The organism is Bradyrhizobium genomosp. III (assembly GCF_000261705.1).
Lineage (GTDB): Bacteria > Pseudomonadota > Alphaproteobacteria > Rhizobiales > Xanthobacteraceae > Bradyrhizobium > Bradyrhizobium ottawaense.
The window spans coordinates 1-55,177 of the sequence record NZ_AJQF01000282.1; the positions used below are offsets into that span (position 1 = coordinate 1).

57 protein-coding genes, 1 tRNA gene and 2 pseudogenes (1 of these 60 cut by a window edge) are annotated in these 55,177 nt (G+C 63.5%); 33 read left to right on the forward strand and 27 right to left on the reverse strand.

What is annotated here, in order from left to right; genetic code table 11:
• Positions 1 to 124: 124 nt before the first annotated feature.
• The gene (gene proB / locus IC66_RS0123615) at positions 125 to 1,246 is read right to left on the reverse strand and encodes a glutamate 5-kinase (RefSeq protein ID WP_028139195.1); all 1,122 of its coding nucleotides are present in this window, start codon (positions 1,244 to 1,246) and stop codon (positions 125 to 127) included.
• Between the two features lie 189 nt (positions 1,247 to 1,435).
• Between proB and IC66_RS0123620 the strand changes: the two genes are divergently transcribed.
• Both IC66_RS0123620 and IC66_RS0123625 read left to right on the forward strand, forming a co-directional pair.
• Positions 1,436 to 2,404 carry a Bug family tripartite tricarboxylate transporter substrate binding protein gene (locus IC66_RS0123620; protein ID WP_028139194.1) on the forward strand — a complete coding sequence of 323 codons (969 nt, stop codon included), beginning with the start codon at positions 1,436 to 1,438 and terminating at the stop codon, positions 2,402 to 2,404.
• Positions 2,405 to 2,432: 28 nt separating this feature from the next.
• The gene (locus IC66_RS0123625) at positions 2,433 to 2,939 is read left to right on the forward strand and encodes a hypothetical protein (RefSeq protein WP_038949252.1); all 507 of its coding nucleotides are present in this window, start codon (positions 2,433 to 2,435) and stop codon (positions 2,937 to 2,939) included.
• Between the two features lie 23 nt (positions 2,940 to 2,962).
• Here IC66_RS0123625 and IC66_RS0123630 read toward each other — a convergent pair whose 3' ends face one another.
• The 3 genes from IC66_RS0123630 to IC66_RS0123640 form a co-directional block, all read right to left on the reverse strand.
• Complete coding sequence (locus IC66_RS0123630) at positions 2,963 to 4,597, reverse strand: alkaline phosphatase family protein (protein WP_038949253.1); 1,635 nt, start codon at positions 4,595 to 4,597, stop codon at positions 2,963 to 2,965.
• 224 nt (positions 4,598 to 4,821) lie between these two features.
• Positions 4,822 to 5,862: a GTPase ObgE gene (obgE, locus tag IC66_RS0123635; RefSeq protein WP_038949254.1), complete on the reverse strand. Its 1,041-nt coding sequence runs from the start codon at positions 5,860 to 5,862 to the stop codon at positions 4,822 to 4,824.
• An 85-nt stretch (positions 5,863 to 5,947) separates the two neighbouring features.
• Positions 5,948 to 6,430, reverse strand: coding sequence for a MaoC family dehydratase (locus IC66_RS0123640; protein WP_028139190.1), 483 nt, complete (start codon positions 6,428 to 6,430; stop codon positions 5,948 to 5,950).
• A gap of 208 nt (positions 6,431 to 6,638) precedes the next feature.
• Between IC66_RS0123640 and IC66_RS0123645 the strand changes: the two genes are divergently transcribed.
• Complete coding sequence (locus tag IC66_RS0123645) at positions 6,639 to 7,553, forward strand: DMT family transporter (RefSeq protein WP_038949255.1); 915 nt, start codon at positions 6,639 to 6,641, stop codon at positions 7,551 to 7,553.
• A gap of 182 nt (positions 7,554 to 7,735) precedes the next feature.
• Here the strand turns inward: IC66_RS0123645 and IC66_RS0123650 are convergent, their stop codons facing one another.
• The 3 genes from IC66_RS0123650 to rplU form a co-directional block, all read right to left on the reverse strand.
• Positions 7,736 to 8,329, reverse strand: a complete 594-nt coding sequence (locus tag IC66_RS0123650; protein ID WP_038949256.1) for a GNAT family N-acetyltransferase — start codon at positions 8,327 to 8,329, stop codon at positions 7,736 to 7,738.
• A 153-nt stretch (positions 8,330 to 8,482) separates the two neighbouring features.
• On the reverse strand, positions 8,483 to 8,752 hold the full coding sequence (gene rpmA, locus IC66_RS0123655; protein ID WP_008137923.1) for a 50S ribosomal protein L27: 270 nt from the start codon (positions 8,750 to 8,752) through the stop codon (positions 8,483 to 8,485).
• 103 nt (positions 8,753 to 8,855) lie between these two features.
• Positions 8,856 to 9,242, reverse strand: a complete 387-nt coding sequence (gene rplU, locus IC66_RS0123660; protein WP_028139187.1) for a 50S ribosomal protein L21 — start codon at positions 9,240 to 9,242, stop codon at positions 8,856 to 8,858.
• 332 nt (positions 9,243 to 9,574) lie between these two features.
• On the opposite strand from rplU, the gene IC66_RS0123665 reads away from it, so the two are divergent.
• The 4 genes from IC66_RS0123665 to IC66_RS0123685 all read left to right on the forward strand — a co-directional run bounded on the left by IC66_RS0123665 (position 9,575) and on the right by IC66_RS0123685 (position 16,166).
• Positions 9,575 to 10,723, forward strand: a complete 1,149-nt coding sequence (locus IC66_RS0123665; RefSeq protein ID WP_038949258.1) for an ROK family protein — start codon at positions 9,575 to 9,577, stop codon at positions 10,721 to 10,723.
• 419 nt (positions 10,724 to 11,142) lie between these two features.
• Positions 11,143 to 11,232 (forward strand) — tRNA-Ser (locus tag IC66_RS0123670).
• A gap of 448 nt (positions 11,233 to 11,680) precedes the next feature.
• Entirely contained in the window at positions 11,681 to 13,624 is a 1,944-nt protein-coding gene (locus IC66_RS0123675) for an ATP-dependent nuclease (RefSeq protein ID WP_038949259.1), read from the forward strand.
• 1,312 nt (positions 13,625 to 14,936) lie between these two features.
• Entirely contained in the window at positions 14,937 to 16,166 is a 1,230-nt protein-coding gene (locus IC66_RS0123685; protein ID WP_157158079.1) for a hypothetical protein, read from the forward strand.
• Here IC66_RS0123685 and IC66_RS0123690 read toward each other — a convergent pair.
• The 6 genes from IC66_RS0123690 to IC66_RS43585 form a co-directional block, all read right to left on the reverse strand.
• Positions 16,138 to 17,433 carry a tyrosine-type recombinase/integrase gene (locus tag IC66_RS0123690; RefSeq protein ID WP_038949262.1) on the reverse strand — a complete coding sequence of 432 codons (1,296 nt, stop codon included), beginning with the start codon at positions 17,431 to 17,433 and terminating at the stop codon, positions 16,138 to 16,140. The two genes, IC66_RS0123685 and IC66_RS0123690, sit on opposite strands and share 29 nt — an antisense overlap.
• The gene (locus IC66_RS49240) at positions 17,430 to 17,861 is read right to left on the reverse strand and encodes a helix-turn-helix domain-containing protein (protein WP_038949263.1); all 432 of its coding nucleotides are present in this window, start codon (positions 17,859 to 17,861) and stop codon (positions 17,430 to 17,432) included. The genes IC66_RS0123690 and IC66_RS49240 overlap by 4 nt, the downstream gene beginning before the upstream one ends.
• 195 nt (positions 17,862 to 18,056) lie before the next feature.
• Positions 18,057 to 19,001 (reverse strand): hypothetical protein, encoded by a 945-nt coding sequence (locus IC66_RS0123700; RefSeq protein WP_038949264.1) that lies wholly within the window; start codon positions 18,999 to 19,001, stop codon positions 18,057 to 18,059.
• 53 nt (positions 19,002 to 19,054) lie between these two features.
• Positions 19,055 to 21,031, reverse strand: a complete 1,977-nt coding sequence (locus IC66_RS0123705; protein ID WP_049806607.1) for an AAA family ATPase — start codon at positions 21,029 to 21,031, stop codon at positions 19,055 to 19,057.
• Positions 21,032 to 21,268: 237 nt separating this feature from the next.
• A complete protein-coding gene (locus tag IC66_RS0123710) occupies positions 21,269 to 21,868 on the reverse strand; it encodes a hypothetical protein (protein WP_038949266.1) in 600 nt (199 codons plus the stop codon).
• A 335-nt stretch (positions 21,869 to 22,203) separates the two neighbouring features.
• Positions 22,204 to 22,836: a helix-turn-helix domain-containing protein gene (locus tag IC66_RS43585; RefSeq protein ID WP_349643739.1), complete on the reverse strand. Its 633-nt coding sequence runs from the start codon at positions 22,834 to 22,836 to the stop codon at positions 22,204 to 22,206.
• Between IC66_RS43585 and IC66_RS0123720 the strand changes: the two genes are divergently transcribed.
• The 9 genes and pseudogenes from IC66_RS0123720 (at position 22,797) to IC66_RS0123750 (ending at position 33,380) form a co-directional block, all read left to right on the forward strand.
• Positions 22,797 to 24,281 (forward strand): TM0106 family RecB-like putative nuclease, encoded by a 1,485-nt coding sequence (locus tag IC66_RS0123720; protein ID WP_038949267.1) that lies wholly within the window; start codon positions 22,797 to 22,799, stop codon positions 24,279 to 24,281. The genes IC66_RS43585 and IC66_RS0123720 overlap by 40 nt on opposite strands.
• A 163-nt stretch (positions 24,282 to 24,444) precedes the next feature.
• Positions 24,445 to 25,722, forward strand: coding sequence for a metallophosphoesterase family protein (locus IC66_RS0123725; RefSeq protein WP_038949268.1), 1,278 nt, complete (start codon positions 24,445 to 24,447; stop codon positions 25,720 to 25,722).
• Positions 25,722 to 26,312: pseudogene (locus IC66_RS48410) on the forward strand (ATP-binding protein); the annotation flags it as partial. The gene IC66_RS0123725 and the pseudogene IC66_RS48410, both read left to right, overlap by 1 nt.
• Before the next feature lie 2,853 nt (positions 26,313 to 29,165).
• Complete coding sequence (locus tag IC66_RS48415; RefSeq protein ID WP_244429153.1) at positions 29,166 to 29,420, forward strand: hypothetical protein; 255 nt, start codon at positions 29,166 to 29,168, stop codon at positions 29,418 to 29,420.
• Positions 29,421 to 29,526: 106 nt separating this feature from the next.
• Positions 29,527 to 29,922 carry a hypothetical protein gene (locus IC66_RS48420; protein WP_038949271.1) on the forward strand — a complete coding sequence of 132 codons (396 nt, stop codon included), beginning with the start codon at positions 29,527 to 29,529 and terminating at the stop codon, positions 29,920 to 29,922.
• A gap of 25 nt (positions 29,923 to 29,947) precedes the next feature.
• On the forward strand, positions 29,948 to 30,397 hold the full coding sequence (locus IC66_RS0123740; protein ID WP_038949272.1) for a hypothetical protein: 450 nt from the start codon (positions 29,948 to 29,950) through the stop codon (positions 30,395 to 30,397).
• A 4-nt stretch (positions 30,398 to 30,401) separates the two neighbouring features.
• Positions 30,402 to 31,151 carry an SOS response-associated peptidase gene (locus IC66_RS0123745; protein ID WP_038949273.1) on the forward strand — a complete coding sequence of 250 codons (750 nt, stop codon included), beginning with the start codon at positions 30,402 to 30,404 and terminating at the stop codon, positions 31,149 to 31,151.
• Between the two features lie 127 nt (positions 31,152 to 31,278).
• A complete protein-coding gene (locus IC66_RS49115; RefSeq protein WP_349643740.1) occupies positions 31,279 to 31,755 on the forward strand; it encodes a hypothetical protein in 477 nt (158 codons plus the stop codon).
• Positions 31,746 to 33,380: an exonuclease domain-containing protein gene (locus IC66_RS0123750; protein WP_244429149.1), complete on the forward strand. Its 1,635-nt coding sequence runs from the start codon at positions 31,746 to 31,748 to the stop codon at positions 33,378 to 33,380. The genes IC66_RS49115 and IC66_RS0123750 overlap by 10 nt, the downstream gene beginning before the upstream one ends.
• A 212-nt stretch (positions 33,381 to 33,592) precedes the next feature.
• Here the strand turns inward: IC66_RS0123750 and IC66_RS47165 are convergent, their stop codons facing one another.
• On the reverse strand, positions 33,593 to 35,284 hold the full coding sequence (locus IC66_RS47165) for a recombinase family protein (protein ID WP_083859324.1): 1,692 nt from the start codon (positions 35,282 to 35,284) through the stop codon (positions 33,593 to 33,595).
• Between the two features lie 240 nt (positions 35,285 to 35,524).
• On the opposite strand from IC66_RS47165, the gene IC66_RS0123760 reads away from it, so the two are divergent.
• Entirely contained in the window at positions 35,525 to 35,794 is a 270-nt protein-coding gene (locus IC66_RS0123760; RefSeq protein WP_038949275.1) for a hypothetical protein, read from the forward strand.
• Here IC66_RS0123760 and IC66_RS47780 read toward each other — a convergent pair.
• From IC66_RS47780 to ku, 4 genes are all read right to left on the reverse strand, one after another.
• Positions 35,780 to 35,950 (reverse strand): hypothetical protein, encoded by a 171-nt coding sequence (locus tag IC66_RS47780; protein WP_085971794.1) that lies wholly within the window; start codon positions 35,948 to 35,950, stop codon positions 35,780 to 35,782. The genes IC66_RS0123760 and IC66_RS47780 overlap by 15 nt on opposite strands.
• Before the next feature lie 188 nt (positions 35,951 to 36,138).
• Positions 36,139 to 36,435 (reverse strand): hypothetical protein, encoded by a 297-nt coding sequence (locus IC66_RS0123770; protein WP_038949276.1) that lies wholly within the window; start codon positions 36,433 to 36,435, stop codon positions 36,139 to 36,141.
• Between the two features lie 263 nt (positions 36,436 to 36,698).
• On the reverse strand, positions 36,699 to 37,454 hold the full coding sequence (locus IC66_RS0123775; RefSeq protein ID WP_312015371.1) for a DUF72 domain-containing protein: 756 nt from the start codon (positions 37,452 to 37,454) through the stop codon (positions 36,699 to 36,701).
• A gap of 13 nt (positions 37,455 to 37,467) precedes the next feature.
• Entirely contained in the window at positions 37,468 to 38,391 is a 924-nt protein-coding gene (gene ku, locus IC66_RS0123780) for a non-homologous end joining protein Ku (protein ID WP_038949278.1), read from the reverse strand.
• 167 nt (positions 38,392 to 38,558) lie between these two features.
• Here ku and IC66_RS0123785 point away from each other — a divergent pair, with 167 nt between their 5' ends.
• Positions 38,559 to 38,789, forward strand: a complete 231-nt coding sequence (locus IC66_RS0123785; RefSeq protein ID WP_049806610.1) for a hypothetical protein — start codon at positions 38,559 to 38,561, stop codon at positions 38,787 to 38,789.
• Positions 38,782 to 39,030, forward strand: a complete 249-nt coding sequence (locus tag IC66_RS0123790) for a hypothetical protein (RefSeq protein ID WP_038949280.1) — start codon at positions 38,782 to 38,784, stop codon at positions 39,028 to 39,030. The genes IC66_RS0123785 and IC66_RS0123790 overlap by 8 nt, the downstream gene beginning before the upstream one ends.
• A 505-nt stretch (positions 39,031 to 39,535) precedes the next feature.
• On the opposite strand, the gene IC66_RS47785 is transcribed toward IC66_RS0123790, so the two are convergent.
• The 3 genes from IC66_RS47785 to IC66_RS0123810 form a co-directional block, all read right to left on the reverse strand.
• Entirely contained in the window at positions 39,536 to 39,706 is a 171-nt protein-coding gene (locus IC66_RS47785; RefSeq protein ID WP_193375314.1) for a hypothetical protein, read from the reverse strand.
• 237 nt (positions 39,707 to 39,943) lie between these two features.
• Positions 39,944 to 40,189, reverse strand: coding sequence for a hypothetical protein (locus tag IC66_RS47170; RefSeq protein WP_038949281.1), 246 nt, complete (start codon positions 40,187 to 40,189; stop codon positions 39,944 to 39,946).
• 33 nt (positions 40,190 to 40,222) lie between these two features.
• Complete coding sequence (locus IC66_RS0123810) at positions 40,223 to 40,447, reverse strand: hypothetical protein (protein WP_038949282.1); 225 nt, start codon at positions 40,445 to 40,447, stop codon at positions 40,223 to 40,225.
• A gap of 543 nt (positions 40,448 to 40,990) precedes the next feature.
• On the opposite strand from IC66_RS0123810, the gene IC66_RS46405 reads away from it, so the two are divergent.
• From IC66_RS46405 to IC66_RS0123835, 5 genes are all read left to right on the forward strand, one after another.
• A complete protein-coding gene (locus IC66_RS46405) occupies positions 40,991 to 41,149 on the forward strand; it encodes a hypothetical protein (RefSeq protein ID WP_157158080.1) in 159 nt (52 codons plus the stop codon).
• 12 nt (positions 41,150 to 41,161) lie between these two features.
• Positions 41,162 to 41,722, forward strand: coding sequence for a sensor histidine kinase (locus IC66_RS0123820; RefSeq protein WP_083859326.1), 561 nt, complete (start codon positions 41,162 to 41,164; stop codon positions 41,720 to 41,722).
• Positions 41,723 to 41,976: 254 nt separating this feature from the next.
• A complete protein-coding gene (gene ligD, locus IC66_RS0123825) occupies positions 41,977 to 43,797 on the forward strand; it encodes a DNA ligase D (RefSeq protein WP_038949286.1) in 1,821 nt (606 codons plus the stop codon).
• Entirely contained in the window at positions 43,794 to 44,291 is a 498-nt protein-coding gene (locus tag IC66_RS42645; RefSeq protein ID WP_049806612.1) for a hypothetical protein, read from the forward strand. The genes ligD (IC66_RS0123825) and IC66_RS42645 overlap by 4 nt, the downstream gene beginning before the upstream one ends.
• 147 nt (positions 44,292 to 44,438) lie before the next feature.
• Positions 44,439 to 45,335: a 3'-5' exonuclease gene (locus IC66_RS0123835; RefSeq protein ID WP_038949287.1), complete on the forward strand. Its 897-nt coding sequence runs from the start codon at positions 44,439 to 44,441 to the stop codon at positions 45,333 to 45,335.
• 6 nt (positions 45,336 to 45,341) lie between these two features.
• Here IC66_RS0123835 and IC66_RS0123840 read toward each other — a convergent pair whose 3' ends face one another.
• Positions 45,342 to 45,524 carry a DUF3606 domain-containing protein gene (locus tag IC66_RS0123840; protein WP_038949288.1) on the reverse strand — a complete coding sequence of 61 codons (183 nt, stop codon included), beginning with the start codon at positions 45,522 to 45,524 and terminating at the stop codon, positions 45,342 to 45,344.
• 201 nt (positions 45,525 to 45,725) lie between these two features.
• Between IC66_RS0123840 and IC66_RS45315 the strand changes: the two genes are divergently transcribed.
• From IC66_RS45315 to ligD (IC66_RS0123860), 4 genes are read left to right on the forward strand one after another with little or no spacing between them, the layout of a single operon-like run.
• A complete protein-coding gene (locus IC66_RS45315; protein ID WP_244429150.1) occupies positions 45,726 to 46,010 on the forward strand; it encodes a hypothetical protein in 285 nt (94 codons plus the stop codon).
• Positions 46,011 to 47,690 carry a DNA polymerase/3'-5' exonuclease PolX gene (locus tag IC66_RS0123850; protein WP_038949291.1) on the forward strand — a complete coding sequence of 560 codons (1,680 nt, stop codon included), beginning with the start codon at positions 46,011 to 46,013 and terminating at the stop codon, positions 47,688 to 47,690.
• Positions 47,690 to 48,253, forward strand: coding sequence for an MOSC domain-containing protein (locus tag IC66_RS0123855; RefSeq protein ID WP_038949292.1), 564 nt, complete (start codon positions 47,690 to 47,692; stop codon positions 48,251 to 48,253). The genes IC66_RS0123850 and IC66_RS0123855 overlap by 1 nt, the downstream gene beginning before the upstream one ends.
• Positions 48,254 to 48,265: 12 nt before the next feature.
• Entirely contained in the window at positions 48,266 to 49,213 is a 948-nt protein-coding gene (gene ligD, locus IC66_RS0123860) for a non-homologous end-joining DNA ligase (protein WP_038949293.1), read from the forward strand.
• 29 nt (positions 49,214 to 49,242) lie between these two features.
• Here the strand turns inward: ligD (IC66_RS0123860) and IC66_RS0123865 are convergent.
• Positions 49,243 to 49,593 (reverse strand): annotated as a pseudogene (locus IC66_RS0123865) (ribonuclease HII); the annotation flags it as partial.
• Between the two features lie 111 nt (positions 49,594 to 49,704).
• Positions 49,705 to 50,616 (reverse strand): LysR family transcriptional regulator, encoded by a 912-nt coding sequence (locus IC66_RS0123870; protein WP_162131341.1) that lies wholly within the window; start codon positions 50,614 to 50,616, stop codon positions 49,705 to 49,707.
• Between the two features lie 157 nt (positions 50,617 to 50,773).
• Between IC66_RS0123870 and IC66_RS0123875 the strand changes: the two genes are divergently transcribed.
• The 3 genes from IC66_RS0123875 to IC66_RS43590 all read left to right on the forward strand — a co-directional run bounded on the left by IC66_RS0123875 (position 50,774) and on the right by IC66_RS43590 (position 53,592).
• Positions 50,774 to 51,754, forward strand: coding sequence for a Bug family tripartite tricarboxylate transporter substrate binding protein (locus IC66_RS0123875; protein ID WP_038949296.1), 981 nt, complete (start codon positions 50,774 to 50,776; stop codon positions 51,752 to 51,754).
• Between the two features lie 58 nt (positions 51,755 to 51,812).
• Entirely contained in the window at positions 51,813 to 52,553 is a 741-nt protein-coding gene (locus IC66_RS0123880) for a dienelactone hydrolase family protein (protein WP_038949298.1), read from the forward strand.
• 277 nt (positions 52,554 to 52,830) lie between these two features.
• On the forward strand, positions 52,831 to 53,592 hold the full coding sequence (locus tag IC66_RS43590; RefSeq protein ID WP_083859327.1) for an IS5 family transposase: 762 nt from the start codon (positions 52,831 to 52,833) through the stop codon (positions 53,590 to 53,592).
• A gap of 9 nt (positions 53,593 to 53,601) precedes the next feature.
• Here the strand turns inward: IC66_RS43590 and IC66_RS0123890 are convergent, their stop codons facing one another.
• The gene (locus IC66_RS0123890; protein ID WP_038949301.1) at positions 53,602 to 53,967 is read right to left on the reverse strand and encodes a hypothetical protein; all 366 of its coding nucleotides are present in this window, start codon (positions 53,965 to 53,967) and stop codon (positions 53,602 to 53,604) included.
• Between the two features lie 62 nt (positions 53,968 to 54,029).
• Positions 54,030 to 54,212: a hypothetical protein gene (locus IC66_RS0123895; protein ID WP_038949302.1), complete on the reverse strand. Its 183-nt coding sequence runs from the start codon at positions 54,210 to 54,212 to the stop codon at positions 54,030 to 54,032.
• A gap of 393 nt (positions 54,213 to 54,605) precedes the next feature.
• Here IC66_RS0123895 and IC66_RS0123900 point away from each other — a divergent pair, with 393 nt between their 5' ends.
• Positions 54,606 to 54,968, forward strand: a complete 363-nt coding sequence (locus IC66_RS0123900) for a hypothetical protein (protein WP_038949303.1) — start codon at positions 54,606 to 54,608, stop codon at positions 54,966 to 54,968.
• Positions 54,965 to 55,129 carry a hypothetical protein gene (locus IC66_RS46410; RefSeq protein WP_157158081.1) on the forward strand — a complete coding sequence of 55 codons (165 nt, stop codon included), beginning with the start codon at positions 54,965 to 54,967 and terminating at the stop codon, positions 55,127 to 55,129. Before IC66_RS0123900 ends, IC66_RS46410 begins: the two co-directional genes overlap by 4 nt.
• Positions 55,130 to 55,151: 22 nt before the next feature.
• Here IC66_RS46410 and IC66_RS49245 read toward each other — a convergent pair whose 3' ends face one another.
• On the reverse strand, positions 55,152 to 55,177 hold the 3' portion of the coding sequence (locus tag IC66_RS49245) for a PilZ domain-containing protein (RefSeq protein ID WP_083859328.1). 292 nt of this gene lie beyond the right edge of the window; 26 of the gene's 318 nt are visible here — the last part of the coding sequence; its start codon lies off the right edge, out of view; it ends in the stop codon at positions 55,152 to 55,154.

Consider the following 55,177-nt stretch of genomic DNA (forward strand, 5'->3'; position numbering starts at 1 on the left):
ACACCCGTCAGTGATCTGTCCGGGCTAAACACTTGACCCGGCCATCCACGTCTTGCCCGGCCTTCGAAAGGACGTGGATGCCCGGGACAAGCCCGGGCATGACGGCTTGGGTGCTCTTCGGGCCTTACCCGCCCACCACCAGATCGTCGCGGTGGATCATCTCCGATCTTCCGCTGATACCGAGGATGGTCATCACGTCCGGGGAGGAGCGGCCCTTGATCCGCTCGGCGACCTCGGCGTCGTAGGCGATCAGGCCGCGGCCGACCTCGCTGGTGTCGGGGCCGCGCACGATCACGGCATCGCCGCGGGCGAACTGGCCCTCGACCTTGATCACGCCGGCCGGCAGGAGGCTGGCGCCGGCACGCAGCGCCGTCACCGCGCCGGCGTCGATGGTCAGCGTGCCCTTCGGCTCCAACGTGCCCGCGATCCAGCGCTTTCGCGAGGTGATGGGATTGGCCGGCGTCAGGAACCAGGTGCAGCGGCCGCCGTCGGCGATCGCCTGCAAGGGATGCTCGATCTTGCCGGAGGCGATCAGCATATGCGTGCCGCCGGTGGTCGCGATCTTGGCCGCCTCGACCTTGGTGCGCATGCCGCCGCGCGACAGCTCGGACTCGGCGTCTCCCGCCACGGCTTCGATCTCCGAGGAGATGCTCTCGACCACCGGAATGAGCTTTGCGTTCGGATTGTTCTTCGGTGGAGCGTCGTAGAGCCCGTCGATGTCGGACAGCAGCACGAGCAAGTCGGCGCTCGCCATGGTGGCGACGCGCGCGGCGAGGCGATCATTGTCGCCGTAGCGGATCTCGTTGGTGGCGACCGTGTCGTTCTCATTGATCACGGGGATCGCGCGCCACTCCAGCAGCTTGCCGATGGTGGAGCGTGCATTGAGATAGCGACGGCGCTCCTCGGTGTCCTGGAGCGTAACCAGGATCTGGCCGGCACCGATGTCGTGCGCCCCGAGCACCTCGGACCAGATCCGCGCCAGCGCGATCTGGCCGACGGCGGCGGCGGCCTGGCTCTCTTCCAGCTTGAGCGGGCCGCGCGGCAGCTTGAGGCGGCTGCGGCCGAGCGCGATCGAGCCGGAGGAGACGACGAGGACGTCGCGCCCCTCCCTGTGCAGCTTGGCCATGTCGTCGGCAAGCGCGGCGAGCCAGGATGCCCGCACCTCGCCCTTGTCGGAATCGACCAGCAGCGCGGAGCCGACCTTGACGACGATGCGGCGGAATTGACTGAGTTCGGGGCTGGCCATGGCGGTCGTCAAATTGCTCTGTCGTTGGTCCGGCGGAGCAAAAAGGGGCGGCGCCGATGCGGCTAGCTTTTGCAGCAGGACGGTGGCCGGCGCAAGGCAGCGGAGCCGGTAAATAGGCCTAACGGCGCCCTTGTCGGCCGAGGCCCGGGCAGTCTATGCCTCGAATAATCAATAACGAGGGAGGATGACGTGGACCGACGCAGCTTCATCGGCGGAGGCCTCTCGCTGCCCTTGCTGGGGCAGGCCAGTGGCGCACATGCTCAATCCGGACCGCTGACGCGCATCATCTTCCCGTTCGCGGCAGGCGGCAGCGGTGATGCCTTGTGTCGTCTCATAGCCGAGCAATTCGGCGCCCCGCTTGGGCGAACCATGATCGTCGAGAATCGTACCGGTGGTGACGGGTTGATCGGAATCAGGGCCGTGAAGGGCGCAAGCTCCGACGGCAATACAATCTTGGTGACGACGGGTCCGACCATGTACCTGCTGCCGATGGTGGAGAATCAACCGAGCTTCGACGCGGCCAGGGATTTCGTCCCCGTGTCGCAACTGGTTCGCTTCGAGTTTGCCGTCGTTGCAAGTCCCGCGATCGGGGTGGGTAGTTTCAGTGAACTCGTCACCTGGTTGAGGGCAAATGTCGCAAAGGCCGCCTATGGGACACCAGGCAGCGGCAACATCCCGCACTTCCTCGGATGGCGACTTGAACAGATGCTTGATCTTTCAATGACCCGGGCGCCCTATCGCGGGAGTGCGCTGGTCATGAATGATCTCATCGCCGGCCATCTGCCGTTCGGCATCACCACGGTATCCGATGCGATCGCGCAGCATCGTGCCAACGGCGTGAGGATCCTCGCGATTGCAAGCGCAGAGCGCTCGACGTTCGTCCCCGACGTGCCGACGCTGAAGGAAAGCGGCATCGATCTCGTTGCCGACGGCTGGTACGGCATGTGGCTCCCCGCCGGCAGCCCGCCGGATTTTGCCGAAAAGCTCAGCGCAGCCGCGGTCGCGATGCTGGCCAAGCCGGAGGTGAAGGAGAAGCTCACCGCGATCGGGTTGATTCCGGTCGGGAGCAATGCGGACGGGCTTTCGAAGGAGCTCGCCGCCAACACGGCGTTCTGGCAGCCGATCGTCAAGGCGACGGGATACAAGATCGAGAATTGAACCGTAATCGTGAAGTGGGTCTCCGCTAATGGAACAGCAGCTGCTTGGCGCCGCGCGGTTGTTTGCGAGTCACTATCAAATCGTCGTCTGCGACGATCCGCGCAGACCGCTTGGTGCTGATGAAAATTGGAATGACGAGAAGGCCAAACGGGGCTTTGCAGGCGCGCCCACGTTCCGCATGATCAATACCGAAGCTGATCTTAATGACCATTGGGTCGAGCTGGTCGCCGCTAGCCGGCCGCCCTCCTTCGATGAATGGCAGCGGATCACCTGCGTCCACTTCCGTTCCGAGAGCGGACGCGTTCACGTCATGTCGGTGATCGACAATGAGCCTGCATATTCCGCAGGCGTGGAGCCGGGCGATTATTCGATCTATGCGGCCGCGCAAAATCTCGGAATCGATCAATTGAGCCTCGGCGAGAGCACGAACCTCGCTGATGTCGAATTCGCCCAGCGAAAAGATGTCGAGTGGTATCGCCTCTTTCTGGTTCCGGGCAAACCGGAGTTCGAAGGACGACTCGTGGACCGCCCTTAAGACGTACCGAGCGATGATTTGGCTTACATCTTCGCGCGTTGCGCGATGCCGTCCTTGATCGCGTCGAGCTCTTTCTCATCCCAGATGCCGATCAGGAAGCCGCCTTTCACTTGGAGCTGGTTCTCGGCATAGGCTGCGATCTTCTCGCGCGGCGTGGTGATGTGGTCGTTCGGATGCAGCGCCCAGTCGAACAGCTCGGCTCGCAACCGCGCGATGATGCCGCCGCATTCGGGGTCGTCGCCGCGATCGACATATTCTTGCGGATCGGTTTCGAGGTCATACAGCATCGGGCGGAAGCCGGAGGCGTGAATGTATTTCCAGCGGCCGTCGAACACCATGAACAGGCGGCAGCGCTCGATCGGCTGGTTCAGCTTCAGCCGCACATCCTGCATGGCATAGTCGTATTCGGAGAAGGCGACCTTGCGCCAATCAGGCGGCGTCGATCCGCGCAGCAGCGGAAGCAGCGAGCGCCCTTCGAGGATGTGACCCGGCACCTTGCCGCCGAAATAGTCGACGAAGGTCGGCGCGAGGTCGATGCCTTCCACCAGCGCGTCGCTGCGCGTGCCGCGTGTGGCGTCGGCCTCTTTCGACGGGTCGATGATGATCAACGGAATCTTCGCCGACTGCTCGTGGAACAAATCCTTCTCGCCCATCCAGTGATCGCCGAGATAATCGCCGTGATCACTGGTGAACACGATCATGGTGGTGTCCAGCAGATCGCGTTCTTCCAGAAACTTCATCAGCACGCCCATCTGGTCGTCGATCTGGGTGATCAGGCCCATATAGGTCGGGATCACCTTCTCGCGGGCATCGTCGCGCGCCATGTTGCGGGAGTAGCGCATGTCCATATAGGCGCCGAACACCGGATGCGGATTCTGCCGCTCGCGCTCGGAGCGGATCACCGGGATCATGTCGTCGGTCGAATACATGCTGGCGTAGGGCTCCGGCGCGATATAGGGCCAGTGCGGCTTGATGTAGGACAGATGCAGGCACCACGGCCGGCCGTCGGTCTCGGCCTCGCCGATGAAATCCATCGCGCGCCGCGTCATGTAGGGCGTTTCGGAATGCTCATCCGGCACGCGCGCGGCCTTGTCGGCATGCACCAGCAGCCAGCCGTTCTGCAAGCTACCGTCCTCGGCCGCGCCCGAATTGGCCCAATGCTCCCAGGGATTGCTGGCTTCAAAACCTTGGCCGCGCAGATAATCGTCGTATTTCGGACGCGGCCTGCCGGTCGGATGCAGACCGTCGTCGCGCTCATACGGTTCAAAACCGCATTCGGCGACGTGCACGCCGATGACAGATTCCGGGGGAATGCCGAGCGCCTTCATGCCTTCGAGATCGGGCGCCATGTGGGTCTTGCCGACCAGCACGTTGCGCACGCCGATCTTCTTGAGGTGATCGCCGAGCGTGGGCTCGCCGACGCGCAGCGGCCAGCCGTTCCAGTGCGAGCCGTGCGAGCGCATGTAGCGGCCAGTGTAGAACGACATCCGCGACGGGCCGCAGATCGGCGATTGCACATAGGCCTTGCTGAACAGCACGCCGCGCTTGGCCATCGCGTCGATGTTCGGCGTCTTCAGCGTGGGATGGCCGGTGCAGCCGAGATAATCATAGCGAAGCTGGTCGCACATGATCCAGAGAACATTCTTCGCGCGCGCCATGCGTCATCCCTGCCGTTTCTTGATTGTTGATGCTGCGCTATCGCGCTAGCGAAGACAAGCCAGTGACGCGCGTGCCCGTAGTCTCACACTCCGCTGTCGTCCCTGCGAAAGCAGGGACCCATAACCATAGGGAGTGGTTTGGCGAAGATTCGTCGCTCGGTACTGCAACCATCCGCAGTCGAGAGATCACGCGGTATGGGTCCCTGCGTGCGCAGGGACGACAATCACGCCGACCACGGCTCCGCTTCGGCCGCGCTCTTGGCCTTGGCCGACACCGGGGCCTCGCCGATCACCTCGACCAGCGCACGCAGGGCTTCCTTGACGCCATCGCCGGTGACGCCGGAGAGCAGCAGCGGCGTCTTTTTCGCAGCCCGCTTCAGCCGGTCCCTCTGCTTCTTCAATTCGTCCGGCTCGACCGCGTCGATCTTGTTCAGCGCGACGATCTCGATCTTGTCGGTCAAGAGCCCGCCATAGGCGTCGAGTTCCTTGCGCACCGTCTTGTAGGCCTTGCCGGCGTGCTCGCAGGTCGCATCGATCAGATGCAGCAGCACGCGGCAGCGCTCGACATGGCCGAGGAAGCGGTCGCCGAGGCCGGTGCCTTCATGCGCGCCTTCGATCAGGCCGGGAATGTCCGCGAGCACGAATTCGCGGCCGTCGGCATTCACGACGCCGAGCTGCGGATGCAGCGTGGTGAAGGGATAGTCGGCGATCTTCGGCCGCGCCGCGCTGACCTTGGACAGGAAGGTCGACTTGCCGGCATTGGGCATGCCGACGAGACCGGCATCCGCGATCAGCTTCAGCCGCAGCCAGATCCAGCGCTCTTCGCCCACCTGGCCGGGATTGGCGTTGCGCGGCGCGCGGTTGGTCGAGGTCTTGAAATGCGCGTTGCCGAAGCCGCCATTGCCGCCCTCGGCCAGCACGAACTTTTCGCCGACCTTGGTGAAGTCGTGGATCAGCGTCTCTCGGTCCTCGTCGAAGATCTGCGTGCCCATCGGCACCTTCAGCACGATATTCTTGCCGTTGGCGCCGTGGCGGTCCGACCCTGAGCCGTTCTCGCCCTTCTGCGCCTTGAAGTGCTGCTGGTAGCGGTAGTCGATCAGCGTGTTGAGGCCATCGGCGACCTCGATGATGACGTTGCCGCCACGGCCGCCATTGCCACCGGAGGGACCGCCGAATTCGATGAACTTCTCGCGGCGGAACGCCACGCAGCCGTTCCCGCCGTCACCGGAGCGGATATAGACCTTTGCTTCGTCGAGGAATTTCATGGGCCATAGGTAGGCCAGCAGGTCTCCCGCGGCAACCCGGATAGACCCGCAAATCGGGCGAATTTCTCGCGATTTCGCCCCTTGCTTAACCAGTCGGCCGGCGCCGGATCAGGAATTTCTGCATCCCCTCCAGCACCAGCTCCTTGCGCTGGTTGAACACGGTGCTGCGAAGCGTCACCGCGCCGGTGGTGCGGCCCGGCATCAGCTCGGTGACCTCGAGCGCGGGGTAGATGGTGTCATCGGCAAACACGGGTTTGAGGAACCGGCTCGATTGCTCGAGGAAGCCGACCAGGGAGTCCTCGACCATGAACGGAAACAGGCCGGCGCCCGGCGCGGTGTGGATCAGCGTCTGGAAACCGTGGGCGAGCAGATGCGGCATGCCGCGGCTGCGGCAATATTCCACGTCATAGTGCACGGGATGGGTGTCGCCGCTCGCGGTCTGGAACGCGGCGAATATCGCCGGCGTCTGGGTCCGGCTCGGCAGCACGAAGCGTTCGCCGATGACGAAATCCTCAAACCAGCGTTGCGTGGGGATCATGCGATGCTGGGTCGGATCGAAGTCGGTCATGCCATGCTCTCTCATTCGGGACGCGCGTATCGCTACCGCGACGCGAAGAGTGCGACAATCCGTTCAATTCGGCGATACGGGCTTGTCCGGCGCGGCCACGTCATTAAAACGGCCGCAAGCGATACTACTAGCCGATTCCTGACGCTCTCTCCGCCGTCATTGCTCCGCTGCGCTCGCAATGACGAATCCCTCACTCAGACTCGCTGCAATGCCCCTGTTCAAGAACCTCTCCGCCTATGACGATCGCTCCGCGCGCCTCGCCGGCATTGGGCTGATGGTGCTGTCGATCTTCATGTTCTCGTTCGGCGACGCCATGGGCAAGTTCCTGGTCGGGACTTATTCGGTGGGGCAGCTCTTGTTCCTGCGCGCCTGCGCGGCGCTGCTGCTGCTCGCGCCGCTGATCTGGCGGCAGCGCCACGATTTCGTCCGCCTCGAGCGGCCGTGGCTCCAGCTGTTTCGCGTCGTGCTGTCGACGCTCGAGGTCGCCGCATTCTTCCTCGCGACCGTCTATCTGCCGCTCGCCGACGTCATCACCTATTATCTCGCCGGTCCCATCTTCGTCACCGCGATGTCGGCGATCTTCTTAGGAGAGAAGGTCGGCTGGCGGCGCTGGACCGCGATCCTGATCGGCTTTTGCGGCGTCCTGATCGCGCTGCGGCCGTCGGCGCAGACCGTCAGCCTGCCGGCGCTGGTCGCGCTCGGCGGCAGCCTGTCGTTTGCGACCTTGATGCTGATCACGCGCAGCCTGCGCAAGACGCCCGACATCGTGATGGCATCCTCGCAATTCGTCGGCACGTTTTCGCTGGGCGCGGTGCTGTCGGCGTTTCACTGGGTGCCGCCGACGCCGAGCAGCCTCGTGATCTTCGCGCTGGCCGGATGCGTCTCGGTCACCGCGCTGTTCTGCGTCAACCGCTCGCTCAAGCTGGCGCCGGCCAGCGTCGTGGTGCCCTATCAATATTCCATGATCGTCTGGGCCGTGATCTTCGGCTTCGTTGTGTTCGGCGACGTCCCGTCAATGGCCACGCTCATCGGCGCCGCGATCATCATCGGGGCGGGGTTCTATATTTATCTGCGCGAGCGCGATTTGGGGCGCGCAAGTGAAGAGATCAATCCGCCGGCGTAGCCCCACCCACGCTGTCGTCCCGGGGCGCGCGTAGCGCGAGCCCGGGACCCATACCCACAGGGAAGTGTTTTGCGAAGGCTCGGAGTGGGCGCTTCGCCCCGCACTGTTCCCTGTGTTATGGGTCCCCGCCTTCGCGTCGCCTTCGCGGGGACGACAGCGGTGATTGAGGACGCGCCCGCGCCCTACCTCACCCGTCTTGCACTGCTCCAGCTCTTCAGCGACGCCCACACGCCGCGCGAGAGGCGGAAGCAGTCGACCGGCGTCGAGGAGCCCAGCGCCAGGAAGCGATGTAGCTGCACGCCGCTCCACTGGAAGCCGCACTTCTCCAGCACGTTGCGCGAGGCCGGATTGGTGACGCGCGCGCCGGCATAGAGGTGCTCGTCCTCGAACTCCTCGAAGAAGAAGTCGATCGCGCCGCGGGCGGCCTCGGTGGCAAAGCCCTGGCCCCAGTGCTCGACGCCGAGCCAATAGCCGAGCTCGGCATTGCCGGGCGTGGAGCAGTCGATGCCGACCATGCCGACCGGCCCGGTGTCGTGCTCGATCAGGAACACGGTCTCGCTGCCGAGCGCGGCGGTGGCGCGAACGAAGGCGACGGCGTCGTCCTGCGAATAGGGATGCGGGAGGCGGCGGGTGTTTTCGGCGACACGGCGGTCGTTGGCGAGCCGGGCGATGGTCCTGACATCGGCGAGGGTCGGCCGCCGCAAGGTCAGCCGTTCGGTGGCGACGACACCAGGTCTCGCCTCAGCCAAGGTCGCGCTCGAGAAATCCTGCAACATGTCCGGCTCCGTGAAAGTCACTAAGTCAAAGTGAGCAAGTCAAAAGAAAAGGGGAGGCCGGTTTCCCGCCTCCCCCTTGGAGCCTTCGATCTCTTGCGATCTCTGGACTCCGCCGGTTTGGTAGGACCGGCGGACTCCAATTTGATCCACCGTCTATTCAGCCGCCTCTGCGAGCGGGAGCACCGATACGAAGGTGCGGCCGTTGGCTTTGGCCTGGAACGTGACGCGACCCTCGATCTTGGCGAACAGAGTGTGGTCCGTGCCCATGCCGACATTAAGGCCCGGGTGCCAGGTGGTGCCGCGCTGACGCGCAATGATGTTGCCGGGAATCACAACTTCCCCGCCGAACGCCTTGATGCCGAGGCGCTTACCCTTGGAATCGCGACCGTTGCGCGATGAACCGCCTGCTTTTTTGTGAGCCATGGCTCGTCTCCGAAATCCTGCGTATTTCTAGATCAATTCCTTGACGGAATCATTTCAAAATTTCTCACGCATCAATTCGTGAATTGGCGTGATCGATTTCGCGTTACTCGGCGGCTTCCGCTGCCGGCTCCTTCGCCACCTTCTCCCGCTTCGGACGCGGGCCCTTGGTGGGCTTGGCGCCATCGGTCAGGATCTCGGAGATGCGGAGCACCGTGATCTCGTCGCGATAGCCGCGCTTGCGGCGCGAATTCTTGCGGCGGCGCTTCTTGAACGCGATGACCTTGGGGCCGCGCTTGTGGTCGAGCACCTCGACCGCAACGGACGCGCCTGCGACCGTCGGAATACCCAGCACCGGCGTGTCGCCGCCGACCACCAGGACTTCATTCAGCTGAATGATCGAGCCGACTTCGCCTTCGATCTTGCCTACTTCGAGAACATCATCCGGCACGACGCGGTATTGCTTGCCGCCGGTTTTGATGACTGCGAACATCGTTTTTTCTCCGTGTTCAAATCCCGGCCTCGCGACGGATATCGTCCGGGCCGGCTTTTTGTCAGTCGCTAAGGGTTTATGCGAGTTTTGTGCGGGCGGGAGTTATCCCTTTGAAAACCCACGCAAAAACAAGCGGCGCGAGAAACGCCCCGCGCCGGTTGTGGGACTTATAGCCGCCGGCCGCGAAGAGTCAAGGAAAAGCGGGCGAAAAGCGCCCGGATTTGAAGGATTTGGCCCGGCCTGCGGCCTTCGGCCGAATCCCGACCGGCTTTGCAACAAAGCGGTTCCCTCGCAGTTAGTCCGCCGGAACAGGTAAGCGGGCAAGGGCTCTCATGGCAACAGACGAACTGGTCAAGACGACGGGCATCGCCCATCACGGCGCGGAGCGGCTGCCGTCGGTGGAGATCGACAGCTTCAACATCGAGATGAAGGACGAGGACGGCTTTCTCGGCGATCGCGCCAGCAAGGGCGCCTTCCGCGACATCCTCGACCGCTGGCGCAAGCCGCTGCGCAAGACCGGGGAGGACCCGTTCGGCAAGGAACCGTCGGAGGAGATCAGCAAGAAGACGCTGGATGCCATCCTGGTCGGCGACGACACCGAGGCCTCCGCGGTGGTGCACAGCGCGATCGAGGATTTCGCCCAGGAGCTCGCTTACGTCACCCGGCGTTTCCTCAAGACCAAGGCCTGGGCCAAGACCGAGCGCATCGTGGTCGGCGGCGGCTTCCGCGATTCCCGGCTCGGCGAGCTCGCGATCGCGCGCACCGAGATCATCCTCAAATCCGAGGACTTCAAGATCGACATGATGCCGATCCGCCATCACCCGGATGAAGCCGGCCTGATCGGCGCGCTGCATCTGGCGCCGTCCTGGATCTTCGAGGCCCATGACAGCATTTTGGCCGTCGACATCGGCGGCACCAATATCCGCTGTGGCCTGGTCGAAACCGCTTGGAAAAAAGCAAAAGACCTGTCGAAGGCCAAGGTCGTGAAATCCGAGCTGTGGCGTCACGCCGACGATGAGCCGACGCGCGAAGGCGCGGTCAAGCGGCTCACCAAGATGCTGAAGGGGCTGATCACGGAAGCCGAGAACGAAGGCTTCAAGCTCGCGCCTTTCATCGGCATCGCCTGTCCCGGCGTGATCAAGGACGACGGCTCGATCGAGAAGGGTGCGCAGAACCTGCCGGGCAATTGGGAGAGCAGCAAGTTCAACCTGCCGGCGAGCCTGATCGAGGGCATCCCCGAGATCGGCGAGCACGACACCGCGATCCTGATGCACAATGACGGCGTGGTTCAGGGCCTCTCCGAGGTGCCGTTCATGCAGGACGTCGAGCGCTGGGGAGTGCTCACCATCGGCACGGGCCTTGGCAATGCGCGCTTCACCAACCGCCGCAAGGACAGCGGAAAGGACCGGGACACTACGGAGAACGGCAAGAAAAAGGCCAAGGAAAACAACAAGGACAGCGCCAAAAGCGACAAGGAGTAACCTTGACTGGTTAGGTTAAGGACCGGATTGCGTTGCGGCGCCGGGGCCGCACGCTAGGGTCGAACGGTCGCCTCACCCTGGCCGGCGAAGCCGCCCTTCCCAGCCAGCATTTCAATGAGCGGCACGGGACCGCCAGTGTTTACCGCGTCTGGCGGTCCCACCCCGATTTTCCGATCGGTGATTCGAACCGCTCCAGCCCCCTTCAGTCCTTGCGCGCGCCACCTTCGGGGGAGCGGCATCTCTCGCAAACCCTTCAAACGGCCCCTGAAATCCCCCGCGAACGGCATCTTCGCCGTCACAAGGCCTCGCCACCTCCGAAAACCGGCCTGATTTTCGTCTCGCGCGCCTTGTCTGGCCCGCCATCCTCGCCTATTAACGCCCCCAACCACAGGGGCCCTGCTCCTACCATGGCGCCTTCAGGAGAGGTGGCAGAGTGGTTGAATGCACCGCACTCGAAATGCGGCATAGGTGCAAGCCTATCGGGGGTTCGAATCCCTCCCTCTCCGCCAGCCCACCGCGACGTTCGAAAAACCCTGTAAAACAAGGGGCGCCGAGAGCCCCCGGATTCGTTGGGGGAGAACCGCGGTGGAGAACCGCGGGCCGTTCGAATTCGGCCCAAAGTGCCACCATTCGCTAGATGGCGAAAGCCGGATCTTGGGGCCGAAATGCCGGCATTGATGCCACGACCATCCCTCTAGGCTGATCGGCTTCGCCGCGAGCCTGACTCGTTGGATCGCCGGTCTCTCGAAGCTGCATACGAGGGTGCGATCCCCTTTGGCCGCTCCATCCCAAAAAGTCCCGCTGCAACAGATGGTTCTGCGACTTCGAGCTGAAACTTCGTTATCCGCCGGGGGGTATAACTGACGTACAAATCATGCACAGATCAGTGGCAGAAGGTCACTAGCTTCATCTCGCTCGCTGTGGTTGTTTTCAGCACTATCGGGTGGGGGATTCGGCATGCGCATCCAATCGGTACGCATCAAAAATCTGCGCGCTTATCAGGATGAAACTGTCGAGTTCGATAGTTACACTTGCTTGGTCGGCGCAAACGGCGCCGGCAAGTCGACAGTCCTTTGCGCACTGAACATTTTCTTTCGGGAGATCGAGAACACATCAACCAACCTGAGCAACCTCGACAAGGAAGACTTCCACCGCGGTAATGTCGACGAGCCAATCGAAATCACGGTCACGTTCGCAGACCTTTCGCGGGAAGCGCAGGAAGCATTCGCAGATTACTACCGTCAGGGTGTGCTGATGGTCACCGCGCGGGCTGACTATGATCCTGCCAGCGGAGCCGCAACGGTCAAACAGTACGGCAACCGCCTGGCGATGGAGGAATTCGCGCCCTACTTCAAGCGGAACGGGGATGGGGCCAAAGCAGACGAGTTAAAAGCCGCTTACGCGGCGTTGAGGCAACAATTCACCGATCTGCCAGCAAGTGCCAAGACGAAGGGCGATATGGCCGACGCGCTCCGCGCGTACGAGGCAGAGCGGGTCGATCAATGCAAGCCGATCCCGAGCGAGGATCAGTTCTACGGCGCAACCCATGGCCAGGGTCGCCTCCGCGAGTTCGTCCAGTGGGTATACGTCCCTGCGGTGAAGGACGCGGCAGGCGAACAGGCAGAGGCAAAGAATACCGCCCTCGGACGACTGCTCGCCCGCACGGTTCGATCACAGGTCAGTTTCTCGGATCGATTGATCGAGCTTCGCGCTCAAGCCGAGGCCAATTACCGAGAGATGCTGGCTCTGCAGCAGGGAACACTCGACGACATCTCCCGCGACTTGCAGAACCGACTTGCGGAGTGGTCGCATCCCGAGGCCACCGCCAAGCTGCAATGGCATCAAGATCCGAAGTCATCCATTCGGATTGAAGAGCCTGTGGCCAGGCTGCTGGCAGGCGACGGAGAGTTCGAGGGTTCGATTGCGAGATTCGGCCACGGCATGCAGCGCTCGTACATCATCGCGCTGCTCCAAGGACTGTCTGTTGCGGACGCCGCCGGGCCCCGGCTGCTTCTCGGCATCGAAGAGCCGGAGCTATATCAGCATCCGCCACAAGCCCGACACCTGGCGTCAGTCCTTCAGGAGCTGAGTAGGAACGGCGCGCAGGTCATTGCATCGACTCATAGTCCCTATTTCGTGGACGGCACGACCTTCGAGCGAGTCCGTCTAGTTCGCAAACGTCGGAACGAGGGGCGGGCCACGGTGCATTCCTGTTCGGTCGACAGGCTAGGACAGCGATATGCAGCCGTGACCGGCGACCGCCCGACCGCTCAAGAAGGGGTGTTAGCCAAGCTCCATCAAGTCATGCAACCGCACCTTAGTGAGATGTTTTTCACTCCCAAACTCATCCTCGTCGAGGGTCTTGAAGACGCCGCGTATATCAATGCTTGGATGGTACTGTCGGAACGTTGGGAAAGCTTCCGCGCAAGAGGTGCTCATATCGTTGCGGTGAATGGCAAGAGCGAACTTATCCGGCCGTTGATCATCGCCCAACAACTGCAGATTCCGACTTTTGTGATCTTCGATTGTGATGGAGACAAGCTCACACACAACAATCCAGATCAGCAGCGATCAATAGAAGCAAGCCATCGGCGTGACAACAGTGCGCTCTTTCATTTGGCTGGCATGCAACAGCAGGATCCCTTTCCCACTGATGCAGTTTGGTCCGAGAGCCTAGTCGCCTGGCCGCATGACCTTGGAAAATGTGTGGAGGTTGATGCTGGAGCGCACTGGCAACCTGCTGGCTCGCGCGCGTCTGCCAATTACGGGAATGTTTCCGGCCTCAAGAAGAACACGCTCCATATCGGTGCAAGGCTCAAGGAATTGCAGAACCTGCGCGCGAATACGGCCACTCTCGACCGACTCTGCGAGACGATCCTCACCTTTGCTAACCGAGCATAGTCAAAGAGGGTAAGGTTCGCGAATGCGTCCGCACCTTGGTCACGACTGGCTGCAGGCCGGTCGTACCTCCGTCACATCTGCGACGAGGACTTGGCACTTCTGATTGCAATTCCGCAAGCCGATTTTGGATCAATCGAGGAGGATGGAGCAACCTCTGCGGGATCCTTGGCAAGTTTGTCTCCCACCACTTCGTTTTCACCGCATTTCCGACCATCGTCCACGAGGGAACGTTCCTTTTCCTCTCTTCAGTGCCCACCCTGCAATGGGCAGTCCGGAGCGGCGCGGATGTCGCCACCAATTGAGGAGTAGACAGTATGCGAGGCATCAGAGCCATCTCGGTCGATCCTGCCGCGCGGTCGATCACCGCAATCGAGACCAGCCGCGAGGTGCGATTGCTGCGCGACTTCTTCAGGCAGAAGCCGAAGCTGGCGGCTAGGCTGCCGAAGGGTGACTCGCTGCTTATCACAGCCATGGAGTATGGGGAGGCCTTCACCGTCGGCGGAACGCGCCCCTCTCATCGGTCCCGGCGTGATCGTCGGATGTCGGGCCAAGCGGGGCCACCGCTCGTCCGTCCGCATCGCCATCGATGACGTCGTCACGATGGTTCGTGGACCTCGGTCGAGATGCCCCCGCGGCCAGTGCTTCCCCCGCCGCCCGCAAACGTGGCGCGCCATCGTCATCGACGCGAAGCTGGGCCTCATCTAGCAGGAAGCTGGGCCTCATCTAGGAGAAGGTCATCGCCGCCCGCATGCCGGCGGCAGAGCGCCTGCTTGGCCGTCCGAAGACTGGTATATCAGGACTGCCGACGGGTGACTACCTGCTGTTGGTAAAGCCCGATCGGGACTACCACTGGCGGTCGAGGTAGGCCTATGACAACCTCTTTGGCCGATGTGTGATCGTGGGCTTCGATCCGAAGACAGACTACTTCGCGGACGTGGCGGTCGGCCGGCTCGAACCTTCAACGTTCATCGGGAGCGCGGCGCCGCCTGGAAGCTGTCGGGGTATGCCGCAGCACGCGATCACGGCGGCGAGCGATCGGACCGTAGGGCAAGCGAACGTGTGATTTCTCACAGGAACGAGTGCTCGGCCGACACAACCTTAGACCGTGTGGGAAAAGTGCGGGAAATTAATTCCCGTTCGGTGAATTTGTTTGCCGTTCGTTCCGCTACGGAAATCGACGGTTCAGGTCGAGGAAGTCCATATTTGGCGGGCATTAAGCCGATTTTTGTCCTCTTTGGGCAAAAGCGGTTTTGGAGACCGACGCTCTAATACCGGTTGCGTTCGACGCCGATGCCATCGGCGTCGAGCCCCCTTGCTCGGCCTCTGCGGGAAAAAAACGGGAAATTCCGTCCCGGCAAGCGCCGCGTTCAGCGAACGCCAACCTTTGCCGGTGCACGTTCGGCGGGAATTTCAGGGGCGCGCGGGCATGCCGGAGCAGGCTAGGCGAAGAGGAAACACGAGCGGTCGGCGCGGACCCAAGCCGTCGGGACTGCCGAAGCCGACGGTCAAGGCGGTGCGAGCGCTCGGCGACGCCCTGCTGCGCGAACGCGGTTCGCTCGAGGCGGTATCCGACGGGGAGATCGTCGAGGCCTTCCTGAACAAACCAGCGACCCGGCGGATGGTCCGGCTTTGGCGCAAGGATCGCGAGTCCTTCCTTGCGGCCGTCCCCGACGAGGTCCACCGGATGGCGCGCGACCTCTGGTTCGCGATGACAGAGGGGCGCCCACCCCCGGTCGCTGCGCCGCCCGTGCCGGCGCCCGACAGATCCTTCGCGGTCGCGCCGGCCGCCCCCCTGCCGCCCGGCCGGGATTTCCTCACGGGTCACGCCTCCCGCCGCGAAGCGAGGAAGGAAGCTCAGGCCGTGAATGCGCGGCCGGCGGCGTTCCGCCCGTCCGCGCCCAAGCCACGACGGAAGCCGAAGGGGGCCTGGGCGAATCCGCAGACGCCTGCCCGGCGCGAGCGCGCGTCGGAGAAACTGGAGCGGATAGAGCAGGAGGAGAAGCGGCGTCGGATCACCTTGGTGACCCCGGCGGATTGGCAACACGCCGCCGAGCCGAAGGCCGCGAGGCTCACCGCGTTGCTGCTACGCGAGCGCAATTGCGCCCTCCGGCCCTACGAGATAGCCGCGCACCTGAAGTCAAAAATCGGCTGGGAGGCCCGGGTTCCGTCCCGCAGGGTCGCCGAGGCCCTGGTTGGATCCAGCATGGGACGTGTCGAAGGCTCGTTCGGGCTGATCTGGTTTCTGGGCGAGCGCCCGCCCCGGCTTCGGACGCGACAGCGCGCCCACGAGCCGGTCGACACGGCGTGGGGGAGGCACAGGCGGCTTGCGCGGCTCGTCTTTGCGGACGTGGAGGAGATCGTGAGGAGCGCGCGCCGGGCGCTTGCGCTCGAGACGATCGAGAAGAAGATCGGGGCGGAGCGCCTCGCCGACTTCGCCCCGGACTGGCTCGAACGAAAAATGGACAAGGTTGCGCGCGACCCCGGTTCGAACATCCGGCGCACCGCGGGCGGGTTCATCTGGACCCCGAAGCTGCCCCGCTGACGGATGGGGCGCGGTTGGCCGCGGCCCGGCTCGCCCGCCGCTCCGCCTCGAACCGCAGCAGCGAGGCGTGGATGGGATCGACCGCGACGACGTTGCTCCCCGCGAGGGCCTCCTCAAGCTCGCGCTGGGCACGCGCGGCACGCGCACTCGCGCGCAGAAGCGCCGGGACGATGTCCTTCTGCTCAAGGCCCAGATAGTTCATGGTCGTTTTCCGGTCGCGATGACCCAGAAAGAGCTGCGCCTCGTCGATCCCGGATTCCTCGAAGACACGCCGGGCGGCTGTCCGCCTGACGTCGTGAAGAATGAGGTCCTGATCTATTCCGGCATCATTCCGTGCCTTCGCGAACTTGCGCTGGAGCTGTGGGTATTTCGCCTCGTAGCGCTCGCCCGCGGCGACGCGCACCGTGCCCTTCCAGTACGCGCGCTTGCACACGAAGGTGAAGATCAGGTCGGGATGCAGATGCTTGCGGCGGTCGAGGATCTCGAGTGCCTTGGGCGTCAGGCGGACCGTATGGAGGGAGTCGTCCAGGCCCTCGTCCTTGACGGCGAGCGTGATGGTCTTTTCGAAGACGGCGACGTCGTCCCACCTCGCCCCGCACAGGCAGTCGGCACGGAAACCGGTCTCGAGGTCGAACTCGAGGATGTCACGCAGATCCTGCTCGCTTGCGGCCATCAGATCGCGCTGCTCCATGGCGGAGAGGCGGCGCTTGCGGTGAGTCACCTTCTCCATCAACCCGATCTGCCCTGGATCGGGCTTGTTCGGGAAAGACGTGCGGAGATGGATCTCACCGTTCGTCTGGATCCGCAGCAGGATGTCCAGATACTTGTTGATGGACTTCGGCTTGTACCTGCCGTTCTTCAGCTGCCTGCCGCTGCCGCTCTCCCGCTTGGGCTGCACGGCGCGCAGCCGGCGGCGGATGCTCTTGTAGAAGGCGGCATCCATCTCGGAAAGCATGACGTTCGGTCCGGCCAACCGGACGGCCCTAGCGATCAGCCCGTCGGTAGCGTCCGCATCTCTCTTTCCCTCGCCCTCCTCCTCCCAGTAGACCTGAGCGGCCTCGTTCAGGGACATGTCGGCGACGGCCCTCGCCGGCGCGGCCGCGAGCCTTCTAAGCTCTTCGCGCTTCGCCTGCAGCCGGCGTACCGCCTCGTCGAAATCGTCCGTTTCGAGGCTGTCGCGGCATCTGATGCCCGCAACCATGATGTCCGCGCTGTAATTGCGCTGACCCGGCCGACGGCGAAGCCCGGGAACCTTCTTGCGCTTCAAGCTCTCTTCCTCCTTCCCGACGCCCTGCGGGCCGTATGACGCAGCAGAAAACCGATCCGGCCTTGCCGCTTCTTCTGGCCGCACCGGACGGGGGCGCCGAGGGTATCTAAAGACCTCTCGACCATCGGGGCGTAGAACGCCTCGATGTCGGAAAGTGCGAACTCCCTACGGATGCGCCACCGCCCGGTTCCAACGATCCGGGAACCGATCCTACCCTGCCGGACGTGCTTTCGCAATGTTTTCTGGTCCAATTTCAACAGCTTAGCCGCAGCAGCGAATCCGATGGTGTGCGCGGTTCCGAACGCCGCGAGCAGGCGCGCGCGAAGGTGGAGGTCGAATCCTTGGACGTTGTCGGGCGGCGGGCCGGCCGGCCTAGCCGCCGTCAAGGATTCGATATCTTCTCCCTCACCGGACCCGGTTGCCCGCATTTCGATGCCTCCCTGGATCGCACCGGATCCGGTCTCTAAGGGCTCGACCTCGAGGCTTCGATTTCAATGCCTCGGTTCTCGACGGATCCGGTATCGAAAATCGCAAACCTTCGCATCGGGTCGTTAGATCGAATCCTTGAAAACGATGTCCTCGTCTGCGGTTCTTCCTGCAGGCGGTCCCCGCCGCAGTGGCACCTACGCCAGCCAGACGGCCTGCGCAGGGTCGCGAGCCGCCCATCTACCCGCGCTGTGGGCTCCGGCCAGCACCTTGGCCGCGATCGAGACGCTCGGAAACGAAATCGCAACGGTGAGCCTGCGCCGGTCGACCACGCCGGGGATCGGAGCCAGCACGCCGGCCGCGAACAACTCATCCCGGCGACTGCGGGTCAGCGCGGGAGCGCTGTCGTTGATCGCCAGCCTGACCTCCGATCCGGCGCTCACGACAAAACGTCCGGCCGCCCAATAGCCGCGGGCGAACAAACCCCCGTAGCGCAATTCGAACTCCTGGCTGCCCAAAGGGACGGTGCTGACCCCGATGGTCATCGGTTCGCAATCCACCGGATCGGTCGGCTCGTCCGTCGGGATCTCGGCAGACGGCGGTGTACCGGCTGGCGCCGCCGTCTCGGCCTCCCCCGTTGGATGGAAGATTCGGCAGCCCACATCGTGCAGCAATCGGAGAGCATCGGCAGCGATGCGGTCGTGCGTGGCCCTTTCCGCGTCCGTGACATCGGGCTCGGGCGGATTCGCTCCCTTCCAGACCTTGACCACTCCGGCTTCGAGGGCGAGACGGGTCAACCGGAACTGCAGATCGACCGCCAAGAGCTTGTCGCAGCCGCACACGACGAAGCATTCGCGGGCGAATGCCTTTCCGGGGTCGGCCGCGTGTTCAGAAAGGCGGCGGCTGGGACGCCTGCTCTCGCCGAGGTACGCCGTCTCGCCGTCGGTGAGGACGTATGCGCCGCATGTGCTCAGCAGGCCGGCGGCCCCGACCGTCGGGAGATCGGACATCGGGAACGCATGCACAACGAGTCGGGTGGCGCGGTCGCTGATCCGGCGGTAGCCCCGGACGCCGCCAAACGGACGATGGATCACCGCGGACGATGGGCAGTCGGTCGAAGGATTCGAGTCGCTCGTGGGCATGTGCGCTCCATCTGATTGAGAACGGACGTAGGGTCTCCACCGGAGTCGGGCGCTTAGTCTCGCCGGTCGGGCGGCACCGATCGCAGACGCCTGCGCGCGCGGGGCGTGTCGGGCGCGGGCGGATGACGCGCGAATATCGCTCGCGCATCGTCGCCGGTCAGATGCCGCCGCTCAACCAGGGCGGCCGCGATGGCCTCGAGCGCCGACCTGTGACGGCAGACGATCTCAACGGCGCGCCCGTGCAGCCGCGCCAGATCACCGTCGACGGCCGCGCGCAACTCCGGGTCGGCCCGAAGCAAATCGATTGACGCATCCGGGTCCCCGAGATAAGCGAGGCCCCCGCCCAGGCCCAACGAGATCCGCAACGCCGCGACGGCGGCCGTCGCGGCGGCGAGGTCGCTTGACAAATCCCCACCGGCGTTGGCGGCGCAGTCCCCCGCGTAGATCGCCACCTCCGCCGCCCGGCCGCCGAGCTGGTGGATCGTCCGGTTCTCGATCGTCGTACGGGTCTCGAGCCCCTTGTGCCGGCGCATGAGGGTGCGGCCGAATGCGCCCGCGTTGCCGAGGACGTCGACGGCCACGACCTCGTCGACGCCGAGCGCGAGCGCCGTGACGACGTGGCCGGACTCGTGGTGCGCGATCCGCCGGAGGGTCGCCTCGTCGACGTCGGGGCGGGGCGCCAGCGCCTCCACAAGATCGTCTAACCGGAGCGCACGGTTGGCGCCGCGCGCCGCGCGCCTTGCCGAAGAGACCGCGGCGGCGATCTCGGCCGGCGAGCGGCCGACGCCGAGCTGACCGATCGCCGTCAGATCGACTTCCGGCAAATCGGCCCCGAGATGGTGGCGTGCGATCGAGACGATGCCGTCCGGGCCGGGCGGCCGGAAATGGATGACGCGGTCGAGCCGGCCCGGACGCAGCAGCGCGGGGTCAACGCGATGCGGATGGTTGGAAGCGGCCCAGACGAACACGGCCCGGCGCCGGCCCACGGTCGCGGAATCCAGCTGCAGAAGGAATTCGGCTATCACCGGGGTCCACCAGCTGGCCGAATTAGATTTCGAGTTGTCGTTAGTGAGGCTTTCTCTTGAAGGCAGTGCGTCCAGCTCGTCCCACAGGATAGCGCACGGCGCGCTTGCTTCGGCTTTTGCGAAAACCTCACGCACTCCCTTGATGACAGAATCCAAATATCCCGCAGACGTTGCGAAAATGCCGGAGATAGAGGCCGAAATCAGGGGCACGCCGAGGTGGTTTGCAACGATGCGAGCGAAGTATGTCTTGCCGAGTCCGGGCGGGCCTCCGAACAGCGCGTTGGTTCCGGCGCCCGTCTCGCTCCATATAATGCTGTTTTTCCGAAATCGACGACCGAGCGCCAGCCCCCATTCACGAGCCTCTCCGTATTCGACGGCATCGACGAGGTTGGGCAGCCGGTCCTCGCGCGGAGCTGCAAGCCGGTGCGCCGTGCGCCGCAGCCGCTCGGCGATCTGCATTGGGCCGGAGCCCGCGCGAAAGCCTGAAACCAGATCGTCGAAATCGAGCACACCCCAGCCTTCGATGGGCCCGTAAGGCGCGTCGGATTTCGTAAAGCGCGCAATCGCCGCGCCCAGGACTGCCGCGTCGGACCCGATCTCGACCGTCAGATCGGCGGCGGCGGCGAGCGAGCGCGGCAGGATGGAGGTCAGCGGCGCAATACCGACGACAAGCGCGCCTTTGGCGAGTTGGCGCGCCACCTCGCTGTTACCCGAGTCCGGCTTGTGGACCGTCCTGTTCGAACCGTCGCGGGCGACGATAATCGCGCGGTCGTTCAGGCGCCGGACCGCGCCTTCGATCGGCGCGACCCATGAAGCACCCGGCACGCGCACCACGATGGCGATAGCCTCGTCGCCCGTCAGCCGCGTCCGGACGGCAGGGGTGAGGGCAGCTTCGATGGCCGCGTCCGCGAGACAGCGCGCGGCATCCGGCCGGGTCGACCGCGAGCCGGTGTCAAACGGCTCTCCAGACTGTGGGAGACCGTCGTCGTGTTCTGTGTCGGTCATGGGTATTCTCCTTGGCGGTAGCGGCCTGCGGCAAGTCCCGCATCGGTGGGTCGGGATCGCGGTTCGGAAAGAGTGAGCGGAGCACCGACCGGGCCGTCGACATCCGCGGACGCCGCGGAAGACCGGCGGACCCGCGCTGCAAAAAGCCGATGCGGAGGGCGCCCGCTCCGTCCTGGGGGCCGGGCGGACGGGGGGTTACTCGACCGATCGGTCATCAGGCGCTCTGTCGGAGCGCAGCTACGAGCCGAACACCAGCGTCCGGGGACCGAGGGCCGCGGACTCGATGTCCAGCCGCAGCAAGTTCTCGCAGGCCAGCGCGCAGACTGTGGCCAGGAGATCGCGTCCCGGGCGTGCGCGACGCTCCAATTCGCAGATCCGCTGCGGCCCATGCTCGTCCAGCGCCATGCCGATCTTCAACCTGTCCATCAGCGTCACCTGGCGGCCTGCATGGGTCCAGACCGCGCGCGCGTTGGAGAACAGCGGTTCGCGGCGCACGTCGGCCGCGCCGCGCTCCAGCATCACCAGCCCGTGGCATCCGAGGACGTGCGCAAGGCAAGCATCCTCCTCGGGGCTGCGCTGCGGCCGGTCGCCGATCCGCAAGAGAAAGCGACCATCGTCCATGTGCAGCACCACGCCAGCGAGCGAAACCGGTGGGCACTCGACCTGCGGACCTGTCCTATAGTCGATCGTCCGGACGGAAGGCGTCAAGGACGCCTGCATCAGGGCGTCCAAATGGAGCGCGTCGTGCACCGGTATCGCCACGTTGCATTTGGCGCTGGTGAAGAACGAAGGTCGCGCCACCGAATGGCGGTCCTTCGGAAAGGTAGCGATGCGCATGCTCAGCTCTCCGTAATGTGCATGTTTATGACGAGGTTGCCGAACGATCTTTCTCTTGTGGGCTGGCATGCATGCCGCCCCTCGCCGACTCGAGGTCGCGGCGAAGGGTGGATGCAGCCGGTGTTTGCCGCTGTCGCGTCAGGAATTTTCGAAACGGTGTTCGGAGGAAGGTGAGCGTTTGGAACGCTCGGCGGTCGGGGCGATTGGGCTCGCGCTTCGTTCTTTGTCCTATTTAGCGTACAAAAAAAATGCGCCGAAGCTGTGGCCAGCGCAATGTATCCTGACGGATCGGAAGTTGGCCGGGTCGGTGCGGGCGATATCTTTCGATAGGGGGCTTAAGAGTCGGTGCCGAGCAGGTCGGCGGGTTCGACGCCGAGCGCCTTCGCGATCCGGGAGAGGGATTCCAAGGTCGGGTTGGCCACGCTTCTCTCGATGTCGCTCACCAAAGCCCGCCGTACCCCGGCCGCTTCGGCCAACTCGGTCTGGCTCATCGTAAGCGACCGTCTCAGATCCTTGACCTTGCGGCCGAGCGCGGCCTTCGTCCGCCTCTCCGCTTTGGCAAAGGACTCGGATCTACCCACTCGCCTGCTCCGCCGGTCCTTCGTCCATGAGGGGATGACCGTGATCGCAAGAGCAGTGCCACAAAACGGTCGGACACTCCACGGGCAATCGCCGACTTCCGCCAAGGATTCGTCTGGACCTCGATGGCCGCTCGCCCCGCGGAAGGACGGCGACGGAAGTCGCGCATGGACCGAGGACATGCGGCGCAGAACCCTAGATGGCGGGATCATGAGCGCGGCAAGCGGCGATGCGATGCCGATGGCCTCTTCAGCGTCCTCCAAGCGGACGCGGGTAAGGGCCATCTTGCGATCCGTTGCCGCCCGGCGATCCGCTGCGGCAAGCTGCTCGTACCGGCTGTGGAGCGAGCATGAAGGTAACAGCGTCCATCCTCTACGATCTCGCCGCATGCCCGCGGCGCGTCGCGCTCGACGCCTTCGGCGACGTCGCGAGGCGAGACGAGACGAACGTCTTCGTCAGGCTGCTGTGGGAACGCGGCGCGCGGTTCGAGAGGGAGACCGTCGCCGCGCCGGGAGATCCGTTCGTGGACCTGTCGAATACCGCCGAGATCGACAGGCAACGGCTCACGTTGGAGGCCATGGCGCAGGGCGCTCCGCTGATCTACGGCGGCCGGATAAGCGCGGCAGATCTGCTGGGCATGCCCGACCTGCTACGCAAGGAGCCTGGCGGTTATGTGCCGGGAGACATCAAATCCGGCCGCGGCAAGGAGGGTGGAGGCGAGGGTCGAGACGGCAAGCCGAAGCTCAGCTATGCCGTCCAACTAGCCTGCTACGTCGACATTCTCGAGCGTCTCGGTCGGTCGGCCGGACGGCGCGCCTTCGTGTTGGACGTTCGGGGCGACCGGGTCGAGTACGATTTCACCAGCCATGCGGCGGGCAGAGATCTTTGGGGCGACTACTTGAAAACGCTCGCCGCGGCCCGCTCGATACTTGCCCGCCGGACCGTCCCGCTGCCTGCCTATGGGGGTGTGTGCAAGCTTTGCCATTGGCATTCGTGCTGTCTCGACGAGCTCACCGACGCGGACGATTTGACGCTGATCGCTGACCTTCGGCGATCGGACCGCGACGCTATGCACGAGCGTATCCCATCCATAGCAGCCTTCGCGGCCATCGATCCCGACTGCTTCACCAGAGGCAAGAAGTCGGTTTTCCGAGGCATCGGGGCCGAGCGCTTCCGCGCGTTGCAAGCTCGGGCCGCGCTGCTCAAGAAGCGTGAGCCGAAGCCCTATCTTAAGACCCCCATAAGGCTCGATGCCGCCGCGTTGGAGCTGTTCTTTGATGTCGAGGTCGATCCGCTGCGGAATGTGTGCTACCTCCACGGCGTCGTCGAAAGACGGAATGGAGACAGCACTACCGAGCGCTACGTCTCGTTCTTTGCGGAGGACACGTCGTCCTTGGCGGAGCGCGATGCCTTTGCGGCGGCTCTCGATTATTTCGCGCAGCGAGACGCAGCTACAGTCTATTACTATTCGAAGTACGAACGCACCGCTTACCGGAATCTTCAGCGGAAATATCCGGAGATCTGCTCGTCGGAAGACGTGGATCGATTGTTCAGCCCCGCACGCGCAACGGATCTGTACGGAGACGTAGTCCTGAAGGCCACTGAATGGCCGACCAGAGACCGTTCCATCAAGACGCTGGCCCGATATCTAGGATTCACCTGGCGCGACCCGAACCCATCCGGCGCGGCCTCGATTGAGTGGTACGATCGGTGGTGTACCCACCGGACTTCCGAGCTCAAGCACAGAATCCTCGCGTACAATGAGGATGATTGCCGCGCGACTCGCGTGCTGCTGGACGCGATCAGAGCTCTTGCTGTGGGCCAGGAAATGTAGAGCTTCGATTGGCCGCGCTGACCACCCATGGCATCGAAGGCTGTCGAGGTCCGTTTTAGCTCCTGGTCGGCTGCGAATATCGAGGATATCGACACTCTCGCTGAACCCCCCCGCTTCCGAGGTGCGGTAAACTCCGCTGATTCGAAAAGAAGCGAGCTGTTAGATGACTGCCTACCGTTTTGTCCATGCGGCCGACATCCATCTCGATTCGCCTTTGCGCTCGCTCGCCCTGCGTGATCCCGCGCTGGCCGAGTTCATCGGTAACGCCACCCGGCAGGTCTTCACTCGCATCATCGATCTGTGCATCGAAGAAAAGGTGCAGGCGCTTCTGCTCGCCGGAGATCTCTACGACGGCGATCAGACGTCGATGAAGACCGCGCGGTTTCTTGGCGAGCAACTTCGCCGATTGGATGCTGCTGGTATCGACGTCTTCATCATCCGGGGCAACCACGATGCTCTCTCCAGGATCACGAAGGAGCTCGTCTTTCCGCCGAACGTGCATCTTTTCGGCGGACGCGCCGAAGCGGTCGAGATAGAGCGGGACCGCGGAGAGCGACTCGTTGCAATACACGGTCTCAGCTTCGCGAAACCGCACGCCCCCGAGGGTCTCCTCTCCAAGTACCGGCCACCGGTCCAGGACGCGACCAACATCGGACTGATGCATACCAGTCTTGGCGGCTCACCCTCTCACGACGTGTACGCGCCGTGCTCCACCAGCGACCTCCTTGGATCTGGCTTCCGCTATTGGGCGCTGGGGCACATACACAAGCGATCGACGATCGAAGGATCCTGCGCCATCGTGATGCCCGGTATCCCACAAGGGCGGGACATCGGCGAGAGCGGACCCAAGTCCGTGACGTTGGCGAGTGTGCTAGACGACGGCTCGATTACGCTCGAGGAGCGGATCGTGAGCCTGGCCCAGTTCGAGTGGGTCATACTTGATGCTTCCGGAACGGCAACTTGGCACGATCTGGTCGCGCGGCTCGATACGTCGCTTGAGGACGCTGCGACCCGATCCGTCAGCGATCATCTCGTCGTGCGGCTCGCGTTTTCCGGAACGACGCCGTTGGCGTGGAACATGAGACGGGACGCCGATCTCCTGCGGACCGAGGCCGAAACTCGCGCGAAATCGCTGGGCGACGTATGGATCGACAAGCTCGAAATCGACTGCCGGCGTACGCAATCTGGCGCAACAGCGAGTACCGACCAGCTAGATGCTCTTCGAAAGACGATGAACGACGAGGTCGCCGCATCGGAAGGCTTCCAAAACGAGGCGACCGACACGGTCAAGGAGCTGCTGGCGCAGTTGCCGCCTGAGTGCCGGCGAGCCATCGCTCCGGACGAGGCCGCCCTCGAGAATCTTGTCGCGCGGCTCGCGGTAGAGGGCGCGGAAGAGGTCCTGGCGCGCCTTTCGATCGGCGACTCGGATGGAGCGCGCTGATGCGCATCCGCAAACTCGGACTTCGTCGGTACGGCAAGTTCACGGACGCTTTCATCGACTTCGGTGACCGGGTCGCGGGTTGCGCCGACCTGCACATCGTCTATGGGCCGAATGAGGCCGGGAAATCCACCGCGATGTCGGCGTGCACAGATCTGATCTTCGGCATCCCAGCCCAGAGCAGGTTCAACTTCCTTCACCCCTACGCAGCAATGCGTATCGAAGCCGAAGTGGAGACCTCGGGCGGGATCCGCAGGTTCTGCCGCATCAAGCGTCCTCACAACAGCCTGCTGGACGAGGCCGACAATCCGGTTCCCGATACGCTGCTTCCCGGCGAACTGGGAGGCCTCGATCGCGGCGCCTACCACACCATGTTCTGCCTCGACGACGAGACCCTAGAGGCCGGTGGGGAAAGCATCCTCGCCAGCAAGGGCGATCTCGGTCATCTACTGTTTTCTGCAACCGCCGGTCTGGCCGATCTCAGCGCCCGTCTCGGATCCGTGCAGGCGGAAACGGAGGCGTTCTTCCGTCCAGGGAAGCGATCGGGAGGTCTCATCGAGCTCAAGAAGAATTTGGCGGCTCTCAACGAGGAGCGGGAACGCATAGATACCCTCGCTACCGAGTACGCCCGCCTAGTGATCCAGCGCGACGACGCGGCCGCGTCCTACGCCGAAGCCATCGCGCAACGTAGCCGCACGCAGGCACGGATGGATCAAGTGCAGAGCTTCATCAACGCCTTGCCGCGGTTGCGGGGCTTGCGCGCCCTTCGCACCGAACTGTCTCCGCTCGCACGGTTGCCCGTCGCACCGTCGTCGTGGGGGCGGGATCTTCCGGCGTTGACGAACCGCGAGACGGCCTTGGCGGCGCAGATGCGGTCAGCGACCGAGACCATTGTCGCTCTGCAGCGTGAGCTCGATGGGCTCGTCGTGAACGCCTCGGCTTGCGCCATGAACAGCCGCATGGAATTGCTGACGGACCTGCGGGCACGGTACGTCACGGCGGCGAAGGACCTTCCGGATCGTCGGCTCGCCCTTGGACTTGCCGAGCAGAAGATCGCTCATGTTTTGACGCTGCTAGATCGGACGTCCGAGCAGGATCCCGCGCGACTTCTCCTTTCCACCGGCGTGACCGGATCTCTCCGTGACCTGATGGAGCGACGCTCGGGCGTCGAGGCGGCTCTTGCATCTGCCGAGGCCGAGTTCGCCAAAGCCGAGGGTGCGCTTGCGGAGGCCGAGGCGAGAGTATGCGAACACGGGGCGGGTCTTGACGAGGCGACGATTGCCGTCCTGTCCGCGACCATCGCGAGCGCCCGACAATCGGACGACGCGGCTCGGCTGCGGGAGGCCGACCGGATGCGCCGCGAGCGTGAGGACGAATTCGCCGATCGGCTGCGCGAATTGCTCCCCTGGACCGGTGGCAGGGACGATCTGTTCGCCGTTATGGTGCCCGAGCCCGACCAGCTTCAGCGTTGGGCAGCGGCCGAAACGCAGCTTTCTCGCGAGATCGACGCCGCGCAACTAGAGTTCGACCGCATCGACACGGAAGCGAAGCGCCTCGAGGCGAAGATTGGAGCGCTTGGCGCCGCCACTGCCGTCGTCAGCGACCAGGAAACTGCGGAGGCCTGGTCCGCCCGCGAAGCCGCCTGGGCCGAGCACAAGAAGGCACTCGACGCAGGGACGGCCGCCGAGTTCGAGACCGCGATGCGGAAACTGGACCTGATCACGGAACAGCGATCCCGTCATGCCTCCGCAATCGCGGACCTCAATCGCGCGCTTCTAGACAGTGCCGATGTTCGCACGCGGCGGGAGCAGGTCCAGCGGCACCTGGAAGAAAGTCTCGCAAGACGTGCGACGTTGATCATGGACGTCGAGAAGTCGCTTCGAGCCGTAGGGAACCGGCTGGACCATACTGTGGGTCTGAGCGGTTTGAATCTTTGGCTGCAGAAGCTCGACCGCGCGATCGGGGCCGAGAGAAAACTCGCGGCAGCCGAGCGAGAATGGCAGCAGGTCCAGGACGCCGCCGCCTCTTCGTGCGAGCGCCTTGCCGAGATGCTCCGCAGGTCGGGCCTCGAGGTTCCGCGGAGCGACGACATGGCGGCGATGCTGTCCGCGGGACAAGCAGCTCTGGATCGCGCAGCAGGCGCCAAGAACCTACGAGCGACCCTCGAGGATCGAAGGCGGGACCTGAACTTCCGCGAGACACGGCTCGAGGAGGCGAGGCTCGCAGACCGATCATGGCGCAAAGCATGGCAAGAGGCTTGCGCGGCATGCTGGCTGGGCGAGCGCGGCAGAGCAGCTACGACCGCCGTCGTGCGAGAAACCTTGGAGGCGCTTGCCGTATTGGGATCGGCGCTGGAAAGGAAAGCAGAACTTGCCGATCGCATCGCGAAGATGCAGCGCGACCAAACCCAGTTCGAGGCCGAGGTGGAAGCGCTCGCTGGAGCGATCGGCCTCGCCCGAGGTCGCCTTGACGTACTGGCACTCTGCGAAGAAATCGTGAACTCCATCGCCTCCGAAACGAAGGCGCTGGAGCGTCGGCAAGAACTCGAGCAGCGGCTCGGCAAAGAGCAGGACAAGGCTCGCTCGCTCGGAAATGACATCGCGGAGGTGCAGAGCCGAACGGACCTCATGATGAAGCACTTCGATGTCGGCTCCCTCGCGGAAGTCGAAGGTTGTCTGCGCTCGCTCGACCGCAGGTCGGACCTCCAAACGCGTCTGGAGCAGACGCAGCGAGAGATAGTCGAGGTGATGAAGGTCGAAACGATCGAGCAGGCCGAAGACGCCCTCGACGCGCTACAACAAGGTTCGCTGGAAAGTGAACTGATCGAACTGAAAGCACGGTTCGAGGACGAGGACAGCCGAACCCGCGATCGCTTCGCTGCACTCGACAGGGCAGAAGCCGGCATAGCCGGGGTGGGCGGCGATGCGGCGGTGGCCGTCCTTGAATCCAAGCGACGCACGATATTGCTCACCATCGAAGAGCAGGCGCTCGAGTATCTCAAACTGAAGCTTGGGATGGCCGGCGCCGAGAGGGCCCTGCGGGCCTATCGCGAGCGTCATCGAAGTTCGATGATGGCACGGGCATCAGGGGCATTCGCACTGATCAGCCGTGGCGCCTACTCAGGACTCGCCACTCAGCCCTCGAACGGCAGCGAACTCCTGATCGCAAAGGGATCCGACGGCGGCTCGAAACTCGCTTCCGAGCTGTCGAAAGGAACGCGATTTCAGCTTTACTTGGCGCTACGTGTCGCCGGCTATCACGAGATCGCACAAGCCCGCTCGCCAGCCCCCTTTCTTGCGGACGATATCATGGAGACATTCGATGACTTCCGGGCGGAGGAGGCCTTCCGCTTGCTTGCCGCGATGGCCCGCAGAGGTCAGGTAGTCTACTTCACCCATCACCGTCATCTCTGCGAGATCGCGAAAGTCGTTGAGCCTTCCGTCAAAATTCACGTCCTGAAGACCCAGTCGCTCAGGGGATGGGCCGTGTCTGTTCTCAGAGAGGCTGGCGCGATCCGGGAGTGCGAGGAGCATGGTTGGATGCAGGACGTCGGCGACCCGCATGCCCGCGAGCGAGCTTTGGATACCGCGCGTCGGGAGCCGCCGGCCGGGTTTTCCGACAGCGCAGCCATAGCTCTGGTCGGTGAGGTTCTGGAGGATTTCGGCGACAGGTGCCCCGAATGCAGCCGAGCATCGGGGTGAGGTTCCGGCAAGCCTCTCTCGGCGCTTAGGACGACCGCATAAGTTTATTTGCCCTGCGGGTCCTCGTCCCACTCGACTCAATGTTCTTGTTATGTTCTATTCCAGCATGAGCGACCGACCCGCGAGCTGGCGCATGCCGAGACCGAAGCAGATGGATAAAATGGCCGCTCTCGTCGGCAGAAAGGTACCGCAGAAGCCCGGTTTGGCGCCCAACAGCGATCTACCGGCAGAGTACTGGCAGGCAATACTGGACGACCCTCGAGCCGATGGGCGGTCGGTCCCCTCCGGAGCGACGCTGCGGCTCAGCCAAATTCCGGGACATCTCTTGAGAGTGGGATGCCGCCGCTGCTCGAGGCTGGTCGAGATCCAGAAGGCAGACGCCGTGCGCCTCTATAGTCGTGAGGCGCTCTGGAAGGATGTCGCGCGGCGGCTCTTGGACAGTACCTGCGCGGAGCGGACTGGGCGACATGAAGAAGACGGCTGCTGGCCTACGCTCGAGTAGCCGTCGGCGCGGCCGGGATGTTGCTATGCCACCGAAACATCATCCGACGCCACTTTCCGGCGGCGATCGCAAGGCGCTCGCCAAGGAGCTCGGCCGCTCGCGCGCTATGACGACGATTCTTGCGACGCAGGCCGGCGAGACCCGTGCCAAAGGTGAGGCCCTCATTCGTCAGGCCGACAAATTGCTCTCCGAGTCGTGGAATGAACGGATCTGGGCGGACGGCGGGCCGATCGACCCTTCTCCCACGATCGACCAAGCCATCAACGGCGGCTATAGCTGGCTACAGATCGAATGCTCCCGCTGCAAAGCCGCCCGCGACGTCGACATGGCCACGCTGCGCCATCCGCCGACCACTTTCGTCCACGACCTGGCCAGCCGACTTCGCTGCAGCAAGTGTGCAAAGGCGGAACGACGACCGGCCGCCACCCTGCTGCAACTGGCGGTGCGGGCGCGCCATCCGGACCAGGAGATTTGAAGACTTGTGCAATCTCTATTCGATCACCACCAACCAGGCCGCCATCAGCGCGCTGTTCCGCGTCGTCAACCGCTACGTCGGCAATCTCGCGACGATGCCCGGCGTCTTTCCCGACTACACGGCGCCGATCGTCCGCAATGGCGCTGCAGGTCGGGAGCTCGCGACCGCCCGATGGGGTATGCCGTCGTCGTCGAAGGCGCTCATGGACGCGACGAAGAAGCGGGCCGAGAAACTGCAGGCAAAGGGCAAACAGGTCGATTTCAAGGAATTGCTCCGGATGGAGCCGGATTCCGGAACCACCAACATCCGGAACGTGACGTCGAAGCATTGGACACGGTGGCTGGGCGTCGAGAACCGGTGTGTGGTGCCCTTCAACTCATTCAGCGAGTTCAACAAGGCCGAGGGCGGCGACATCTGGTTCGCGCTCGACGAGACCCGCCCGCTGCTTTGCTTCGCCGGCATCTGGACCAACTGGACGTCGGTCAGGAAGGTCAAGGAAGGCGAGACCACCAACGACCTGTACGCGTTCCTTACGACGGAGCCGAACGCCGAGGTCGGCGCCATCCACCCGAAGGCGATGCCGGTGATCCTAACGAAGCCCGCCGAGGTCGAGACCTGGATGACCGCGCCGGCGGAGGAAGCCCTGACGCTGCAGCGGCCCCTACCGGACGGGACGTTGAAGATCGTTGCTCGGGGCGCGAAGGAAGACGCTGCGCCGGCGACCACCGAAGTCCACGGCTCGAGCTACCTGTAGCGCCTAGGCGCTTGACTCAGAGGACTTCTCTCGAACAAAAATAGAACAAACGATTCCTGCCGCGAAGGTCTGCTTGGCCAAACTGCCCCAACTGCCCGTCTACTATTACCTGAACCACTTCACCGAAATGCTGGGGTTCGTGCAGCGGACGTACGCCTCCGTGCTTGGTCCGGAGCATCACGCGTTCGTAGCGCGGTTCGAGGGCCTTACGAGAGATGCGCGATGCCTCTTGGTCCGCATGATCAACAGGCGGGGTGCCATATTCAACCGATCCCTGTTCAGCTACCCCGAGATCGATGACGTCGAGAGTGCGGCAGCCGATCTGACCGCGGCCGGTCACGCACGCAAGCTCGGCGAGGCAGACTATGCGGCCTTCGTCTCATCCCTGCCGAAGGACATCCTCGTCACCGGAGCGCAGGCGGCGGGCGAGGAGACGTCCGCAAATCCTGGCCGAAGCCGAAGTTCGTCGACTACTACCTGGAGCGCATCCCTTTTTCGGTCGCCGCGCAGCACTGCGGCGCCCGCAACTTCATCGCGCTCGACGGGACACAGCCGATCGAGTTTCTGCTCTACCTCTACTTCGGCAAGACCGAGGTGGATCTGAAGAACTTCGCGCTGCGCGACCTGGGAATCCTCCGCACCAACCAAGAGACCTCGTTCAGCGCGCGCTTCACCGATGCCGAGGAGGCGCTCGCCTCGTTCCATTACAGCAAGGTTCTGGACAGTCTGGAGGACGGATCGGAGCCTGCCCACAGACGGGCGGCCGTCGACGTGCTCGGCGGACCCGCCTGCATGACCCAGTTCGCCGCCGATCTCCGCAGCCGAGCCGCGCATCGAACTGGGCTTTTCTTCGAGAAAGCAGGCGAAAGGGATCTCGCCCTTACGCTTTATCGGGCGGGGTCTTCGCCGGACTGCAACGAGCGACTGGTCCGACTGCTCTACAATGAGGGCGACAAGACAGAGGCCGAAGCGCTGCTGCAGCGCATGATCGATGATCCCGCCAGCGACGAAGAACACCTTTTCGCTACCGACTTCTATGCCCGCAAGTTCGGCGGACGGCGCACGGGTCTCCACACCGAACTTTTGCGGTCCGGCCGCACGATCACCGTAGACGACACTCATCGCGGCAATCCCGAGGCGGGCGTCGCCGGCGTGCTGCGGCGCGAGGGCACCAAGGTTTTCTTCACCGAGAATGTGCTGTGGCACAGCCTGTTCGGCCTGCTCTTCTGGGACGAGCTCTTCGAGAGCACCCGGATGCCCAGCGGGTTCGATTGGCTACCTCACTGCCTGAAGGATCGCAGCTTCCGCCGGCTCTTCGCCGCGACGATCGACGAGAAGCTGGCAGCCATCGCATCCGGATCCGCCCTCCCGTTGATCCTCCGCACCGTCGCAGCGAGATGGGGCCGCCCGAACGGGATCTTCGGCTGGGATCACGTGCAAGTGGAGGCGCTGCGCGCGCTGCTCGAAGGGTCCGATCCGGCTGGCGTCGCCAGCATCCTCGGCAGCATGTGCGACGACTTCCGCGGCATGCGGGACGGCTTCCCCGACCTCATGTTGGTCCAGGACGGCAAGGCGTCCTTCATGGAGGTCAAGGCCGAAGGGGACGTGATCCGCCGCAATCAGCTGACCCGCCTCCGCCAACTCGGCGACGCCGGCATTGTGGCCGAGATCGGTCGGGTCGACTACCGCTTCGACCCCGAGCAGGATTACGTGGTGGTCGACATCGAGACCACCGGCTCATGGTCGAACGGAGACCGCATCACCGAGATCGGCGCGGTGAAGGTCCGCAACCACCAGGTCGTGGACGAGTGGCACTCTCTCCTCAACCCGCAGCGTTCCATTCCAGCCAAGATCGTCCAGCTGACCGGCATCACGAACGAGATGGTTCGCGACGCGCCTTTGTTCGCCGAAGTCGCGGATTCCTTCATGCAGTTCATGGCCGACGGCATCTTCGTCGCCCATAACGTCAGCTTCGACTACGGTTTCCTCTCCTACGAATTCGAGCGGATCGGGCGGCGCTTCAGATTTCCGAAGCTCTGCACATGTGCCGGGATGCGGCGGCGCTATCCGGGACACAAGTCCTACGGACTAGGGAAGCTCTGCGAGATCTACGGCATATCACTCGACAATCACCACCGCGCCCTATGCGACGCGCGGGCCTCCGCCCAGTTGTTGAATCTCATCAACCAGAAACGGAGTGAGGAGAGATATATCGGCGAGGCCGCCTAGCGGTTCGAGCAATGGGGCGACTTGGAGACGACCCAGAAAAATTCCGATAAGGCGAAATTTTGTCTTGCTCCGTCGGGCAAAACAGTGGTTCATAACGCGCTGGTCCTAGCGAGACGAAGGAGCCAGCCCGATGGCGAATGACGTGGACACCTCCTCGGAATTGTCCAAGATCGCGAAACTGAACGGTGACTTCCGAAGGAATTACGGCACTCTCATCGGTGCAATTTTGTACCTCCGCACCGTGAGCGCCGCCCGCCGAAGCCCTTGGCTGTGGGCTGGCCTGATCTCGATCGCTTTTTCGGCGGTGCTGAGCTGGTTGGGGCGGCACGAGTGGATTTTGCCAGCGTTGCTTTGATGGCCGCGAACAGTGTCCCCCTTTCCCGGTAAAGCGCTCCGCGATGGCGGCGAAGGGAGCTTGATGCAAGCCAGACGTAGCGTCCCGACCTCAACGAGGCAGGCAGTAGAACGTAATCCTCGATCTCGCGATTTGCCGCATCCAACCGCATCACGGCAAGCAGGCCGGATGAGATCTGCCTTCGATAGGCCTTCCATTGCGCAGCGTGATCCGTTCCCCGTCGCGCCAGCCGTCGCGCGACGAGAAACGAAACTACGCGCCTGCCTTCGACATCGACGCCGATCCCTTCCTGAGCGAGCTCCGGCCGAAGACCAAGGTCCTTTCGCAACACCTCCGCGAGCTCGGTTGCGTGCCTCGCCTGTTCGGCAGCCCAAAACTCCCGGGTGCCGATCCAGTCGCAGTCGCGCGGCGACACGTAGCCGATCAGCGCATAGGCCTTCCGCAGTGAACCGAAGTGCTTCACGTAGGAGGAGACGTGATTGAGTCCTAGGGTTTCGTTGATGATGCGGGAATTGAGCTTACCGCGCCGACGGAGCGCAAGGCGAAGGCGCAGCAACATCTCGTCTTCCGGAATCTCCACGCGGCGCTCGGCAAGCAGCTTCTGTGCGCGTGCGAAGATGCCCGGGTCCACGATAGGCTCGATCGCCGCAGCGCCCCGGACCCAGGCGTGATCCGGGTTTTTAACCAGCTTCTGCCCTAAGCGTCGCGAGGTACGGTTGTAGACGGTCTTGCCGATGTAGTTCTCGTTCGCGAGGATGGTCGGGATCATGCCGTCGGTCCACGGCCGACCGTTGTGATTGGCGATGCCGGCATCGTTCAGTTGGCGCCGGATGTCGCTGTAGGATTTCCGGCCGTTGACGAACTGGTCAAAAATGATCCGGACCACGGCTGCCTCCTCGACGGAGCCGGGCTGCAGTCGAACGCGGTCCGATTGCAAAGCCTTGAACTGGCCCTTTTCGAGGAAGCCCTTCGGATGCTCGCTCTCGTCGACCATCAAGCGCCGGAGGCCGTAGCCCACGGGAGCGCCGACGCGGTATCCAAGGCTCGCGACCCGGCAGTGCCCCGCGTGCACCTTGACCGAAAGTTCTCGGCTCCACTCTGCGGCCATACCGCGCTTTAGGCTCTTGGCGATTCCGGAGACGAATGTGCCGTCGTTCTTGAAGAGTTCGGCGCAGTATTCGACCTGCACGCCGCTCCGCTTGCACAAGAATTCGTAGTAGGCACTCTCGTCGACGTCCTGGAAGCGGCCCCAGCGACTGACGTCGTAGACGAGGATGTGGTCGAAGTCGGCTTGCCCCGACTGCACGTCCTCAATCAGCTCAATGAGACCCGGCCGTCCCTTGATCCGGAGGCCGCTGCGGCCCTCGTCCGAATAGGTGCGGACGATTGTAAGAGCGTTCGCCTCGGCATAGGTGGCGATTGCTGCCATCTGATTCTTGATCGAGTAGCGTTGGAGTTCCCTCGACATCCGGACGTATTGCGCGGCGCGACGCGCTCGGGTCCGCCTCGCCAAGCCTGTCCCCTTGGGAACGACGAGCCAGTTACCCATGCACCCCTCCTGCTACTTCAGAGGCACCAAGCCTAGCAAATACACCTCGCGCGTTCGGGCTGGCAACGCCGATCAAACTCGAGGCGGCCCGTTCCATCGGGCCAGCGCCTCTGGTTTATGCACAGCGACGCGGAACAGGGGGACAACCCTCAGCCCTACCGTTTGCGAATCTCTGACCCGTGCTAACCGCCCGGAACTAGCAGGAGGGCGGATAGATTCGTCCTGGCAGGAGCGACCTCGATGCCGATGACGGAGGAAAGGCGACCGGCGATCCGGACGCTGCGCGGCTGGGCGATCCACGTGCTGCAGGAGGCGGGCGCTATCCGCGAATGCGAGGAGCACGGCTGGGCTAGGGATCGGGCCGACCCTCATGCGCGCGATCACGCATTGGACATCGCCAGGCAGGAGCCGCCCGAGGGTTTGTCCCCGGACCAGGCCGCCCAGGAATTGCGCGACGTCTTGAATTCTATCGGCGATACGTGCCCTGAGTGCCTTTCAAGTCCCGATTAGTTCGGCTGTCGCGCTTTTCGCGTGGCAACGGATGCGGGCGAGTTCGAGCCAAGCCTGCGCGAGCCGGAGCCAGCGCTGCCGTTCGGAGCCATCCGCCAGGACGGCTTCCTTGATCGCCTCTTCCGCACGGCCCTTAGGATCGAACTCGTCACCCATGATGCGGAACGTCGTAGCCTACTAAGGTAAACGGCCGGTGGCGCTCAGCTCCGTACGAATCCGGGGGCGGTCCCGCACGCCTCCGCCTCCAGCCGCACTGCGGAGCATCCCGTGCGCGGCAGCGTATCAAGACGATCGGACGAGATCGTCCGGACTGTACGCCGCCCTAGGCCGACCCGGGCCCCGCGTCACTTGCTTTCGGGCTTCTTGGCCGGCGGGCCGCTTTTGTTGCCCGGCAGCCCTTTGATGTTGGACGTGTCCTGCTGCTGCACCGTTGGATTCTGTTGGTTGAGCGTGGTGCTGGAGCCGACCGTATCGCCAGGCTTGGCAGCAGGACCATTTTTGTTGCCGGGTTGGCCCGCGATGCCGGCGCCCGAGTTCTGGGCGCTTGGCGCGGTCGAGACGTCGGGTGTTGTGGTTTGGGCAATTGCGGCCGGCGCCGAAAGTGTCAGAGCGAAAGCAAGTGCGCTTGCGACAGACCTCATGACTGATCCTCCCTTTTGGGGCTTCGAAGCGCGTCTCGCGGCTCCGATCAGTTCGAACGTGCAGTTGCCGCCTGCGTTCCTCTTCAACTCGCCGCCTGAAGCCGCGGCAGCTTCCGTTCGTCGACCTGCATGAGCTCGTGGTGGAAAGTCCGCGCTGGCTGGCAAGAAGATGTCGCCGAATAGGAGAGGCGCAGGCGCGCGAAATTCAAGGGCTCTCGGTAAATGCAGGATGTGAGGGAAACCGACTTCTGCCAAGAGGCCTTTCAAGGGCGCAAATCGAGTGCGTTCTGGAGTGCTGCGCCGGCGGCGGTGTTGTCGAAGATGCACCAGGTCTCGCCGGACGGTGCAGCACCGAGCCGTGACTTCAGTGCGCGAAGGTATGCCCCGTCGTAGGCGGAGTAGTAGATACGCGGCGTTCCGTGGAGCCGAAAATAGCGCAGTCCCGGCCACCCGCCCGGCAGGTCGGCATCTGGCACGCGCGCCGGGTCCGCAGCGACGCGGCTGATCCGATGCTCCCTGAGCCAAGCACCGACCTCGGGCGTGAACCAGCTGACGTGACGTGGTTCGCACGCGAGAGCGGCTGAGGTCCCTTCCCGCAGTGCGCCGAACAGGAATTCCGCGTCTGACTCAACGAACATCTTGCGAGGCGCAAACTGAACGAGCAAAACCCCCAGCTTCGCACCGAGGCCGGCGCTTTCTTCGATGAACCGATCGAGTTCAGGTCGCGCAAGCCGTGACGAATGAGTGACAGATTTCGGCACCTTCACCGAGAAGCGGAAATCATCCGGCGTCGCGCTTGCCCATTTCTCGTAGGTCGAACGCCGGTGCGGCTTGTGAAACGATGAGTTGATCTCGGTGGCGTTCAAGACCCGCGCGTAGCGCTCAAGGTGGCTACCTGCGCCGCCAACCCTTTCCTTGCAGTTTTGAGGAACATTCCACCCCGCTGTTCCGATCCGAAGCCCAGCCTTGACATGCGCGTCCTCTTCCCGTGTCAGTCCGCAACTGTCATCAGGAGCCACGGGATTCCGGACCTCAAGCCGACTTCCGCCGCGCTCCTGCTGCAGGCTTCTTCGCGGCATCCTTTGCAGGCTTCTTGCCGGCTATCGGCATCAGCATCTCCTTCTGGCCAGCTGACGCCTTCTTCGACTTCTTGCCGGGCTTGGCCTCCGTGGTCGGTGCGGCTTCTCGCCCGACGCTCTGTCGCAGCGCTTCCATTAAGTCGACGACGTTCTCGCCCTTGGGCCGTTCCTTTGGCCGGATGGCCTTGCCCGCGCGCTTCTGGTTGATGAGATCGATCAGCGCGGTTTCGTAATGGTCCTCGAATTTCTCCGGATCGAACCGCCCAGCCTTCTGGTTCACGATGTGCTTGGCGAGATCGAGCATGTCCTTAGTGACCTTCACGTCCTGGATCTCGTCGAAATACTCCTGCTCGCTGCGTACTTCGTAAGGGTAGCGCAACAGGGTGCCGACAAGGCCCTTGTCCATCGGCTCCAGCGCAATGATGTGCTCGCGGTTAGTCAGCACTACCCGCCCGATCGCGACCTTGTCCATCTCGCGGATGGTCTCGCGGATCACTGCGAAGGCGTCGTGGCCGACCTTGCCGTCGGGGCGGATGTAATAGGGGCGGATCAGATAGCGCGGGTCGATGTCCGACCTGTCGACGAACTCGTCGATCTCGATGGTGCGCGTGGACTCCAGCGCGATCTCCTCGAGCTCCTCCTTGGTGACCTCGATGAACTGGTCCTTCTCGAGCTGGTAGCCTTTAACGATGTCCTCGTTCGGCACCTCATCACCGGTGTCAGCGTCGACCTTGAGGTACTTGATGCGGTGGCCCGTTTGCCGGTTGAGCTGGTTGAACGAGATCTTCTCGCTCTCGGAAGTGGCCGGATAGAGCGCGACCGGACAGGTCACCAGGGACAGACGCAGGAAGCCTTTCCAGTTAGCGCGGGGGGCCATGTACGCAGAACTCCGGTTCGAGGCGGCTTGGATTCAAGACGAACGGCAGGCGGCAGTTCCGACAGTCCAGCCGCCGATCCCGGAGATTCATTCAGTGCCCGCTGCCGCGCCATGGGAATTCGGCGGGAGCCTCTTGACTCCTCGGAACAAAGCGGGAACATAATCGGATGAACGCCACGTCCGACCAGGCCGCATCGGCCCCTGACGGTCTTGAGGCCGCCGCGGACCAGGCGATCGCGGCCTGCGGAGGCGACGCCCGGCAAGCCGTGAAGGCCCTGATCGTGGCCAACGACTTCCTCGAGACCCAGCTCGAAGAGCTCCGGTCGAAGGTGTCCACCGGCTACGCCCGCGGACGGCTTCCAGGAGCGCGAGAACGCAAGGATGAGGCAGATGGCTGAGGTGACCTACTATGTCGCTCTACCGTTCGTTTTCTCCGACGACGGCGTGGCCGCCGGGGAGCCCGCGGAGTGCCTGAGCGCCAACGCCGCGGTGATGAGGGCCGAGGCGCTGTCCCGAAAGCCCGGCCACGCTGGCGCCATCGCGTTCAGTCGAACCGGAGATCCGTCGAGCGGGGACTTCAGCGACGCCAGGCTGATCCGGAAGTTCGGCGAGGTCCCGGACGATCTGAGCACGCTGTGAAGCTCGACTGGATGAGAACCGAGATCACGCGCATGCGCGGGCAGATCCGAGCTCAGGGGTGCGCGATCCGAATGCTGCAACGGGCTGGCGTCGCGACCGCCGCGCCGAGCTCCTGCTGGACCGGATGCGGGCGAAGGTGGACGACCTCTGCCGCGAACGGGATACCCTGAGGAAGGGGCCCCGAGAGGACTGCTGCAGCCACGCGAAGTTGAGCTGGCTCAAAGCGAACCGCACCGGCTGGTCTAGAGTTGGTTTCGTACCGAGCGGCATGAGCGCGCGCTCCGGTGCTGTTACGGTTGCGGAGACCCGGACTCCTAGGCACTCCGGGCTCCGCCTCAGTTTTGCGACCGCAGACACGGTGTCGGCTCCGAGAGCGACCCGCGGGCATACGTTCGATGGAACGAAGCCCGGACCTGCGGGTCGGACGGCCAAAGCATTTGACAGTTTTGAGAGCGCGATCGGCCTCGGCGGCAATACGGCTGCCGAGGCCGATCTGCATTCCGTCCTATTCCGCACTCGGCGTGGCGGCCGCGTCTCCTGGCGCCAGCAGACTAAGCGCCGTCTCGAGCTGCGCGAGCAGCCGTTCGATCTCCTCGCGTTCGTTGGGACCGGGATCGTGCTCCAGCCGCTCCATGAGCGCCTGCTTGCGCGCAAGCAGCTTTGCCAAGGTCGACATCGCACCTCCCGCGTGTTGGGCGTCTACAAACGAATTGGTGCTCCACCGAGCAACTTGCCAGTCCCTGAGCGGACGAACCGGATCAGGCGGAGCGCTGGGTCCGATCGGCCTCGCTTCGCTCTCCGAGCAGCTTGCCGGTCGTGCTGCTCAGCGCTTCCTCGATCATCGGGTCTTCTCGTCTTCCATCGCCTTCCCGGCCCGCTTTCTTCGAGCGGGTTGCGGTCCTTCGCTCATGCGTCAGCCGTCCTTCAGCGCGTCCTTCACTTCGCTCGCCGGCCAGCTCCCGCCGGCGGGCCGGACACGCACCTTCGCGCTGCCTCCGACCAGCTCGTGCGTGGCCACCTCGTCCTCGGATTCCACCACCGTCAGATCGGTCTCGGGCTTCCAGTCGAGCGTCAGGTCGAGATCGCCCGGAAAGATCTGCCAGCGCGAGCCGTCTTCGAGCTCGACGATGTGGCTCTCGGAGTGCGAGCGGATCTTCATTCGAGGCGTCCCTGAGGCCAAGGCCCGCGGCCGCTATTTCCGCCCTCCGGGCGCCTGGGCATTCGAGTCGTTCGGGTTCTTCTGCTTGTTGGCCTCATGATGCCCGATCACGCAGCCCGCGGCGGCACCAAGCTTGCCGTGCCCGGCCATATGGCCCGCAACGCCGCCGACGATGGCGCCCTTGATGCAGCCCTTTGCGTTCGCCGGTGAAATCGATGCCAGTGCAACCAGGCACGCAGCGGCCAGGATAGGTTTCATGATCGTCTCCACTTTCAGGTTGACCTCTGATCCATCAAGTCGCCCGTGCGAGGTGCGTTCCGAGGGCCGCGACTCCGGCGGCCCATCCAGTCACGCAGCGTCTCGCCCGCGACCGGCGAGATACGGCCCCGCAACGCGCAGCCGTCCAGCTTCCTCGCTGCCGCAGCGCGAGCAGCGAAAGGATACCTCAGGCTGAGCAACCATGCTTCTCTGCGCGCTCACGGCCATCGGCCACGCACCGCATCGGGGACACTTCACCAGCAGATCGTTGGTTTCCAACATCGCGACGGCTCCTCAGTACGCCCCACAGCTCCGCCAACGACCAGAAGAATCCCCCGTTCCCTGCGCCTCGCGCAGGACTGAATAGCCGTTAGCTTCGAGCCGACCGCGCCCCCTTCTGTACCAAATGATACAAACGCCTGCCGTGGCCGTGCTATGGTGGCCGAAAGGGGCTCGGCTCGCGTGGTAGATCGTCTGAAGGACTCACTCGCCGGCTTGGAGCCGCCCGCCTGCGTGAACTGCAGGGTCGAGATGATATGGATCATGTCGACGCTGGTTCGCCAATCGTCCGCAAGCACGATTTTGCATCGCTTCGTCTGTCCACGTTGCAATGGCGTGAACGACGTAGAAACCGAGTTCAAGCCGATACGCGTTCTCCCCGACAAGCTGACGAAATGGCGCGGAGCGGCCAACGCGGCTTGAGACGCATAGGCAATGGGGAGCGCACGTTGTCGATCGGAACATGGAGCCCGGAGGGCACGTTGCTCCGATGAAAGCGATCCGGCCGTACAAATGGCGATCGCGTCGGCGGTGAGCCGGGTGGACGTGGTCGCGAAGGTCCACGACCGCTTGCGCGATACCGCCGACAGCAGCCGCATCGCGCTCGCGCCGTACATCCAGTCCCTGTGCGGGAGCCTCGCCGACTTCCATCGCGGCGTCCGCGCCATCACGATCGGCGTTCGCTGCGACCATATAGAGGTGCGAAGCTCGCAGGCGGCCTCGATCGGGCTGATCGTCAACGAACTCGTGACGAACTGCTTCAAGTATGCGTTTCCGGAGAGGCGCAGCGGCGCAGTGCAGGTTGACGTTCGCGCCAGGAACGGCCACGTCCTAGTGACGGTGCAGGATGACGGCGCGGGCTGTCCGGCCGAAGTCAAGAGCGGGCTAGGCACCCGGCTCGTCAGCCTTCTCGCGACGCAGATGAAGGGCACCGTGGTGAGACGGCCTCTTCCGCAGGGCTGCGAGGTGCAGGTCTCCCTCGCACTCGACGCCTGACTCCCGCGCGCATCAAATTGAAGCTGGCCGGGACCGCAGACCGGTTGTCATAGACCGTGGAGAACGACCCAGCCATTGACCTGCGGCGGAGACCCGCGTGGCAAGCAGGCTGATCCGGAGGTCGGCGACGCCTCACGATCTGAGGGGCAGGGCGCTCCCGTAGGGCAGCCGCTGCACCGATCCCAGCGACTCGCTGCCAACCCCCGGCCGCGGCGGCAGGACGGAACGATTCCGGCGGTGCGCGTTGAGTCCGCATGTGTGCCGTGGCGTTGCGTCAGTCTCGTTCGGGAGTACCGCGCGTTGCCGGCGCGCGCAAAGCTGCTATTCCAGGTTATATCGAGCCGTGTGATCCCACGTTGCGCGAGAAACCGCCACGTGGTCAGGATTGGGTCTACGAAATCAAGGCCGACGGCTACCGTGCGCAACTGCATCTGGAAGCTGGCGATGTCACCGTCTATTCGCGCACGGGACTCGATTGGACCGAGCAGTTTTCCTCGATCGCAGCCGCGGCTCGCGAGCTGAAGGCGAAGAGCGCGATCATCGACGGTGAGGCCGTCGTCTACGGCCCGGGCGGCCTGCCCGACTTCCAGCAACTTCGGCGCGAGCTCGGGCGCAAACGCAGCGAGCGTGTGCGCTATCACGCCTTCGATCTCCTGCACCTCGACGGGTACGATCTACGCGGGGCGGCGTATGAGGATCGCAAGCAGTTGTTGCACGAGCTTCTGAAGGCGGCGCCGGAGACCTTCATCTACGTCGAGGCTCTCGAAGCCGACGGAGACAAGGTCTTCTTGAAAGGTTGCGAGCTCGGTCTCGAAGGTCTGGTCGCCAAACGGCTCGGCCAGCTCTACCGCTCGGGCCGGCAGGAGACCTGGATCAAGCTCAAATGCAAGAAGAGCGAGACGTTTCCGATCGTCGCGTTCGTCGAGAAGCTCGGAGCTCACCCGCGCAAGATAGCCTCCCTTTACGTGGGCCGCCGTGAGAACGGCAAGCTGCTCTACGCGGGCAAAGTGCGCACCGGCTACACCGAGGCAGCCGCGCGCGAATTGCGCGAGCGGCTGGATCCGCTGATCCGCCGCACATCGCCGCTGGACATGAAGGTCAAGAAGCCGAAGGCCACCTGGGTCGAACCGAGCGTGAATGCCGAGGTGGAGTATGGCGCGCTGACCGACGATGGCCTGCTGCGAGAGGCCGTCTTCAAAGGACTTCGGGACGATCTTCCGATGCGTAAGGTGAAGGCGCCGCGCCTGGTGCCCTCTTCCGGACGGCCGAAGCTGGGCATTCCCAAGGAAAACATCCTGCAGCTTCTTCCCGACGCGGTCGTGCCTTCCAAGGAAGAGCTTGCGGACTACTGGGAGCGGGTATGGAAGAAGGCGCTCCCGCATCTCGGCCACCGGCCTCTCAAGATGGTGAGGCACCTTCACGGCACCACTTTCTACCACAAGGGGCCGCTTCCGAAGGATATTCCGGAAGCCGTCCACCAGCTTCGCATCCAGAAGCGCGAGGGAGGCCAAGGCACGCGCCTGTGGGTCGACAGCCTGGATGGCTTCCTTGGCCTGGTGCAGATCGGAGCCGTCGAGCTGCACCCCTGGAATTCGACGATCGAGGATATCGAGCACGCGGACCGCATCGTCATCGATCTCGATCCCGGCGACGGCGTTGACTGGGGGCAGGTCGCCGACACCGCGCTCGAACTCCGGGCCTTCATGAGGCGCGAAGGACTGAACGCCTGGCCGAAGCTGACTGGCGGCAAGGGCATCCATCTGGTGGCCCCGCTTGATACGCCGATGCTGCACGATCAAGCGCATCGCTTCGCGCGCCGCCTCTGTTCCGACTTTGCCGCGCGCCAGCCCGAGCGCTACCTCCTTTCGGCGCAAGCGAGGCGCAGCGGCCGGATCTTCCTGGATTACCTGCGCAACGGACGCGGCACGACCGCCATCGGCACCTATTCGCCGCGAGCGCGCCCATCCTTTCCGATCGCTGCGCCCGTCACCTGGGCGCGCATCGAGAATGGCGTCAGGCCGGACGCGTTCACGATGGACAGCCCATTTCGGGCGAAGCAAAGGAGGCCCTCATGACGGACGCCTTCGACCGTTGGATCGAATGGGCCAACAAAAAGCCCGGCGACAGACCAGGGCTCCCGTCCGAGATCCACGCCACTCTCGCCTCTCTCCCTCGAGAGGATCGTGTCGACCGGCAGAAGGTCAACGCCGCCGTCGAACATCGGGCCGAGCTGACTCGGACCGGAAGGACGGCCTGGCTTTATCTCAACGACTACGAGCATGGAAAACAGCGGAATGTCGGCGATCCGGAATGGGTAAAGGTGTTCGCGTCCGCAGAGGCGGCCGACCGATGGTTCGACAAGCACGATCCGGAGGGCGTTGCCTGGGAATACGAGGTCGATGGCGGGCAGCGGCAAACTTCCGTTTGGATCCATCTAGCCGATGAGAACTCCCGAGCGATCGGCGACGCCTCCTGGGCCAAGCTCTTCGCCTCCAAGCAGGCCGCCGACAAGTGGCTCGAGCAGAACGCTCCCAACGGTAGGGCCTGGTCATATCCGGTCGACGATTGAGCTGAGCACAAGCGCGCGGGCATCGGTTGGTCCGGGGCGAAGCGGCAGCCCGCAGCAGGGCTCTAATGGGCCGATGCCAGCCGAAAAGCCCGTGAATCGCTTGTTTTTCAAGTACCTCCTGGCGAGATATCGTGCCAAGCCATATCCATGCTTCGGGACACCACGAATCTGGCCGCGATGGCGGAGGCCTTGAGCCGGTCGGCGGACTACCGGGTGCTGCGGCGCCTGGTGCCGCGGCCCGCGTACCAGCCGACCGTCGGGCAGGATTGTAGGACGGGCATCCTTCTGGACACCGAGACGACCGGCCTCGACCACGCCAAGGACGAGATCATCGAGCTCGGGATGGTTAAATTCGACTACGCTGCGGACGGGCGGATCATCGGTGTCCGCGACACCTTCTCCGCCTTCAACGAGCCTAGTGTGCCGATTTCCGCGGAAGTGACGGCACTCACGGGCATCACAGATGAAGACGTGGCCGGCCACAAATTCGACGATGCGGCTGTGACCTCATTCGTCGACGACGCAGTCATCGTGATCGCACATAACAGCAGCTTCGACCGGATGTTCGCGGAGCGCTACTGGCCTGTGTTCGAGCACAAGGCCTGGGGCTGCAGCATGAGTGAGATCGACTGGCGCAAACACGGCTTCGCGGGCTCGCAGCTCGGCTATCTGCTGCACGGAGCCGGCTACTTCCATCAGGCACACCGGGCGGTCGACGACTGCCACGCTCTGCTGGAGGTTCTCGCTCTCGAACTGCCGACGACGGGCTCGCCGGCGCTGGCCCTGCTGCTGGAGACCGCCCGCAAGCCGACGATGCGGGTGTGGGCGGAGCAGACCGCGTTCGAGCTCAAGGACTCGCTGAAGCGGCGAGGCTATCGCTGGAACGACGGGAGCGACGGGCGCCCCAAGTCCTGGTTCATAGACGTCCACGAGGCCGCTCTCGACGACGAGATCGCCTTCCTTCGTACCCAGATCTACATGCAGGACGTCGAGCCAACCGTGCAGAGGCTGACCGCCTTCACGCGGTTTTCCGGCAGGATTTGACGGAATCTAGCGGCCGAGGCGCTTCTCGACGCGCTTGCGGGAATTCCCGACCTTCTTGACGGCTTTCTTCACCGCCGATGCCGAGCGGCCGGTCTTCTTCGCTTCGTAGCGGATTTCATAGTCCTGTCCCTTGGCTACCCGCGCTCGGTCCTGTTTGCGCCCTCGCGCGGTCTTCTTCTTTGCAGCCATCGGGTACTCCTATCGCGAATGATTAATGAGGGTGCAACGCCGCCAGGATTCGCAGGTTCCACACCCGTTTCCTACCTGCCGGCTGACGGGCCGGGTTGTTGCGGCGAGCGCCGTTTATACGGCCCATGAGCTGCTCGCCGCGTCTCCCGCAAGCTGGAGGCCCGCTTCCGAACCATAGACGACAACGGACGTTATCGAATCATGTCAGATGCCTTTGACTATTTTCGTGCCTATGCCGTCCGGGCTCTGTGCAAGGCCCGCTCGATGCCGCAGGGCAAGATGAAGCACCTGCAGCTTGTGGTGGGACGAATTTATAACCTCCTGAAGAAAGAGGCCGCTTACGCTCCAAACATGCAGCACCTCGAGGACTTCCGCGCAGCGCAGAAGCTCGAGAGGTCGCTCGATCGGGAGGCTGACGTGGTCGCGAGCGATCGACGTCGTGTCGCTCCACCGGCATCGCAGCACATGGGGCGGGAGGCTCATTGAGTGCCAGCCCTCGACACCCGCGCGGTAGCAGGCCTCCTTCGAGAATATGCGCAGCGCAGCGCCTTGCGCGGCGGCAATCCGTACCGCGTAAAAGCCTACGCTCGGGCCGCGGATAGCCTGACGGCTCTTGCCGACCCGCTCGATGTGCTCATCGCCGAGGACCGGCTCACCGAGATCCCGGGCGTCGGCGATGCTATTGCCGACATCATCACCAAGGTTCACAAGACGGGCAGTCACCCCAGCCTCGAAAAGCTGCGGAAGGAGATTCCGGCGGGCGTGCTCGAGATGCTCGCTGTACCCGGCCTTCGTCCGGAGAAGGTGCTGCGCCTGTACAAGGATCTCGGGATCGGCTCGCTCTCGGAGTTGGAGGCCGCCGCCAAGGGCGACCGCATCAAGAAGGCGAAAGGACTCGGCGCCGCGCTACAGACCAAGATCCTGCAGAACCTCGCGATCGCCAAAAGCGGAGAAGGCCGCCTCCACCTGCACCGCGCTGCCGCGCTGCTCGCGCATTCGAAGGACTCGATCCGCACGTCACGCCCCGAACTCAAGCGTGTGACAATCGCCGGCGATTTCCGCCGCGGCTGCGAACTCGTCGGCGATCTCGCAATCGTTGCGGAGGCTGCCAAGCCGGACAAGACGTCCGTGCCATCGGCCGAAGGACTGCAAGTCCGCGTGTCCGACCGAAAGCACTTCGGTGCTGCCCTTCTCTTCGCCACCGGCTCCGCCGCTCACATCGAGCAGCTCCAAGCCTTGGCCGCCGAGAAGGGCATGCGGCTGGACCCTGGCGGCCTGCACGAGGGCGGCACGCTGATCGCCGGCGAGGAGGCGGACATCTACCAGGCGCTCGGGCTGCCCTTCATCGATCCCGAGCTCCGCGAGGGCCGCGGCGAGCTCGAACTGGCTCTGAAAGGCAAGCTCCCGAAGCTCGTCACCGACCAGGACCTGCGCGGCATTCTTCACTGCCACACCGATGCCTCCGACGGCACCGAGACGCTGGAGACCATGGCTAAGGCCACGCGCCAGCGCGGCTTCGAGTACTTCGGCGTGGCGGACCATTCCAAGTCTGCCCACTATGCCGGCGGTCTCTCCGTTGAGGTGATCGCGCAGCAGCACCGGGAAGCCAATCGACTGAACAAGCGCTTTGGCAAGGACTTCCGGATCCTCAAGGGTATCGAGTCCGACATCCTGGCGAACGGGTCGCTCGACTATGACGACGACGTTCTCGAGCGCTTCGATTTCGTGGTCGCCAGCATCCATGGGCGCTTCAAGCTGGATCGCAAGGCGCAGACGCAGCGCCTGCTTCGGGCCATCTCCGACCCTCACACCACCATCATCGGCCACATGACGGGGCGGCAGCTCCAGCGACGGCCGGGCTACGAAATCGACGTAGAGAAGGTGCTGCGGGCGTGCGCCAAGCACGACGTTGTGGTCGAGATCAATGCCCACCCATGGCGTCTCGACCTGGACTGGCGTTGGCACCAGGCCGCCCTCGACTTCGGTTGTATGCTGAGCATCAATCCCGACGCGCACTCGATCCCCGAACTCGACCACATGCACTGGGGCGTTCAGATGGCCCGCAAGGGCGGTGTCCCTGCCGACCGGGTCCTGAACGCGATGACGCTCCCGGAGATCACGCGCTATCTGCGTCAGAAGCGGCGCTCGCTCGCGCGCGCCGCCTGATGTCGCAGGGGCACGATCTGGCGCTCGCGGGCAGGGTCGTGGCGGTCGCCGCCGAGCGCGGGCACCACTTCAGCAAACCAACTCAGGAGCGCATAATGCTGGTGCAAGGCCACGGCGTCGAAGGCGACGCCCACGCCGGCCCTTTCGTCCGGCACCGCTATTTGGCACGCCGCCGGCCCCGCCTGCCCAATCTCCGGCAAGTCCACTTGATCCCGTCCGAACTCTTCCCGTCCCTCCTAGAAGCTGGCTTCGAGGTTGGCGCAGGCGACCTCGGCGAGAACGTCACCACCGCCGGATTGGATCTCGAACGGATGCCACTCGGGACCCTGATTGAGCTCGGGCCGTCCGCGGTCGTCGAGCTGACGGGCCTCCGGACGCCCTGCGTCCTCATCGACCGCTTCCGATCTGGCCTCAAGCGGCAGGTCCTCTCGTCGGCGCAAACGGGCCCTCCGTTCAAGTCCGGGGTGCTGGGCGTGGTACGGGTTGGCGGGACGGTCGCGGCTGATGATATCGCGCGGGTTCGCCTTCCATCCTCCTCGTTTCGGCCGTTGCCGGCCCTGTAGAGAGATCGAACCATGGCCCGACAATCGACCCTGCCTCGTCGCCTGCAGCCCATGCTGGCCACGCTGACGGACGCGCCGTTCGACGATGCCGATTGGGTCTTCGAGGACAAATACGATGGCTTTCGTATGGTCGCGGAAGTCCGGGGTGGTCGGGTCGCGCTCTACAGCCGCAATGGAAAGATCATCAGCCACTCCTACGTCGAGGTCGCGAAAGCGCTAGAGGGCGTGAAGGCGGATGCCGTGATCGATGGCGAGCTCGTCGCGATCGGCAAGGACGGCGCATCCCATTTCCAATTGCTCCAGAATGCCCTGCGCCATGAGGCCAAGCTTCTGTACTGCGCGTTCGACCTCATGTTCGCGGACGGCGAAGACCTACGCGCGCTGCCGCTCCTCGAGCGCAAGAAGCGGCTCAAGAGCATCCTGCCGCGCCACAAGCTGATCGCATTCAGCAACCACCGCAAAGGCAAGGGAACTAAGTTCTTCGCAGAAGCCGAGCGGAGACATCTCGAAGGCATCATGGCCAAGCGCGCCGACAGCGCGTACGCCTCGGGACGCCGGACCGCTGATTGGCTGAAGGTGAAGACGGCACAGCGGCAGGAGGTCGTGATCGCAGGGTTCACGGCGCCTAGGCGAACCCGGCCTTTCTTCGGCGCTCTCGTGCTGGCGGTACGCGAGGACGAGGCATGGAGGTACATTGGCCACGTCGGCACCGGCTTCAGCCACCAGGTTCTCGGAGAGCTTCACGGCAAGCTCCTGAAGCTCAAGACGCCCAAGTCGCCCTTTCCCGCCAAGGTAAAGGATGAGCAGGTCACGACCTGGGTGCGTCCTTCGTTGGTCGCGGAGGTGAAGTTCGCCGAGTGGACCAGCAAGGGAGAGCTGCGCCAGCCAGTCTATCTCGGCCTGCGGTCCGACAAACAGGCTAAGGACGTCGTTCGCGAAAGGAGTTGGCCGCGAAAATAAGGCACCCGAGGCGGAGCAAAAACTCCTGGTCAGCCGGCTTCGCGCTCGGCTGCTGAAGGCCAGGGCGGCAGGGGCGGTAGCCCTAGAGCCTTGCGGACTGGTCCGAACGATCTCCGGTGAGCTGCGCATGCACCAAGCCTGGCGAGAGCTTCGTAATGAGCTGGCACCGGATAGCCCTTGTGATCCGCGAAGCCGTAGCCGGGATATCGGACGTCGAGAGTCCGCATGACCGTGTCGCGCTCGACTTTCGCGAGGATCGACGCCGCAGCGATGCTGGCTGACTTGGTGCCCTTGATGATGGCCTGCTGGGGGATATCGATCTCCTTCAATCGCTTGGCGTCGATCAGCAAGTGCTGCGGCGCAAGCCCTAGGCCATGTACCCATAAACCCAGCGCCGAGATGCGACAAGGCGATGTCCGCCACCGCAATAGCGACCAAGTCCGTGCCGCAGCGCAATATGTCGCGATGGCCCAAAGTAGACATACGGTTTGTCACTTTCGTTTCGCCGTCGGCTTTGCGAGCTCACGGGCGCTGTCAATGACGATCTGCACAAGCGGGCTGACGGCGCGATCCTTAACAGTGACGATCCCGTTCGGTCGACGTGCCGCCGGCAGTTCAACGGGCAACACCTTAAGCGCTGCCCTCTTGGTGAGAAATTTCAGTGCGGAAGACGGGAAAACCGTGATGAACCGCCCTGTCTCCAGCAAGCTGACCCGCATATGGGGGGAATCAGTGACGACCGTCGCGCGTGGATATTCAAATCCGCCGGCGCGAAAGGCTTGCGTGATGATTGATCCGATCACGCTCTCCCGCGGTGGAAGCACCCAACGTTCCTCCGCCAGATCCGAGAGTTGGATGTCGCGGCGCCGCGTCCAAGGATTTTTCGCACCAGCCGCGACGACATAGTGATCTTCAAAAAGAAATTCGAAATGCAACCGCTCGTCAGTCATCGGGCCGCTGCTCCGCACGATTAACAGATCGACTTTGCGCTCGCTAAGATCGCGGTGCAGTGTCTCTAGGTAGCCGGTCAAGAGCTGAAATCTGATCCGCGGATGACGCCGGGAGAGCCGATCGATGAGAGCGGAGACGAAGCTCGCCGCCAGAAAAGCCGTGGTTCCAATCCGCACTTCACCAGCGGTGGGGTCGGCCAGAAATTCGATGCTCTTCACACCGCGGCGTAGTTCGTCGAAGACGGCGCTACCGCAATCGAGCAGGGCGCGGCCGCACTCCGTCGGTTCTATCCCTCGCCGGTGGCGATCCAACAAGCGGACGCCGAACGCATGCTCAAGCTCCGCGATCGATCTCGAAATATTAGGCTGGGTGGTATCGAGTATGAGCGCCGCCTTGCCCATGCTGCCAGCCTGCACCACCGCCATCAGCACATGCAGGTCCTGCAGCTTCATTCGTTTTCCGATGCGATCACTCATCTGCATGAGAGTACCCATTTCCGTTTTGAGATGATCTCATCAGACAATAGCCTTATGCGCTTATGACAGCATCAACTATCTTCAGCGCGTTGAAGAGAGCCGGTGCGAGTGCAGGTTCGACGGAGCAATGCGTATGACGCCCTCCCGACGTCAATTTCTGCACCTCGCAATGGGGATGGCTGCGCCACCTCTGCTGTCGGGCTTGGCTCGGGCCGATACTTACCCGTCCCGGCCAGTGCGCATCATGGTTGGCTTCGCCGCGGGCGGGCCAAATGACATCCTTGCGCGTCTGGTGGCGCAATGGTGCTCGGAGCGGCTGGGCCAGCAATTCATCGTCGAGAACCGACCCGGAGCGGGAAGCAACATCGCCACTGATGCGGTCGTGCGTGCGCCTCCGGACGGCTACACTCTCCTGCTGGTTGGCTCCCCCAACGCGATCAATGCAACGCTTTACGAAAATCTTAATTTCAATTTCCTGCGGGATATCGCGCCGGTCGCGAGTCTGACCCGTGGCTCCCTGGTGATGGTGATACACCCATCGGTTCCTGCCCATACAATTCCAGAGTTCATCGCCTATGCCAGAGCCAATCCCGGGAAACTCTCCTATGGTTCGGGTGGCGTGGGCGGGATCACCCATATCGCCGCGGAACTGTTCAAGCAGGAAGCCGGCGGACTCGATCTTCAGCATGTGCCCTATCGAGGCGTTGCGCCCGCGATCACGGATCTGCTCGGCGGGCAGGTACAGGTCGTCTTTGTGAACTTGGCGCCATCGATCGGCTACATCGGGAGCGGCAAGCTGCGTGCGCTTGGGATAACGACGGCCGCGCGATCCGAAGCGCTGCCGGATGTTCCAGCCATCGGCGAATTCGTGCCAGGTTACGAGGCGAGTTCGGTGTTCGGCCTCGGCGCGCCGAAGGACACGCCGGCCGCGATTATCGACAGGCTCAACAACGAGACCAACGCCGTTCTGGCCGATCCGGGGTTCAGGTTGCGTCTTCGTGGTCTCGACGCGACGGCACTCGGCGGCTCGCCCGGCGATTTCGGCAAGCTGATGGCCGGTGAAACCAAGAAGTGGGCCAAAGTGATCCGCCTCGCGAAGATCCGACCGGAATAGATAACGGTGTCTTGGGCAGCCGCAATCTCTGTACCGCGCATCCCAGCTGGACCAGGCATTGCCGCTGCACCTCAAGCGAAAGGTGGGATTCGAGATGCAAGGGAAGTTCAGCAGGATTTGCGCGAAAGGCGGCGGCGCGTTCGATTGCTATCTGGTCACGCCCGAGCCTGAAAAGCGGGCTGCTGGCGTTGTGCTTGCTTCCGCCATTCATGGCGTGGATACCGACATGCTCGCAATCGCCGACGAGCTTGCGGCATACGGCTTCGTTGTCGCGGTGCCGGATCTGTTCTGGCGTTCGATTGCCGGGCCGCTTTCCCGGAACGACCCGCGCACGGCCCAGCGCGCCGAGCCGCGCCTTGAGCAAATCAAGGCCGGCGAAGACGATATGATCGATACCTTGAGGCACCTCGGCACAATTCCGCAATTCAATGGCCAGGCGGTGGTCATGGGGTTTTGCTACGGCGGCCCGTATGCGATTCTCGGGCCGAAACGACTTGGCTATGCCGCCGGTATCTGCTGCCACGGATCCCAGATGCTGGACTATCTTCACGAACTTGTCGGGGTTCGCGAGCAAGTCTGTCTCATTTGGGGCGACGAGGACAATCGCGCGCCGGTCGAGGTGCTGGAAGCGTATCGTGATCTAGCGGCGAGTATGGACAACGTCGAACTGCACATCTTTCTCGGGGGGCGCCACGGTTACATGATGCGGGGGAGCCCGTCCTTCGATCGGGCGGCACATGATTTTTCAATAAAGCGCGCCCGTGAAATTCTCCAAGGTCTCGAGTCGGCAGTTCGTTAAAAGATTCCATTCCGTCTTGCAGAGAGATGATATCGGATCGACTAAAAATGCCGTCCGTCAGCGGCCTTCGCCGCTCGGCGGTGCGCCTGTTCGCCGATTAAGTTGGCGAACTCGCCACATCAGGTCCAACGGTGCTTCGGGTCATATTCGACGGTTTCGGCGGGGACTATCGGTTGTTTGATGTCCGCTCTGCCCGTAAGCGCCGGACCAGAGGAAATCTAGGCGTTGCTTTCGGTGCGATTGCCGTGATTCAAACTTCCAAACTGGGGCCCGAATCATGCGCTACGAACTCGCGGATTATGAATGGACTGCCATCAAGCCCATGCTCCCTAACAAGCCGCGTGGCGTTCCTCGGGTTAACGACCGCCGTGTCCTCAATGGAATTTTCTGGGTCTTGCGATCCGGAGCACCCTGGCGTGATCTCCCCGAGGCGTTTGGTCCGTATACCACTTGTTATAACCGCTTTGTCAGGTGGCGGCGAGCGGGTGTCTGGAGCCGTATCATGGAAGCACTTGCCGGCGCCCATGATACCGGCGTCCAGATGATCGATACCTCCATTGTCCGCGTGCACCAGCATGGAGCCTGCATCAAAAGGAACCAGCGCCAATCGATGGGACGGTCACGCGGCGGGTTGACGAGCAAAATACATGCGGTGGTCGATAGCAATGGTCGGCCGGTACGGCTGGCGTTGAGCCCCGGCGAGGCCCATGACGTTCGACTTGCCGGAAAACTGCTGTCTCGTTTGCAATCCGGGGCAATGCTGCTTGCCGACCGCGGCTATGACGCCGACTGGATCAGAGAGCTTGCCATGAAGAAGGGTGCGTGGGCCAACATCCCCCCGAAAAGCAATCGCAGCGCCCCGATCTGCTTCAGCCCATATCTCTACCGCGCTCGCAATCAGGTCGAACGGTTCTTCCACAAGATCAAACATTGCCGTCGGGTCGCGACGCGCTACGATAGGCTCGCTGCCAACTACCTTGCATTCGTTCAACTCGCGTCAATCAGGCTGTGGCTGCGCCTTAATGAGTCCGCGTCCTAATTCGTCGCGCTATTTGGCTAGGTACTTGATGAGCGCAGCGATGCCGAGCACGATCAGCGCGAGAACGAGCAGGACGATCAGGCTTATGCTCCATCCCATCCCGGTCATCATATCCATGATCCCATTCATGGATGACTCCACGATTGAAGATGCCGCCTCAGTTTGCTCCTGCTGGACCGTGCGGCTCTGCGCCAACGGATAGGCGTATATCTGAGCTGCTGGGCCATGGTGGCCGCCCAGAAGCCAGGTGTCGCCAAGCCGGGAGACGGCGACCTTCGGCCGCGCCGGCGCCGCATCGGGCTCCGTGCGCCCGCGTGGCCCGCCGTGCGCACCTTTGAGCAGCCGGTCGATTTCCTTCTTGGAGAAACCGAGCACGCCAGGTCGACGGCGCCGGCCTGCCGCAGATACGCCATCTCGCGGGCGAGCAGCTGCTCGTCTCAGGTCGAGCTTTCCGCAATGCGGTTGTCCGCCATGCAGTAGGCCCGGCGGGCGGCCTCGGACAGGTGCCCGAGCGGCACCACCGGCACCTCGGCGAGCCCGAGCGACTTTGCGGCGGCGTAGCGGCACAGCGAATTCAGCGCCGGCCTCGCCCCATCCAGCAGGGCTGGCTGACGCTCCACGAAAGCGGCACCTATGTGACGTTGGTGACGTCTGGTGAGGACCTACTCGGTCAGTAGATCAGCACCAAGGACAGCCATGCCGCGAGGCAGGTGCAGAGACAAATTCCGAGATAAGGCAAAGCAAGGCGCATCGGGCTTCCCTCCGCGACGCACGACTATGATTTGATTTTCTCACGCACTTTGGACTGTGACTAGGCATCTCAAGCTGCAATCGCGACCAAACCGCACCGTTGCGTAGAGCCCAGCTGCAGGATCGAACGACTGGAACGAAGGTCTTGTGAAAAAATTAAGAGTCTCGCCGGCTGCCGCCAAGCCGGCGGAGCGGCCCCGGCCTACCCCCGTTGAAAATCCCCTGCCGGGGCCGTCTCTTCGCCCAGAGTTCGGAGTTTGCGTATGCGTTCCTCGCCCTCGATCGTGCCGGCCGACCGTCTGGACCGCGATATCTACCTGGTGCTCGAGGATTTCGGCGCTCGCGCGGGATGCGCCTGGCGCGAGACCGACGAAGCCGATACCGACCTCAAGACCGTCCTGCGGGATATCCTTTCCGGGCAATACGCCTATCCGCTCCGCATCGTGTGCTTCAATGCGGTCGAGGGGTGGTCGCGGGACGCAACCCCTGACATCGCTGACGCCCTGGCCGAACGCGCCGCCAACACAGATGCGGAGATCTCGCCTGCCCTGCAGGACTTCATACACGCCAATGCGACAAGTCCGTTCAACGTACAATTGGCCCTGCCGCTGCGCAGCGTCGCTTGATGCCGACCGAAGGCAAATCCCCCGGCTTCACCGCGGAGGACGAACGCGAGCACTTTATCCGCTGCACCATATGCGGGGAACTGTTCGATATGCGCGACCTCGGCGAGGTCCTCGACCATTTGCACGGCGAGCAGATCCCAGAGCAGCCGACGCAGCACTAATGGCCGCCAACCGAGGCGCCCTTTAATCGTCGAACGCCAACCCAAACT

Bases quoted from the DNA above. Each gene is read 5' to 3' on its own strand.
- IC66_RS0123630 (WP_038949253.1), bottom strand. From the start codon at position 4,597: ATGGCGCGCGCGAAGAATGTTCTCTGGATCATGTGCGACCAGCTTCGC.
- rplU (WP_028139187.1), bottom strand. From the start codon at position 9,242: ATGTTCGCAGTCATCAAAACCGGCGGCAAGCAATACCGCGTCGTGCCG.
- IC66_RS0123710 (WP_038949266.1), bottom strand. From the start codon at position 21,868: ATGCGCATCGCTACCTTTCCGAAGGACCGCCATTCGGTGGCGCGACCT.
- IC66_RS0123870 (WP_162131341.1), bottom strand. From the start codon at position 50,616: ATGAAGCTGCAGGACCTGCATGTGCTGATGGCGGTGGTGCAGGCTGGC.
- IC66_RS0123705 (WP_049806607.1), bottom strand. From the start codon at position 21,031: ATGACCGACACAGAACACGACGACGGTCTCCCACAGTCTGGAGAGCCG.
- IC66_RS0123900 (WP_038949303.1), top strand. From the start codon at position 54,606: ATGCGTTCCTCGCCCTCGATCGTGCCGGCCGACCGTCTGGACCGCGAT.
- IC66_RS42645 (WP_049806612.1), top strand. From the start codon at position 43,794: ATGACGGACGCCTTCGACCGTTGGATCGAATGGGCCAACAAAAAGCCC.
- IC66_RS0123875 (WP_038949296.1), top strand. From the start codon at position 50,774: ATGACGCCCTCCCGACGTCAATTTCTGCACCTCGCAATGGGGATGGCT.
- IC66_RS0123770 (WP_038949276.1), bottom strand. From the start codon at position 36,435: ATGAGGTCTGTCGCAAGCGCACTTGCTTTCGCTCTGACACTTTCGGCG.
- ligD (WP_038949286.1), top strand. From the start codon at position 41,977: ATGTGTGCCGTGGCGTTGCGTCAGTCTCGTTCGGGAGTACCGCGCGTT.
- IC66_RS0123760 (WP_038949275.1), top strand. From the start codon at position 35,525: ATGCCGATGACGGAGGAAAGGCGACCGGCGATCCGGACGCTGCGCGGC.
- IC66_RS0123625 (WP_038949252.1), top strand. From the start codon at position 2,433: ATGGAACAGCAGCTGCTTGGCGCCGCGCGGTTGTTTGCGAGTCACTAT.
- IC66_RS49240 (WP_038949263.1), bottom strand. From the start codon at position 17,861: ATGCGGGCAACCGGGTCCGGTGAGGGAGAAGATATCGAATCCTTGACG.
- IC66_RS43585 (WP_349643739.1), bottom strand. From the start codon at position 22,836: ATGCGGCGAGATCGTAGAGGATGGACGCTGTTACCTTCATGCTCGCTC.
- IC66_RS0123790 (WP_038949280.1), top strand. From the start codon at position 38,782: ATGGCTGAGGTGACCTACTATGTCGCTCTACCGTTCGTTTTCTCCGAC.
- IC66_RS0123640 (WP_028139190.1), bottom strand. From the start codon at position 6,430: ATGACCGACTTCGATCCGACCCAGCATCGCATGATCCCCACGCAACGC.
- IC66_RS0123650 (WP_038949256.1), bottom strand. From the start codon at position 8,329: ATGTTGCAGGATTTCTCGAGCGCGACCTTGGCTGAGGCGAGACCTGGT.
- proB (WP_028139195.1), bottom strand. From the start codon at position 1,246: ATGGCCAGCCCCGAACTCAGTCAATTCCGCCGCATCGTCGTCAAGGTC.
- IC66_RS0123785 (WP_049806610.1), top strand. From the start codon at position 38,559: ATGAACGCCACGTCCGACCAGGCCGCATCGGCCCCTGACGGTCTTGAG.
- IC66_RS0123835 (WP_038949287.1), top strand. From the start codon at position 44,439: ATGCTTCGGGACACCACGAATCTGGCCGCGATGGCGGAGGCCTTGAGC.
- ligD (WP_038949293.1), top strand. From the start codon at position 48,266: ATGGCCCGACAATCGACCCTGCCTCGTCGCCTGCAGCCCATGCTGGCC.
- IC66_RS47170 (WP_038949281.1), bottom strand. From the start codon at position 40,189: ATGAAGATCCGCTCGCACTCCGAGAGCCACATCGTCGAGCTCGAAGAC.
- IC66_RS0123810 (WP_038949282.1), bottom strand. From the start codon at position 40,447: ATGAAACCTATCCTGGCCGCTGCGTGCCTGGTTGCACTGGCATCGATT.
- ku (WP_038949278.1), bottom strand. From the start codon at position 38,391: ATGGCCCCCCGCGCTAACTGGAAAGGCTTCCTGCGTCTGTCCCTGGTG.
- IC66_RS48420 (WP_038949271.1), top strand. From the start codon at position 29,527: ATGAGCGACCGACCCGCGAGCTGGCGCATGCCGAGACCGAAGCAGATG.
- IC66_RS0123820 (WP_083859326.1), top strand. From the start codon at position 41,162: ATGGGGAGCGCACGTTGTCGATCGGAACATGGAGCCCGGAGGGCACGT.
- IC66_RS46405 (WP_157158080.1), top strand. From the start codon at position 40,991: ATGTCGACGCTGGTTCGCCAATCGTCCGCAAGCACGATTTTGCATCGC.
- IC66_RS43590 (WP_083859327.1), top strand. From the start codon at position 52,831: ATGCGCTACGAACTCGCGGATTATGAATGGACTGCCATCAAGCCCATG.
- IC66_RS47780 (WP_085971794.1), bottom strand. From the start codon at position 35,950: ATGGGTGACGAGTTCGATCCTAAGGGCCGTGCGGAAGAGGCGATCAAG.
- IC66_RS0123665 (WP_038949258.1), top strand. From the start codon at position 9,575: ATGGCAACAGACGAACTGGTCAAGACGACGGGCATCGCCCATCACGGC.
- IC66_RS45315 (WP_244429150.1), top strand. From the start codon at position 45,726: ATGTCAGATGCCTTTGACTATTTTCGTGCCTATGCCGTCCGGGCTCTG.
- IC66_RS0123720 (WP_038949267.1), top strand. From the start codon at position 22,797: ATGAAGGTAACAGCGTCCATCCTCTACGATCTCGCCGCATGCCCGCGG.
- IC66_RS0123725 (WP_038949268.1), top strand. From the start codon at position 24,445: ATGACTGCCTACCGTTTTGTCCATGCGGCCGACATCCATCTCGATTCG.
- IC66_RS47785 (WP_193375314.1), bottom strand. From the start codon at position 39,706: ATGTCGACCTTGGCAAAGCTGCTTGCGCGCAAGCAGGCGCTCATGGAG.
- IC66_RS0123645 (WP_038949255.1), top strand. From the start codon at position 6,639: ATGCCCCTGTTCAAGAACCTCTCCGCCTATGACGATCGCTCCGCGCGC.
- IC66_RS0123855 (WP_038949292.1), top strand. From the start codon at position 47,690: ATGTCGCAGGGGCACGATCTGGCGCTCGCGGGCAGGGTCGTGGCGGTC.
- IC66_RS47165 (WP_083859324.1), bottom strand. From the start codon at position 35,284: ATGGGTAACTGGCTCGTCGTTCCCAAGGGGACAGGCTTGGCGAGGCGG.
- IC66_RS0123700 (WP_038949264.1), bottom strand. From the start codon at position 19,001: ATGCCCACGAGCGACTCGAATCCTTCGACCGACTGCCCATCGTCCGCG.
- IC66_RS0123675 (WP_038949259.1), top strand. From the start codon at position 11,681: ATGCGCATCCAATCGGTACGCATCAAAAATCTGCGCGCTTATCAGGAT.
- obgE (WP_038949254.1), bottom strand. From the start codon at position 5,862: ATGAAATTCCTCGACGAAGCAAAGGTCTATATCCGCTCCGGTGACGGC.
- IC66_RS49115 (WP_349643740.1), top strand. From the start codon at position 31,279: ATGCTGGGGTTCGTGCAGCGGACGTACGCCTCCGTGCTTGGTCCGGAG.
- rpmA (WP_008137923.1), bottom strand. From the start codon at position 8,752: ATGGCTCACAAAAAAGCAGGCGGTTCATCGCGCAACGGTCGCGATTCC.
- IC66_RS0123740 (WP_038949272.1), top strand. From the start codon at position 29,948: ATGCCACCGAAACATCATCCGACGCCACTTTCCGGCGGCGATCGCAAG.
- IC66_RS0123840 (WP_038949288.1), bottom strand. From the start codon at position 45,524: ATGGCTGCAAAGAAGAAGACCGCGCGAGGGCGCAAACAGGACCGAGCG.